The following is a 56521-nucleotide window of genomic DNA, read 5'->3' on the forward strand; positions in this document are numbered from 1 at the left end:
CTACTTCCGGTTGGCGCAAACGCCCAAGATCTGGCGAGAGCTGGACAAGTGGATGCGTCACCGGCTGCGAGCCATCCAGCTCAAGCACTGGCGCCGTGGTCGGGTCATTTACCGAGAGTTGCGTGCCCTGGGTGCTACAGCTGACGCCGCCAGGCAAGTAGCGGCGAGTGGCCGGTGCTGGTGGCGCAACAGCGGGGACTCGCTGAACCGAGTCCTGACCATCGCCTACTTCGATCAGTTGGGCATGCCCCGCCTCACTTAACCTCAACCTCTCGAACCGCCCGGTGCGGACCCGCATGCCGGGTGGTGTGGCAGGGGCGCAGCCAGTGCGGCTGCCCCCTATGCCGATTCGTCAGTGCCATGACTGCTAGGTGTTTACCCGAGTCTGCCGCCAGCGTCCCAGCCATTTTGCGGCCGATGCCACTTTAGTGCATTGCACCAAAATCCAGCATGCATATGCACCATCTCTGACAAACAATATTTTGCTTGATTGTATGGCGGTTTATGTCCTAATGTACTGAGCAAAGGCGAGGCACATGCATGCCCCGTCCGGAGACGACCCAACGCGCAGCCAGAGACCAGTGCGCAGCGGGCAGGCCAGGGACCATTGGAGGACCACCATGCAAGCAGTCAGCATCGACGCCGCGGGAAAAGGCGCGTCGGCACAGAAACAGTCAGTCGCGCGCGTCGCCGGGGCCAGCCTGGCCGGCACCACGCTGGAGTTCTACGACCACTTCATCTACGGATCAGCCGCCGCGCTGGTCTTTCCCAAGCTGTTCTTCCCGCAGAGTGACCCGCTGACCGCGACGCTGCTGTCGTTCGCCAGCTACGGTGTGGCGTTCGTGGCGCGGCCGCTGGGCGCGGCGATCTTCGGCCACTTTGGCGACAAGATGGGCCGCAAGTCGATCCTGATCATCACGCTGCTGATGATGGGCCTGGCCACCTTCGGCATCGGCCTGCTGCCGACCTATGCCGCGGCCGGCGCGCTGGCGCCGCTGCTGCTGGTGCTGCTGCGCGTGGTGCAGGGCCTGGCGCTGGGCGGCGAGTGGGGCGGGGCCGCGATCATGGTCAACGAGCTCGATCCCGAAGGTAAGCGGCGCGGCATGCTCGGCAGCCTGGTCCAGTTGGCGGCGCCGATCGGCCTGCTGCTGGCCAACGGCGTGTTCGCGCTGGTGACATGGCAGGTATCGGAAGAGGCGTTCCTGAGCTGGGGCTGGCGCGTGCCGTTCCTGCTGTCGGCGCTGCTGGTCGGCGTCGGGCTCTATATCCGCTCCAACGTGCGCGAATCCGGCATGTTCGAGAAGCTGGAGGAATCGCATGCCGAAGCGCGCGCGCCCATCATGGAAGTGCTGCGCAACTACAAGAAGCAGCTGCTGATCGCCTTCGGCGCGCGGCTGGGCGGCGACATCGCCTTCTACGTGTTCACGCTGTTCCTGCTGTACTTCGTGCCGACCAAGCTGGGCCTGCCCAAGAGCATCGCGCTCAATGCGGTGCTGCTGGGCGCGGTGGCGCAGATCCTGTTCATCCCGATCGCCGGCCTGCTGGCGGATCGCATCGGGCGCCGCCCGGTGCTGATGATCGGCGGCATCGGCGGCGCGGTGTGGGCCTTTGTCTTCTTCGCCATGGTCAAGACCGGCAGCCCGGCGCTGATCATGCTGGCCTCGTTCGTCGGCATGGTGCTGGTGTCGTTCATGTTCTCGCCGCTGGCTTCGTTCCTGCCCGAGCTGTTTGCCACCCGGGTGCGTGTCACCGGTGCCTCGCTCGGCTTCCAGTTCGCCGGCGTGTTCGGCGGCGCACTGGCCCCGCTGATCGCGGTGGGCCTGCTCGACCGCTTCGGCAGCACCGCGCCGGTGGCGATCTACCTGGCGGTGGTGTGCGCGCTGATCGCTGTTGCGGCGGCAGCCGCTCGTGAAACCGCGCGTATGCACCTGTCCGACGCAGACCGCTGAAGACCTCCTCGGGCGCGCCCGGCGCGCCCTTCATTTCCTTTCGTGACGAACATCGTGAAACAGTTTGACCTGATCATCCGCAACGGCACCGTGGTGACCGCCAGCGACACCGTGCAATGCGACATCGCCGTCAAGGACGGCCGCATCGTGCAGCTCGGCCTTGACCTGGGCGATGCCGCGCAGGTCATCGATGCCAGCGGCAAGCTGGTGCTGCCGGGCGGCGTCGATGCGCATTGCCACCTGGACCAGCCCATGCCGGACGGCCTGAGGATGGCCGACGACTTCCGCACCGGCTCGGTCTCGGCCGCGTGCGGCGGCACCACCACCGTGATCCCGTTTGCCGCGCAGGAGAAGGGCCATTCGCTGCGTGCGGCGGTGGACGACTACCATCGACGCGCCGGCGGCAAGTCGGTGGTCGACTACGCCTTCCACCTGATCGTTGCCGACCCGACCCATGCCGTGCTGCAGGACGAGCTGCCGGGGCTGATCCGCGAGGGCTATTCGTCGTTCAAGATCTACATGACCTACGACGACCTCAAGCTCGACGACCGCGAGATCCTCGAGGTGCTGTCGGTGGCGCGCCAGGAAGGCGCGCTGGTGATGGTGCATGCCGAGAATTCCGACTGCATCGCGTGGCTGACCGACAAGCTCGAGGCTGCCGGCAACACCGCGCCGCGCTTCCATGCGCTGGCCCGGCCGATGGCTATCGAGCGCGAGGCCACGCACCGCGCCATCACTTTCTCCGAGCTGGTCGACGTGCCGATCCTGATCGTGCACGTCTCCGGCAAGGAAGCGGTGGAGCAGATCCGCTGGGCACGCAACCGCGGCATGAAGATCTTTGCCGAGACCTGCCCGCAGTACCTGTTCCTGACCGCTGAAGACCTGGACCAGCCTGGCTACCACGGCGCCAAGTGCGTCTGCAGCCCGCCGCCGCGCGACCGCAGCAACCAGGAGGTGATCTGGGACGGGCTGGCCGACGGCCTGTTCACGATCTTCTCGTCCGACCACGCGCCGTTCCGCTACGACGATCCCGAGGGCAAGAAGCCCGGTGGCAAGGAAGTGCCGTTCCAGTACATCCCCAACGGCATCCCGGGCCTGGAGACGCGCCTGCCGCTGCTGTTCTCGGCCGGCGTCAACGGCGGGCGCATCTCGGTGAACCAGTTCGTGGCGCTGACCTCGACCAACCCAGCCAAGCTGTACGGCCTGCACCCGCGCAAGGGCACCATTGCCATCGGCGCCGACGCCGACCTGGTGCTGTGGGATCCGAAGCGCGAAGTGCAGATCCGCAATACCGACCTGCACCATGCGGTCGACTACACGCCGTATGAAGGACAGCGCGTGACCGGCTGGCCGGTGACCACGCTGGTGCGCGGCAAGGTCGTCGCGCATGAGGGCGAAGTGCGCGCCGAGGCAGGCCATGGCGAGTTCCTGCCGTGCGCGCTGCCGGAGATGGCGCGGCCGCGCTACCGCACCTCGGGTGGCAGCCTGTGAGGGCGCAGGTTTTTTCGATGAATTGACCGACACTGCCGATATGGAACTGACGGAACTGACCAAGAGCCTGGACGCCGCCACCATCGCCGGCCGCGTGGCCGCCGGCCGCCTCGATCCCGCCGAGGTGGTGGCCGCGTTCCAGGCCCGCATCGCGGCGCGCAACGACCAGCTCAACGCCGTCTTCGAACAACGCCAGGAGCTGGTCGACGCCGACCTGGCGCAGCTGCGCGCACGACTGGCGCAGGGCGAGCGCCCGCTGCTGGCGGGCGTGCCGGTGATCGTCAAGGACGTGATCTGGAGCCAGGGCCGCCGCGTCACGCAGGGCTCGCAGCTGTACCGCGACTTCATCGCCCCGGCCGATGCAATTGCCGTCGAGCGCCTGCGCCGCGCCGGCGCGATCGTCCTCGGCATGGGCAATACCTCGGAGTTCGCCTGCAAGGGCCTGACCACCAACAAGGTCTACGGCCTGACGCGCCATCCGCTCGACGCCACGCTGACCGCCGGCGGGTCGTCCGGTGGCTGCGCAGTGGCGGTGGCTGCTGGCATGGCGCCGCTGGCGCTGGGCACCGACGGCGGCGGCTCCAGCCGGCGCCCGCCTGCGCATGCCGGCGTGGTCGGTTTCAAGCCGTCGTACGGCGCGATTCCCGATTCGATCGGCTTTGCCCATGCCTTCAACGGCATCCAGGTGATCGCGCCGATCACGCGCACCGTGAGCGATGCGGCGCTGATGTTCGAGGCGCTGGCTGGCGCCGATGCGCGCGATCCCGATACGCTGGGCTTCAGCCTGGCGGCCGAGCGCCCGCTGCATACGCTCAGGATTGCGCTGAGCCCGCGGCTGGGACTCGACACGCCGGTCGACGACGACGTCGCCGAAGCCTGCGCGCAGGCCGTGGCGCGGCTGCAGGCTGCAGGCCTGAGCATCGAGCTGGCCGACCCGGCCTGGCCTCGGGGCGCCGACGAGGCAGCGCTGATGCCGCTGCAGCATGTGGGGCTGGCCAATCTCTACGGCGAAGCGTGGCGCCGCGACCCCGACGTATTCGATCCGGATATCGCGCGCCAGATCGAGCGCGGGCTGGCGTGGACCGGCGCCGACGTGGCGCGCGCGCGCGAAGCCAGCCACCAGATCGCGCTGGCCATGGCGGAGTTCTTCACCCGCTACGACTTGCTGCTGTGCCCGACCACGCCATGCGTGGCGTGGCGCAATGACCGGCTCGGGCCCGAACGGATCGGCGGCGTTGCCGTCGAGCCGCGCGCCCATGCGGTCTTCACCCCTTTCTTCAACCATGCGCTGGCACCGGCGATCTCGGTGCCCTGCGGCAGCGGCCGCGACGGCCTGCCGGTGGGCCTGCAGATTGCCGGCCCGCGCGGCGCCGACCGCACCGTGCTGGCCGCGGCCCGGCTCGCCGAACGCGTGCTCGCGGCGCGGCCCGCCACCGCCAACGGCTGACTACGGCCAACTACGGATAACAACGATATGCGAATCCTTGTCCTCAATCCCAATACCAGCGAAGGCATCACCGCGCGGCTGATGGCCGCGGCCACGCCGGTGGCATCGCCCGGCACCGAGCTGGTGCCGCTGACCGCCAGCCGTGGCGTGCCCTATATCGCCACGCGCGCCGAGGCGCAGATCGGCGGCGCCATTGCGCTGGAGATGCTGGCGGAACGCCACACGGAATTCGATGCCGCGATCATCGCCGCCTTTGGCGATCCGGGCCTGATGGGCGCGCGCGAGCTGTTCGACCTGCCGGTGGTGGGCATGGCCGAGGCGGCCATGCTGTCGGCCTGCATGCTGGGCCGGCGCTTCTCGATCGTTACCTTCGCGCGCGCGCTCGGGCCGTGGTACGAGGAATGCGTGGACATGCATGGCCTGCGCGGCCGGCTGGCCGGCATCCGCATGCTCGACGGCAGCTTTGCCTCGGTCTCGGACGTGCAGGAAGAAAAGGAAGCGGTGCTGGTGGAGCTGGCCAACCGTGCCGTGGTGGAAGACGAGGCCGACGTGGTGATCCTGGCCGGCGCGCCGCTGGCAGGCCTTGCCGCGCGCGTGCGCGACCGCATCCCGGTGCCGGTGGTCGACCAGATGGCCGCCGCGGTCAAGCAGGCCGAGGCGCTGGTCGCGCTGCAGCCGCGCAAGGCCACCGCGGGCACGTTCCGGCGTCCGGATGCCAAGCCGACCATCGGCCTGGCGCAGGCGCTGGCGGCACGCATCGAGCACCGCTGAGCACTAGCACCACCTCATCACCGCCCCATCACCACCGCGTCATTCCCGCGCCAGCGGGAATGACGCCGCCCCTACACCGCGGCGAACACCGCTTCCAGGTCCACTTTCTCTTCTGCCGGCAATTCCAGCCGCAGCGTGCTCTCGACATGCTCGAGGTGCTCGTCCATCAGCCGCGCCACGCGCTCGCCATCGCCGGCTTCCAGCGCGTCGACGATATCGTCATGCTCGTGATGCGGGCACGACGGCACGCCCGGCGCGTCATACAGCGCGATGATCAGGCAGGTCAGCGAGCACAGCTCGCGCATGTACTTGCCCAGGTACTGGTTGCCGGTCAGCTCGGCCAGCCTGCAGTGGAATTCGCCTGACAGCCGGATGATGGCGCGCCGGTCGTTGCTGTCGCGCGCTTGGGCTTCCTCGCGCGTGGTCGCTCGCAGCGCCTCCAGCCCGGCCGGGCCGATCGCGCCGGCAAGGTCGCGCACCAGCGCCGGTTCGAGCAGGCGGCGCGAATGCAATACCTGCCGCGCTTCGGCCACGCTCGGGCTCGACACGAAGGTGCCGCGGTTCGGGTGCACCGTCAGCACGCCTTCGTGGGCCAGCTTGCCGAAGGCGAGCCGCACCTTGGTGCGGCTGACGCCGAACACGCCGCCCAGTTTTTCCTCGACCAGCTTGGTGCCGGGTGGCAGCCGGTGTTCCCAGATCGCGGTCAGGATGCGGTCGGCGATTTCCTCCACCGACGCACCGCGTGCGCTGTCCGCATCATATTCGTTGGCATTGCCCGGGGCGGGCGCGGCAGGCTGGTCGGCTTTGGTTCGTGGCATGGCGGGTCGGCGCGGATGGGCCAAAAAAAGACATTCGGCACCACCATTGTATGGCGGTTTGCTCTTAAGTGTATAACACCGGCAGTGGGCCGGTTGCCGCACCGCAGATTGACTTCGATTGGCCCAGCCTGGCCAGCGCGTCGCCGGTAACGCGGCAAATGCGCCAGTCGGGCAGCACATCGGCGCCCATGGCCTTGTAGAAATCGATCGACGGCTGGTTCCAGTCCAGCACCGACCACTCGAAACGGCCGCAACCGCGCGCGACCGCCAGCGCGGCCAGGTGCTGCAGCAAGGCCTTGCCCAGGCCATGGCCACGCCAGGCCGGGTCGACGTAAAGGTCTTCCAGGTACAGGCCGGGTTTGGCGAGGAAGGTGGAAAAGTTGTGGAAGAACAGCGCGAAGCCGACCGCCTTGGGCGCGCCGTTGGGTTCGACTTCAGGTTCGACTTCAACCAGCACCGCTTCGGCGTGCGGCTTGGCGCCGAACAGGGCTTCCTGGATCTTTTGCGGCGTGGCTTCGACGATATGCGTCAGCTTCTCGTACTCGGCCAGCGCCAGGATCAGGTTGAACAGGGTTTCGCTGTCGGCAGCGGTGGCGGGGCGCAGGGTGAACGCGGGTTTGGACATGTCCGTCGATAGCAAAGAACAGGATCCCGCGATTATCGCCCGTGCATCACATTGCCGTCAGCGGCCGAAGTCCGCCAGCCTGCGTACCTCGTCGACATAGCCAGGCGCCAGGCAGTCCACCACCAGCCGCTCCGGCGTGCTGCGCAGCCAGGTCAGCTGGCGCTTGCACAGCTGGCGCGTGGCGGCGATGCCGCGCTCGCGCATGGTGTCGAAATCGCACTCGCCGTCGAGGTATTCCCACACCTGCCGGTAGCCGACGCAGCGGATCGACGGCAGCCCAGGATGCAGGTCCTCGCGCGTGCGCAGGCGGCGGACTTCGTCGATAAAGCCGTTGGCCAGCATGGCGTCGTAGCGCTGCGCGATGCGCGCATGCAGTGCCAGCCGGTCCGAAGGCTCGAGCGCGATCACGCGGTAGCGCTGGTCGGCGGCGCCGGCAAAGGTGCGGCCCTCGGCCTGGCGGGCCAGCAGTGCTGACATCGGCTGGCCCGAAAGCCGGTGGATCTCGAGCGCGCGCTGGATGCGCTGGGCATCGTTGGCGGCCAGGCGCGCCGCGGTGACGGGGTCGACTTGCGCCAGCATCGCATGCAGCGCCGGCCAGCCGCGCTCGGCGGCAAGCTGGTCCAGCTCGGCACGCACGGCGGGGTTGGCCTGTGGCAGGTCGTTCAGCCCCTGCGTCAGCGCCTTGTAGTAAAGCATGGTGCCGCCCACGATCAGCGGCACGTTGCCGCGCGCGCGGATCTCGCCGATCAGCCGCTCGGCATCGGTGACGAACTGCGCGGCGGAATAGCTCTCGACCGGGTCGATGATGTCGATCAGGTGGTGCGGGGCCGCGGCCAGTTCTTCGGGCGTGGGTTTGGCCGTACCGATGTCCATCTCGCGGTACACCAGCGCGGAGTCCAGGCTGATGATCTCCACCGGCGCATCGGCCGCCAGCGCCAGCGCTGCGGCGGTCTTGCCCGAGGCGGTGGGCCCGAGCAGGCAGACCACGGGCGGGTGCACGGCGGAATCGTCAGGTACGTCGGACATCGTCAGCAAAGGCGTGAAGGGGCGGGGGTGCTTACTGGCCGCGTAGGAACAGCCGGTCCAGCTCGGTCACGGTCAGTTGCACCCAGGTCGGGCGGCCGTGGTTGCACTGGTCGGCGCGCTCGGTCTGTTCCATCTGGCGCAGCAGTGCGTTCATTTCCTCGACGGTGAGCTTGCGGTTGGCGCGCACCGCGCTGTGGCAGGCCAGCGTGGCCAGCAGTTCGTTGCGGCGCTCGGCCAGCACGCGCGAGCCGCCGTAGGCGTGCAGGTCGCGCAGCACGTCGCGCGCCAGCGCTTCGGCGTCGGCCTGCTGCAGCAGCACTGGCACCGCGCGCACTGCCAGCGTGGTCGGCGATACCGGCGTGATGTCGAAGCCGAGCAGCGTCAGCGTTTCCTGGTGCTCCTCTGCCGCGCCGATCTCCACCGGGCTGGCTGGGAGCGTGACCGGGATCAGCAGCGGCTGCACGGCCAGGTCCCGCGCATCCAGGCCGGCCTTGATCTGTTCGTAGAGGATGCGCTCGTGGGCGGCGTGCATGTCCACCAGCACCAGTCCGCGCGCATTCTGCGCCAGCACATAGATGCCGTGCAGCTGGGCGATGGCGTAGCCGAGCGGATGGTCGTCGGTGGCGTCTGCCGCGTCGGCGGAGGCCGGCGGCAGGCGATCGAGCAGGCCTGGCGGCTCGTCGGCGCGCGCCGCTTGAGCGTCGGAAAGCCAGGCGGGCGGCTGCGCCGAAGTGCCCGGAAAAGCGCCGTACGGACGCGGCGTCGGCGCGGTCGCGTCGCGCACCATGCCGAGGTAGGCCTGGCGCGGCTGTGCTATCCCGAGCTCGGTCTGCCGCGCCGCGGAGTAGTTGACCCACTGGCTGCCACCACCACCGCTGCCGCCGCCGAACGACGGGCGTGCGCCCGAGGGCGCCGCGGGCGGCAGCCGGATCTCGCCGTCGTCATCGGTATGCAGGCTGTCGCCGTTCTCGCCGGCCTGGCGTGCCAGGCTGCGCTGCACGGCGTGATAGATGAACTGGTGCACCGCGCGCGATTCGCGGAAGCGCACCTCAATCTTGGACGGATGCACGTTGACGTCGACCATTTCCGGCGGCAGGTCCAGGCACAGCACGTACGACGGGAAACGGTCGCCGTGCAGCACGTCCTGGTAGGCGCTGCGCACCGCGTGGTTGAGCAGCTTGTCGCGCACGAAGCGGCCGTTGACGAAGAAGTACTGCTGGTCGGGCCGCCCGCGCGACGCGGTGGGCAGGCCGGCAAAACCGTACACGTGCAGCGTGTCGGCCTGTTCGTCCAGAGGCAGCCGCGCCCGCGCGAAGTCCGCGCCCAGCACCTGCGCGGTGCGGCTGGCGACGTCGCCGGCGTTCCAGTGTTCCAGCGGCTTGCCGTTGTGGTGGACCGAGATGGCCACGTCGGGCCGTGCCAGTGCCGCCCGGCGCACCATCTCCAGGCAATGTCCGAGTTCGGTTTGCTCCGATTTCAGGAACTTTCGGCGCGCCGGCGTGTTGAAGTAGAGATGCTGCACGTCGACCGTGGTGCCGACCCCACCAGACGCCGGCTGCACGGTGCCGGTATCGGCACTGACCTGCGTGGCATGGGCATCGGCCGCGGTGCGGCTGGTCAGCGCAAGCTGGGAAACCGAAGCGATCGAGGCCAGCGCCTCGCCGCGGAAGCCCAGCGTCAGTACCGATTCCAGTTCGTCGAGCGACGCAATCTTGCTGGTGGCGTGGCGCATCAGCGCCACCGGCAGCTCGGCGGCGGGGATGCCGCAGCCGTTGTCCGTGATGACGATGCGCCGCACGCCGCCTTCTTCCAGCCGGATGCCCAGCTGCGTGGCCCCGGCGTCCAGCGCGTTTTCCAGCAGCTCCTTGACCACCGAGGCCGGGCGCTCCACCACTTCGCCGGCGGCGATCTGGCTGATGAGCTGGTCGGGCAGCGGACGGATCGGACGCGGCAGCTGGGTGGTGCGAAGGGGGCTTTGGCTGGCGGAATCGGGCATCCGGCGATTATACGTGGCCGTCCACGCAGAGTCGGCGCCACCGGCCCGCGACAAGTGGCGGAAGAGCGCGCCGGCTCTTGTATGATTCAGGCCAAGGCGGCATGCGCCGCGTGGACTCTGTACAGTCAACCAAACCATATCGGGGAACGACTTGGAATTCGCTTTGCAGCTCATCGACATGCTGGTCCATGTCGACAAATACCTCGGCACCGTCATCGACCAGTATGGACACTGGGTCTATGCCATCCTGTTCCTGATCGTGTTCGCCGAAACCGGGCTAGTGGTCCTGCCGTTCCTGCCGGGCGACTCGCTGCTGTTTATCGCCGGCGCCTTCTGCGCCACCGGTGCCATGAACGAATGGGCGCTGGTGGGTCTGCTGCTGGTGGCGGCCATCACCGGCAATACCGTCAACTACTGGGTGGGCAGCTGGATCGGGCCCAAGGTATTCGACCACAAGTGGCGCTTCCTGGATCAGGATGCGCTGCGCCGCACCCATGATTTCTATGAGCGGCACGGCGGCAAGACCCTGGTGATGGCGCGTTTCGTGCCGATCGTGCGCACCTTCGCGCCGTTCGTTGCCGGCGTGTCGCAGATGACCTTCGCGCGCTTCCAGATGTTCAATGTGTTTGGCGCGCTGGCCTGGGTGGTCGGACTGGTCTTTGCCGGCTACTTCTTCGGCAACCTGCCGTTCATCAAGCAGTACCTGAACCTGATCGTGCTGGCGGGGATCGGCGCGGCGGTGGTGCCGCTGGTGCTCGGCGGGCTGTGGAAGCTGGTGCGCGGCAATCGCCGCCGGCCCTCGCGCGTGGAGCGCTGAAGCGCCTGCCTGACCTGACGCAGCCTCGTCAGTTGAGGCTGCGGCTCATCATGCGCAGTGCCGGCATGCGCTCGCGGATCTGGCCGATATCGGCGGCATCGGGGCGTGCCTGCACATAGGCTTCCAGGTCGGCCAGCGCCGGCCGGAAGCACTCCAGGTTGGCATACGCCAGCCCGCGGTCACGCACTTCCTCGATCGAACCCGGCAGCAGGATCACCAGCCGGTTCTGCACCGCCAGCAGCCGCTGCCAGCGTGACTCCTGCAGGTAGATCGCCTTCAGGTTGCGCAGCATGCGCGCGATGATCTCGCGATGGCTGGCCGCGCGCAGGAACAGGCCCAGCGGCACCTGGCCGGAGTCGGTAATGCCTTCGCGCTCCAGGTACGGGTCCAGCATTTCCTGCAGCTGCTCCTTCGACAGGGTTTCGCCCGTCAGCGGGTCCAGGATCACCTCGCCCGCCGGGATGGTCATGCGCAGCAGGAAATGATTGGGAAACGACACCCCCTTGAGGGGCAGGCCGATCTGCTGGCCCAGCTCCATGAACAGCACCGCCAGCGAGATCGGTATGCCGCGCCGCTGCCGTACCACCACGTTCAGGTATGAATTGTCCGGATCGTAGTAGTCGTTGGCGTTCGGGCCAAAGCCCAGGTCGCGGTAGAAGAAATGATTCAGCAGGCGCAGTCGCTGGATTGCCGGCGTGCCTTCGGCGATCCGCCGCTTCAGGCGCAGCGCCAGCACGTCGAGTGCGGCAAGTTCTGACTGCAGGTCCAGGTCCGGATAAGCATCCTGCGCGATGGACAGTGCGGTCTCGGTCAGCGGGATGCCGTTTTCGTCGGCCACGAGGCTGGCGAAGTAATCCAGGACTTTGGTGGATGTCATATCGGATTCCCGGTGCGGCCAGCGGCGCCGCGCGCAGCGTGGGTCACCACGCCTAGGCGGCGCGCCGCTTGAAGGCGGAATAGCGCAGTCCCATGAGCCACAGTGTACCGAAGTAGACCACCGCTGCAAGTACCAGGCACGACGCGAGCAGCGCGATGCGCAGCAGCGGCGTGGCTCCCAGGCCGATCCAGTCGAAATTGCGCGCGAACCAGAGCAGCATGCCCGACAACAGCAACACCGCGGTGCCCAGCTGCGCCAGGAACAGCCACCAGCCCGGCGCCGGCTTGTACAGCCCGCGTCGGCGCAGGCCGAAGCACAGCAGCAGCGCGTTGATGGTGGCGCCGGCACTGATCGACAGCGCCAGGCCCGCATGGCCGAGCCAGGGCACGAACACGACGTTGCATGCCTGCGTGATCACCAGCACCAGCAGCGCGATCTTGACCGGGGTGCGGATGTCCTGGCGCGCGTAGAAACCCGGCGCCAGGATCTTGATGGCGATCAGCCCCAGCAGGCCGGTGCCGTAGGACACCAGCGCCTGGCGCGTCATCTCGACGGCGTGGGCGTCGAACTTGCCATAGTGGAACAGCACCGCGGTCAGCGGCGCGCCGAACACGAACAGCCCCACCGCGCAGGGTACCGCCAGCAGGAAGGTCAGTCGGAGGCCCCAGTCGAGCAGGCCGGAATACTCGGCATGGTCTTCCTTGGCGCTCGCTTTCGACAGGCTCGGCAGCAGGATCGTGCCGAGCGCCACGCCCAGCAGCGCGGTCGGGAATTCCATCAGCCGGTCGGCATAGGTCAGGTACGAGACGCTGCCCGCGGCAAGATGCGAGGCGATGTTCGTATTGATGATCAGGCTGATTTGCGCGACCGACACCGCCAGCAGCGCCGGCCCCATCTGGCGCAGGATGCGGCGCACGCCGGGATCGGACCAGGCCGCGCGCACATTGAAGCCAAGGCGCGGCATCACGCCCAGGCGGCGCAGCGCCGGCACCTGGATCGCCAGCTGCAGCACGCCGCCGACCAGCACGCCCCACGCCTGCGCGTAGATCGGCTGGTCCATGTGCGGGCCGACGAACAGGGCGGCCACGATCAGGCACAGATTCAGCAGCACCGGCGTGAACGCCGGCACGGCAAACTTGCGCCAGGTGTTCAGGATGCCCGAGGCCAGCGCCACCAGCGAGATCAGTCCGATGTACGGGAACATCACCCGCGTCATGAAGACCGCGGCGGTATAAGTCTCGCTCTGCCCGCGGAAGCCCGTCGCCACCGCCGTCATCACCAGCGGCGCGCCGATCACGCCCAGCAGCGACACGCCCATCAGTACCCAGGTCATCACCGTGGCGACGGCGTCGATCAGCGCCTTGGTCTGCTCCTCGCCACGCTTGCTGTGGTATTCGCCGAGGATCGGCACGAACGCCTGCGAGAACGCGCCCTCGCCGAAGATGCGGCGCAGCAGGTTGGGGATGCGGAAGGCGACGTTGAACGCATCGGTCATCTCCGACGCGCCGAAGGCGCGGGCGATCAGGATCTCGCGCACGAGTCCGGTGATGCGCGACAGCATCGTCAGGCTGCTGATGGTGGCGAGCGCTTTGAGCAGGTTCAAGGTGTGGATCGGCGGGACGGTGGATTGGTGCGGATGCGTGCACGCCGGGCGGCGTGCACCGGGCGTGGCGCCCGGAACGCCTTTCAGGCGCGGGCAACGCGGTAAAGTTGCCGGCTCGCCACGCGTACCGGCGCGATGTGGCGCATATTATACGGATCGCCCGCCGCAAGCCCTTCCACGCGCCGGCAAAGTCCCAGCAGCCTTGCGCCGCGGGTCGGCATCTGTGTATAATCGCCGATTCACAAGGACAGTTGCGTTCCGGATTCGTGTGTCAGTGCATCCCGGGTCGCTCGATATGACTTAATTGTTGTGTCCCCCGCGGCACGCATCTGAATTCAGGATATTTTCGAAATGGCAAATTCCGCACAAGCTCGCAAGCGCGCCCGCCAGGCCGTTGCCCAGAACGCCCACAACTCCAGCCTGCGCTCGCGTCTGCGCACCGCCGTCAAGGCCGTCCGCAAGGCCATCGACGCCGGCGACAAGGCTGCCGCCGCTGAAGTGTTCAAGAACTCGCAAGCTGTGATCGACAGCATCGCCGACAAGAAGATCGTGCACAAGAACAAGGCTGCACGTCACAAGTCGCGCCTGTCGGCCGCTATCAAGGCCATGGCTGCCTGATAGTTGCCAGGCCGCTGCGGCGGCCCGGCAGCGGCGGAGCTTCGGTTCCGCCAAAAAAAAGCTCGTCATCCGACGAGCTTTTTGCTTTTCCGGCGCCGTACTTCTGGCGCCTTGTCGCGATGTCATTCGAGCGAGCAGGCCTCGACCAGCTGCAGGTTGTTGTCGCGCGCGAAATTCAGCACGAAATCCAGCGCCTTGGGTTCGATGTCGCGCAGCCGCGCATCCACCACCACGCATTTGACGTTGCCGGCGAAGATGGGGCGCACGTAGGGGGAATAGGTCAGGCGGGGATCGCCGGTGTCGCCTTCGGGGCGGAACTGCGCCATTACGCCGCACAGTCGTTCGGCCCAGTCGCTCGGTCGGAAGGTCTTGCCTTCCTTGGTAATGCCTTGGATAAAGTATTCGCGAACGTTGGGGTTCATGAGGCTGGACACTGCGGGTGAGGCGACGACTCGACGGTTAAACCCGCGGAAACGGGCGCCCGTTTGACGCGGCTGGTGCGCGTTTGGTTCGCGCTTTTTCCGGCCGGGAAGGCGGGGCGTCGGTGTCTGCGGGGGCACTTTTGATGCCGGCGGCGCGCAGCGGCAAGGTATGCCGGGGCCCCGCGTGAATCAGCGAGTATTATATCTTATATAAGACTTGCGCATAAGGGCGGAATCCTGTCAGGAACCTGTCAACGCGGGTTGCGCGGCGCCTGTCACGGGTTGTCCCGGGCTGGGCAAAGCAGAAATAATCCCTTATGATTCCTGCAGTTAAATTGCGTATGCGACGCGAAAGGCGGCTCCGCGGCGCGCTCAGGTCATGAGCACCTCATGACGGCGCGTCCCCACCGAGCCGCCTTCTTTGTTTTATGAGCCCAACCCCGATCAAGCATTACCTCCAGTTCAGCGACTTCACTCCCGACGAGTACGAGTACCTGCTGGACCGCGCGCGGATCCTGAAGGCCAAGTTCAAGAACTACGAGACCTGGCACCCGCTGCATGACCGCACGCTGGCCATGATCTTCGAGAAGAATTCCACGCGTACGCGCCTGTCGTTCGAAGCTGGCATCCACCAGCTCGGCGGCCATGCCGTGTTCCTGAATACGCGCGACTCGCAGCTGGGCCGCGGCGAGCCGATCGAGGATGCGGCGCAGGTGATCTCGCGCATGGTCGACATCATCATGATCCGAACCTTCGGCCAGGACATCCTCGACCGCTTCGCCGCGCACTCGCGCGTGCCGGTGATCAACGGGCTGACCAACGAATACCACCCGTGCCAGGTGCTGGCCGACATCTTCACCTACATCGAGCAGCGCGGCAGCATCCGCGGCAAGACCGTGGCGTGGATCGGCGATGCCAACAACATGGCCTATACCTGGATCCAGGCGGCCGAACGGCTGGGCTTCACCTTCCATTTCTCGGCGCCGCCGGGATACCAGCTCGATCCGGCCATGGTGCCGCCGTCCGCCGCCAGCCTGGTCAAGGTTTTCGAAGATCCCCTCGCAGCCTGCCAGGGCGCGAGCCTGGTTACCACCGACGTCTGGACCAGCATGGGTTTCGAGGCCGAGAACGAAGCCCGCAAGCGCGCCTTCAAGGACTGGATGGTCACCACCGCGATGATGGATCGCGCCGAGCCCGACGCGCTGTTCATGCACTGCCTGCCGGCGCACCGCGGCGAGGAAGTCGAGGCCGCCGTGATCGACGGCCCCAAGAGCGTGGTCTGGGACGAGGCGGAAAACCGCCTGCACGTGCAGAAGGCCCTGATGGAATACCTGCTCTGCGGCCGCTACTGAGCGCGCGCGGAGTGAACAAGGGAGGGGCCGCGATGGCCCCTCTTTTTACGTCTGATTCAAGACAGTGAAGGAGATGGAAGTGAGCCAGTTCGACAACGTATCGGTCGTCAAGAAAGCCAACCTGTATTTCGACGGCAAGTGCGTGAGCCATACCGTGCTGTTCCCGGATGGCACCCGCAAGACGCTGGGCGTGATTTTCCCGGCTTCGCTGACGTTCAACACCGGCGCGCCGGAAATCATGGAAATCAACGGCGGCAGCTGCCGCGTGCGCCTGGCTGGCGCGGAAGACTGGCAGACCTACGGCGCTGGCCAGCAGTTCAGCGTGCCGGGCAACAGCAGCTTCGACATCGAGGTGCTGGAGACGCTGGACTACGTCTGCCACTTCGGCTGATCGGCGGGCCAGCAGGCGCTACCCGCGCTACAGCACCACCGGCTCGGGCTCGATCCGCACGCCGAAGCGGGCTTCGACGGAATCCGCGATGCGGTTGGCCAGCGCCAGCAGCATCGCCCCGGTGCCGCCGCCATGGTGCACCAGCACCAGCGCCTGCTTGCCATAGACACCCACCGGGCCGTCGTTGACGCCCTTGAAGCCGCAGCGGTCGATCAGCCAGCCCGCGGCCAGCTTGTAGCTGCCATCCGGCTGGGGATAGCTGACCAGGTCGGAATTGGCTTGCAGCAGCGTATCGCGTTGCGCGGCGCTGACCAGCGGGTTCTTGAAGAAGCTGCCGGCGTTACCGATCTGCGCGGGATCGGGCAGCTTGCGCGTGCGGATCGCCACCACCGCGTCGCGGACCGTGGCGGCATCCAGGGCAAATTTGCCGGTCAGCTCGCGCGCCAGTTCGCCGTAGGACAGTACCGGCTGCCATGCCTTGGGCAAGCGCAGCGTCACCGCGGTAATGATGTAGCGGCCGGCGCCGGCCTGCTTGAACAGGCTGTCACGGTAGCCGAAGCCGCATGCGCGCTGGTCCAGCCAGACGAACACGCCGGCATGGCGGTCATAGGCGCGCACGCCTTCGAAGCGGTCGCGCAGTTCAACTCCGTAGGCGCCGATATTCTGGATCGGCGCGGCGCCCGCGGTGCCGGGGATCAGCGCCAGGTTCTCCAGCCCCGGCATGCTGTCGGCGATGGTGCGGTTGACCAGCGCATTCCAGTTCTCGCCGGCGCCGGCAGTGACCAGCCAGGCGTCATCGGCATCCTCGACCTGGTAGCCCTGGATCTCCATCAGCAGCACCAGCGCATCGAGGTCGCGCGTCAGCACCACGTTGCTGCCGCCGCCCAGCACCACCAGCGGCAGTCCATTGGCGCGCGGGTCCGCGAGGGCCTCGACGAGGTCGGCTTCGCTGCGCACATGCACGGCGAAGCGTGCGCGCGCATCGAATCCGAATGTATTGTGGCGGCGCAGGGGATAAAATTCGTGGAAATCTGCCATGCAAGGGGATAGGTGACGCGGCCGCCGCTGGTGGTGAGCGTTGCGGCCCCTGGCTGCGAGGTAGGCTTGAATTATACGGAAGGCGATGCCGATGGCCGCCTTCCGGGCATATGGATCACAAGGAGAATGCAATGCCGTCGTTTGACGTAGTGTGCGAAGCGAACATGGTCGAGGTGAAGAACGCCGTCGAGCAATCCAACAAGGAAATCTCGACCCGCTTCGATTTCAAGGGCTCGGACGCCCGGGTCGAGCAGAAGGAAAACGAACTGACCGCCTTTGCCGACGACGATTTCAAGCTGGACCAGGTGAAGGATGTGCTGATCAACAAGATGGCCAAGCGCAATGTCGACGTGCGCTTCCTGGACTACGGCAAGACCGAAAAGATCAGCGGCGACAAGGTCAAGCAGGTCATCACCATCAAGAAGGGCGTGACCGGCGACCTGGCCAAGAAGATCGTGCGCATGATCAAGGACAGCAAGATCAAGGTGCAGGCCAGCATCCAGGGCGACGCGGTGCGCGTCTCGGGTACCAAGCGCGACGACCTGCAGAACGTGATCGCCATGCTGCGCAAGGACGTCTCGGAAGCGCCGCTGGACTTCAACAACTTCCGCGACTGAGCGGAATCCACCCCGGGCCGGCCCCATGCCGGCCCCGCCTGCCGCCGCGGCGCTCAGCGCGCCTGCGGCAGCCCGCTGATCTTCGCGCCGGCGCGGATGCCCTTCTGCGCGAACCAGCCCTGGTTCATTTCCAGCGCATAGCGGATCGCGGTCTTCGGGCAGTGATTGTTCTCGGTGCGCGGCGCCATGTCCTCGATATTGACGATGGTCCCGTCGTCGGCCAGGAAAGCGATCGAAAGCGGCAGCTCGGTATTGCGCATCCAGAAGCAGTGCCCCGCCTTCTGCTCGAACACGAACAGCATGCCACCGTTGGCCGGCATGCTCTTGCGGTACATCAGCCCCTGTTCGCGCGCCGCCGGCGTGGCGGCGACCTCGGCCCGGATCGCGTACATGCCTGCGGTCAGAGGCACCACCGGCAGCGCGGCTTGCGCCTGGGCCTGGCCGGCAACCAGCATGGCCAGCACAGTGGCGGTACGGATGCGGCGTGTCAACGGCGTCTTGGACAGGAGGGACATGGTGTTCGGTCTGGAAGGGCGCGGACGGCAGCCGCAAGCATAGCGCACGCGCCGCGCCGATGGATTGGCGACGGCCAAAACAACAAAGGCAGGCGCCTGGCGGCTGCCTGCCTATTTTCCGCCGGCGCATGGCCGGCAGCGAGCGCCGGCGGCTTACTGCGCGGCCGGGGCCGAAGCCGTGGCGGCCTTCTTGTGGGTGGTCTTCTTGTGGGTGGTCTTCTTCTTTGCGGCCTTCGGGGCTTCCTTGGCGGCCGCGGGCGCTGCGGCGTCGGCAGGTGCCGAAGCCTGGGCGAAGGCGCCGGTGGCGAACAGGCCGACAACCAGAGCAGCGATCAGTTTTTTCATGGCGATTACCTCGAAGGATAAGAACAGTCGGAAGTTGTGACGCGTGATTGGACGTGTCACCGACAAGAACGAGGCGTCTGGATGGCGCGTTGACGCGCCATTTGTTAGCTTTTGTAACGAGAACGCCGCTTGGCGTCGTTCGCCTGTCTGGGCTTTGAGACATGGGTGGCCGGCGCACGTGCCGCCGGCAAGCCCAGTGCACCGGGCTCGACCTCGCGGGATTCGCCAGGTGCGAGACCGAGCGCGCGCAGGTCGAGCGGCCCGAAGCCCACGCGGACCAGCCGCAGCGTGGGGAAGCCGACGGCCGCGGTCATGCGCCGCACCTGCCGGTTCTTGCCCTCGCGAATCTTCAGCTCGAGCCACGAGGTCGGGATCGCGGCTCGATAACGCACCGGCGGATCGCGAGGCCAGAGCCACTCGGGCTCACCGATCGCGCGCGCCCGCGCCGGCTGCGTGACGAAGTCGCCAAGGTCGACACCGGCGCGCAGCCGCATCGGGAATGCCTTCGACCTGGGCGAGGTAAGTCTTTTCCAGCTTGTGGCGCGGATCGGCAATGCGCGCCTGCAGCGCGCCGTCATCTGTCAGCAGCAGCAGGCCTTCGCTGTCCGCATCAAGCCGGCCGGCGGGGTACACGCCCGGCATGTCCACGTACGCGGCGAGAGTGGGCCGCGTTGGGTGTTCCGAGAACTGGCTCATGGTGCCGAACGGCTTGTTCAGGGCAATCAGGGTCATGGGGCGCAAGTATGCCGCAGCCGCGCACCGTGGTTGGCGGATGATGAAAAATTACTGCATAATACGAAATCAGTCTTGTGTCTTATATAAGACCAAGACTTTCTTGAATGTAGGCTTGGGTGGTGCAATGCAGTACGGGGCGGGCGGCGATGCCCGCTACAATGCCAGCGCCATCTCCCGAATCTCGCCGTCGGCCAAGCACCGGCGGCCGTCTAAACCGTTTCGTACTGGAGACGTCATGTATCAACACATCAAGGTTCCGGCCGGCGAAAAGATCACGGTCAACCAGGATTTTTCGCTGAATGTCCCGGACAACCCCATCATTCCCTATATCGAAGGCGACGGTACGGGCGTCGATATCACGCCCGTGATGATCAAGGTGGTTGATGCGGCCGTGGCCAAGGCCTACGCCGGCAAGCGCAAGATCGCCTGGATGGAGATCTACGCCGGCGAGAAGTCGACCAAGGTCTACGGCCCGGACGTGTGGCTGCCGGACGAAACCCTGGATGTGCTCAAGGAATACGTGGTCTCGATCAAGGGCCCGCTGACCACGCCGGTGGGCGGCGGCATCCGCTCGCTCAACGTGGCGCTGCGCCAGCAGCTGGACCTGTACGTCTGCCTGCGCCCGGTGCGTTACTTCAAGGGCGTGCCTTCGCCGGTGCGCGAGCCGGAAAAGACCGACATGGTGATCTTCCGCGAGAACTCGGAAGACATCTATGCCGGCATTGAATGGGCGGCGGAAAGCGAACAGGCGAAGAAACTCATCAAGTTCCTGCAGGACGAGATGGGCGTGAAGAAGATCCGCTTCCCGGCCACCTCGGGCATCGGCATCAAGCCGGTTTCGCGCGAGGGCACCGAGCGCCTGGTGCGCAAGGCGATCCAGTACGCCATCGACAACGACAGGCCGTCGGTGACGCTGGTGCACAAGGGCAACATCATGAAGTTCACCGAGGGTGGCTTCCGTGACTGGGGCTACGAGCTGGCGCAAAAGGAATTCGGCGCCGAGCTGGTCGACGGTGGCCCGTGGTGCAAGTTCAAGAACCCGAAGACCGGCAAGGACATCGTCATCAAGGACGCCATTGCCGACGCCTTCCTGCAGCAGATCCTGCTGCGTCCGGCCGAATACTCGGTGATCGCCACGCTGAACCTGAACGGAGACTACGTTTCGGACGCCCTGGCCGCGCAGGTCGGCGGCATCGGCATTGCCCCGGGCGCCAACATGTCGGACTCGGTCGCCATGTTCGAAGCCACCCACGGCACCGCGCCCAAGTACGCCGGCAAGGACTACGTCAACCCGGGCTCGGAAATCCTGTCGGCGGAAATGATGCTGCGCCACATGGGCTGGACCGAGGCCGCGGACCTGATCATCGCGTCGATGGAAAAGTCGATCCTGTCCAAAAAGGTCACGTACGATTTCGCCCGCCTGCTGGAAGGCGCGACCCAGGTCTCGTGCTCGGGGTTCGGCCAGGTGATGATCGAAAATATGTAAGCAAGGACTCCCGCTGCGGCGGGCACCCTGCCTTGGAAAAACCCCGCAGCCGTGCCCCGGCCGCGGGGTTTTTTCCTTGCGCCGGCCAGCACCGTTGCCTAGAACGTCAGGGATTGCAATGGACGGGCCGGTGGCCCGGGGAGACTGCCATGGACGATCCCTTCCGCCGCACCGCCTTCGGCGCGGCCATCTTCTACAAGGACCCGCTGGCCGCGCTGGACTGGCTGGAACGCGCTTTCGGCTTCCAGCGGGTCATGGTGATACGAGACCAGCAGGACCAGCTGGTGCACTCGGAAATGCGCTTCGGCGACAGCTACCTGATGGTCGGCAGCGAGTGGGCGGACTTTACCGCCAGCCCGGCGTCGATCGGCGGCAAGAATACGCAGACGGTGCATGTGCACCTGCGGGACGGGCTTGACCAGCACTGCGAGCGGGCCCGCGCCGCCGGGGCCGTGATCTTGCGCGAGCCGCAGGACGAGTTCTATGGCGACCGCTCCTACACGGCCCGGGACCCGGAAGGCCATGTCTGGACCTTCGGGCAGACTGTGCGGCAGGTCACAAAGGAAGAGGCCGAGCAGGCCAGCGGGTTGAAGATCGACGGCTGGGCCTGAGCTGACCAGCCCCACGGCGGCCTGAGAAAGCAGAAAGCCCGGCACGAGGCCGGGCTTTCCGTCGGATGCGGTGCGTGCAGCTGATATGCGCCAGCGCCTTCCCGGCCGCCTGAGGCAGCCTGGCAGGCACCGGCGCCGATCCCGTCCCGGGGGAGCTCCCCCCGCACCCTCCAGACCGCTCCACGGCTCTGTCGGCCGGGATACGGTCGCGGCGCAGCTTAGCTGGCGTCCTGGATATTGGTGGCCTGCTTGCCCTTGGGGCCCTGGACCACCTCGAACGAGACGCGCTGGCCTTCCTTCAGCGTCTTGAAGCCCGACATCTGGATAGCCGAAAAGTGCGCAAACAGTTCTTCTTCGCCCTCGTCCGGCTTGATAAAACCGAAACCCTTGGCGTCATTGAACCATTTGACGATACCGCTTGCCATATACTCCCCCAACGAAATAGCAGATTTCAAAGCGGGGAAGCCGGTACCGGCCAGATGATACGGACCGCGGTGCACGCACTACGACGCCATGACCGGCCGCGTCCTGAGGTGCGGCCGGCGATGACGCGCGGCGAGGTGCAATCGCGTGGCGGCCAGTCTCGCTGCTGACTCGCCGCCGCCCGGCCGTGGGCCTCCCTGCTCACGGATCACCCGCTCATTGGCCTTTTGCTTTGGCTCGCTGGCTTCAGGTGGGTGTGCGACCGATTTTTCTGTCAAACAAACATACTGTCAAGCTGGCGGAATCCCCACTGCGGGCAGGGTGTGGTGGGAAACGGACGGCGCGGGATGGTACCTTGGCGGCAAGCATCGGGTATTGTCCGGATCAGTCCCGGCGGTTTCCGTCACGTGCATTGCAATGCCTCTGGCGCGCGGTTCCGCGCTTTTCCATAACCGGAAACAGGTAGCCCGGCCCTTGAATCCGGCGCCTTTTCCCCAAATTGCAGAGTTGCGAGTAAGGGTTAGAATAAAGCCATGGCTACACGGCTTGCGAATGTCCCACAACGCGAAGCGGGCACCATCCTGGAGCGGAAAGAGCAGGCGCTTAAACCGCCTGCCATGTTCAAGGTGGTGCTGCTTAACGACGACTACACTCCGATGGAGTTTGTCGTGATGATCCTGCAGCAGTATTTCAGCAGGGACCGGGAAACGGCGACGCAGATCATGCTGACCGTGCACCGGGAAGGAAAGGGCGTCTGCGGTATCTACACCAGAGATATCGCGGCGACAAAAGTCGAGCTGGTGTCAACGCACGCGCGGCAGGCGGGGCACCCCTTGCAGTGCGTGATGGAGGAAGCATGATTGCGCAAGAATTGGAAGTGAGCCTGCACATGGCTTTCGTCGAAGCCCGGCAGGCACGCCACGAGTTCATTACCGTGGAGCATCTGCTGCTGGCATTGCTCGACAATCCCACGGCAGCTGAAGTCTTGCGCGCCTGCGCGGCCAATATCGAGGACCTGCGCACCAGCCTTAAGAACTTCATTGCGGATAACACGCCGGTGGTGCCGGGGACCGACGAAGTCGATACCCAGCCCACGCTCGGCTTCCAGCGCGTGATCCAGCGCGCGATCATGCACGTCCAGTCCACTTCCAACGGCAAGAAGGAAGTGACCGGTGCCAACGTGCTGGTCGCCATCTTCGGCGAGAAGGATTCGCACGCGGTCTACTACCTGCAGCAGCAGGGCGTGACGCGCCTGGACGTGGTCAATTTCATCAGCCACGGCATCCGCAAGGACCAGTCCGAGCCCGCCAAGCACGGCGACAATGCCGGCGAAGGCGAAGGCGGCGACGGCAAGGAAAGCCCGCTCGAGCAGTACACCCAGAATCTGAACGCGCTGGCCAAGGCCGGCAAGATCGATCCATTGATCGGCCGCGAAAGCGAAGTCGAGCGCGTGGTGCAGGTGCTGTGCCGCCGGCGCAAGAACAACCCGCTGCTGGTGGGCGAGGCCGGCGTCGGCAAGACCGCCATTGCGGAGGGCCTGGCCTGGCGCATTACCAAGAACGAAGTGCCGGACATCCTGGAAAAGGCCACCGTCTACTCGCTCGACATGGGCGCGCTGCTGGCCGGCACCAAGTACCGCGGTGACTTCGAGCAGCGCCTGAAGGGCGTGCTCAAGTCGCTCAAGGACAATCCCAACGCGATCCTGTTCATCGACGAGATCCACACGCTGATCGGCGCGGGCGCCGCGTCGGGCGGGACGCTGGACGCCAGCAACCTGCTCAAGCCGGCGCTGTCGTCGGGCCAGCTCAAGTGCATCGGCGCGACCACCTTCACCGAGTACCGCGGTATCTTCGAGAAAGATGCGGCACTGTCGCGGCGCTTCCAGAAGATCGATGTGGTCGAGCCCTCGGTCGACCAGACCGTGCAGATCCTGCGCGGCCTGAAGTCGCGCTTCGAGGAGCACCATGGCGTCAAGTACGCGGCTTCGGCGCTGACCGCCGCGGCCGAGCTGTCGGCCCGCTTCATCACCGACCGCCACCTGCCGGACAAGGCGATCGACGTGATCGACGAGGCCGGCGCGGCGCAGCGCATCCTGCCGAAGTCCAAGCAGAAGAAGACCATCGGCAAGGGCGAGATCGAGGACATCGTCTCGCGCATCGCGCGCATCCCGCCGCAGAGCGTGAACCAGGACGACCGCAGCAAGCTGCAGACGCTGGAACGCGACCTGAAGTCGGTGGTGTTCGGCCAGGATCCGGCGATCGAGGCGCTGGCCTCTGCGATCAAGATGTCGCGCGCCGGCCTGGGCAAGACCGACAAGCCAATCGGCTCGTTCCTGTTCTCGGGTCCTACCGGCGTGGGCAAGACCGAGGTCGCCAAGCAGCTGGCCTTCATCATGGGCATCGAGCTGCTGCGCTTCGACATGTCCGAATATATGGAACGCCATGCGGTCAGCCGCCTGATCGGCGCGCCGCCGGGATACGTCGGCTTCGACCAGGGCGGCCTGCTGACCGAGGCCGTCACCAAGAAGCCGCACTGCGTGCTGCTGCTGGATGAAATCGAGAAAGCGCATCCGGATATCTTCAATATCCTGCTGCAGGTGATGGATCATGGATCGCTGACCGACAACAACGGCCGGCGCGCCGACTTCCGCAACGTGATCATCATCATGACCACCAACGCGGGAGCGGAAACCATGAACCGCGCCACCATCGGCTTCACCAGCTCGCGCGAGCAGGGCGACGAGATGGCCGACATCAAGCGCATGTTCACGCCGGAGTTCCGCAACCGGCTGGATGCCACCATCAGCTTCCGCTCGCTGGATGAGGAAATCATCCTGCGCGTGGTCGACAAGTTCCTGATGCAGCTGGAAGAGCAGCTGCACGAGAAGAAGGTGGAAGCCAGCTTCAGCGAGAAGCTGCGCAAGTTCCTGGCGCACAAGGGCTTCGACCCGCTGATGGGCGCGCGTCCGATGCAACGCCTGATCCAGGACATGATCCGCAAGGCGCTGGCTGACGAGTTGCTGTTTGGCAGGCTGGTGTCCGGCGGCAAGGTGGTGGTCGACCTGGACGAGCAGGACCAGATCAAGCTCGATTTCTCCGAGATCGAGCCGGAACCGCCAGAGGCGCCGGAAGAGCAGCGCGCCGAGGCCTGAGCGGCAACCGATCCGGCCGAAAATCGCACCGGATCGTGGCGATCCGGGCGCGGCTTGGCCGGGGTTGCCTGCAACGTGGCCGATCATCGGGCAAAATACAGGGGGCGGCAGTGATGCCGCCCCCTCTTTTTTGTCCCGGCCGCCAACGCCCGAATACCCGATGTCCTCTGCCGAACGCACGCGGCGCCGCCGCCTGCTGCTCAAGATCCTGCCGCTGGGCGCCATGCCCGTCCCGATGATGCATGCCGCTGCAGCCGACGCGCCGGCAGGCAACCGTCCACTGGCGCTGGTGCTGCCGTTCCCGCCGGGCGGCAGTGTCGATATCGTCGCGCGGCAGCTGCAGCCGGGGCTGAAGGCGGCACTGGGGCAGACCGTGGTGGTCGACAACAAGCCGGGTGCCGGAGGCCTGATCGCGTCCAGCGCCGTGGCGCGCGCCAAGCCGGACGGCAGCACGCTGCTGATGGCCTTCGATACGCACGCCATCAACCCGTTCGCCTACAAGCAGCTGCCCTACGACACCTTCCAAGATTTCACGCCGATCTCGCAGCTGGTGCGCTTTCCGCTGGTGATCGCGGCCAATCCCTCGTTGCCGGCGGCCAACGTGCGCGAGCTGGTGGCGCTGGCCAAGGCTAGGCCCGATAGCGTGCGCTATGCCTCGTCCGGCATCGGCAGCCTGAACCAGCTTGCAGCCGAGGCGCTGGCGACCGAAGCCGGCATGCACATGCTCCACGTGCCCTACAAGGGAGGTGGCCCGGCCGTGCAGGCGGTGCTGGCCAACGAGGTCGATCTGTTCTTCAGCAGCTATGCCGCGGTACAGGCGCATGTGGCCGCCCGGACCATCAAGGTGCTGGGCGTGACCGGTACCGGCCGCCTGCGTCAGTTGCCGCAGGTGCCGACCGTGGCCGAGCAGGGGCTCAAGGGCTTTGAAGCCTATTCCTGGATCGGCGTGTTCGGGCCCGCCGGCCTGCCCGCGGCAACGATCACGCGGATCCACCAGGCGCTGGTCGAATCGCTGCGCCAGCCGCGCGTGGTCGATGCGCTGGCAGCCCAGGGCTTCGAGGTCGTCGGCGGTAGCCCGGCCGACCTCGGCAAGCTGGTGCGCCAGGAGCACGACAAGTGGCAGGCCGTGGCGCGCAAAGCCAATATCCAGTTCGAATGACGGCGGCCGGCGCAGGCGCGCCCGCCGCACAGACTGAGGTGATGTCGATGGCAAGCCAAGCGGAAATGTTCGACCACGCGGTGGTGGTGTGTCCCGACCTCGATGCGGGGGCGCAGGCCTGGCAACGGCTCGGCTTTACGCTGACGCCGCGCGGCTATCACACGCTGGGTTCACAGAACCATTGCATCATGCTGCGGCACGACTACGTCGAGCTGCTGCACGTCACCGCGCCCACGCCAAGCCGCCAGTACTACTGGGACGCGCAGGCGCGCGGCGGCGGCTGCGCGGCGATGTCATGCAAGAGCGACGACGCATTCGGCACGGCCGCGCGGCTGCGTGCGTCGGGTTGGTACACCTCGGATCCGATCGAGTTCTCGCGCCCGGTACGGCTTGACGACGGCAGCGAACATCCCGCCACGTTCCGCGTGACCGCGCTCGATGATGCGCCGGGTGCACGCTATTTCTTCTGCGAGCATCGCACGCCCGAGCTGCTGTGGCGACCGGAATGGATGTCGCACGCCAACGGCGCCGACAGCATCGCGACGATGTTCCTGGTGGTGGCGCCCGCGCTGGTCGATGCCGCCGCGCGGGCCTACGCGGAACTGACCGGCGGTGAGCTGACGCAGCTGAGCGAGCATGTCAGCAGCCTGGCGCTGGATGACGCCACGCTGGTGGTCAGCACGCCGCAGGCGCTGGCCTCGGCGACCGGGACCGCGCATGTGCGCAGGGATGTGCCGGGCTACGCCGCGATGCGCCTGCGCACCGGCGACCTCGCCGCGGCGCGCACGCTCTGGCGCAACGCCGGCGTGCCGGTCCAGGACCTGGGCCTGCGCGAGACACTGGTGCCGGCCGAGGCGGCCGGCGGCGTGGCGTTGCTGTTCGAGCAGCGCGGCTGAAATGCAAACTGGCGCCGCAGGGGGCGCCAGTCTTGCTTTGACAGCGTGCCTGGGCCTCAGGCGCTGGCCTTGGCGTGATGCACGCCGGTCGAGCCGAAGCCACCGGCGCCGCGCTCGCTGTCTTCGCTGAACTCGTCTACCGTCGTGAACACCGGCCGCAGCACCGGCACGAACATCATCTGCGCGATGCGCTCGCCCGGCTGGATCACGATCGGCTCGGTGCCCGGCGCATTGCGGTTCCACACGCTGACCATGATCTGGCCCTGGTAGTCGGCATCGATCACGCCGATCGAGTTGCCCAGCACCAGGCCCTTCTTGTGGCCCAGGCCCGAGCGCGGCACGATGGTCGCGGCCATGTAGGGGTTGCCCATGTGAACGGCGATGCCGGCCGGGACCAATTGCGCGGGCGTGCCCGGGGCGATCGACACCGGCGTGTCGACGCAGGCATGCAGGTCGATGGCGGCGGCCATTTCGCTTTGATAGGCAGGCAGGCCCCACTCGTTCAGGCGGGCATCGAGCACCTTGATTTCGACGGCGGGGTTCAGAGGCTGGGTCATAAACAATCTCGGGGAAATTCGTTTCAACAATCAGGGACGTGCCCGCCCGGGCAGGCGCTGGCCGATGGCGGCAACGACCTGGCGCGCCAGCGACAGCTTGTCGGCGCGCGGCAGCCGCGTCATGCCGGCGGCATCGAACAGCACGATCTCGTTGTCGTCCAGGCCAAAGGTATGGTGGCCGATATTGCCGACCAGCAGCGGCACGCCCTTGCGCTGGCGCTTCTGTTCGCCGTACTGCTCCAGGTTCTCGCTCTCCGCGGCGAAGCCGACGCAGTAGGGCGCATCCGCGCGCGCCGCCACGGTGGCGAGGATGTCAGGGTTCTGCACGAACTGCAGCGTGGGCGTGTCGGTGTCGTTAGCCTTCTTCAGCTTCTGCTGGGCCACCTCGGCGGGGCGCCAGTCGGCCACCGCGGCCACCGCGACGAACACATCGGCGCCGGGCAACTGCGCCAGCACTGCGTCATGCATCTGCTGCGCACTGCGCACGTCGGTGCGCACCACGCCGCGCGGCGTCGGCAGGCTGGTTGGCCCGGCCACCAGCAGGACTTCGGCGCCGGCCTCGCGCGCCGCACGCGCGATCGAGAAGCCCATCTTGCCGGACGACAGGTTGGTGATGCCGCGCACGGGATCGATTGCCTCGAAGGTCGGCCCGGCGGTGATCAGCACGCGCTTGCCTTGCAGCGGCTTGGGCTGGAAGAAGGCGATGATGTCGTCGAGCAGTTCTTCCGGTTCGAGCATGCGGCCGTCGCCGACCTCGCCGCAGGCCTGGTCGCCGCTGCCGGGCCCAAGGATCGTCACGCCGTCGGCGCGCAGCTGCGCGGCGTTGCGCTGCGTTGCCGGCGCGGCCCACATCTGGCGGTTCATCGCCGGCGCCACCAGCAGCGGGCAGTCGCGCGCGATGCACAGCGTGCTAAGCAGGTCGTCGCACAGGCCGTTGGCCAGGCGCGCCGTGAAATCGGTGGAAGCCGGGGCGATGACGATGGCGTCGGCCTCGCGCGAGAGGTCGATATGCGCCATGTTGTTGTCGATGCGGGCGTCCCACTGCGACAGGAACACCGGGCGGCCGGACAGCGCCTGCATCGTCACCGGGGTAATGAAGTGGGTCGCCGCCTCGGTCATGGCCACCTGCACGGTGGCGCCGGCCTTGGTCAGCAGGCGAACCAGCTCGGCCGACTTGTAGCAGGCGATGCCGCCGGTGAGGCCGAGAACGATGTGCTTGCCGCGCAAATCCATGGTGGGGAATCTGGCTGGGGAGAAAGGGAAATGATACCGGGGATGCCGGCTGGGGGTTTGCTCCCCTGAGGGTTGCTCCCTCTCCCGCCCGGCGGGAGAGGGGAACACCATCGGTTTGCTTAGCCTAGTCGCTATGCTCAGTGCTTCCGTACCCGCCGCAACTCATCCACGATCAGCAGCACCGCGCCGACCGTGATCGCGCAGTCCGCGACATTGAAAGCCGGCCAGTGATACCGGCCCACGTAGAAATCCAGGAAGTCGACCACGTGCCCGTAGACCACGCGGTCGATCACGTTGCCGACCGCGCCTCCCAGGATCAGCGACACTGCAAAGCAGAACAGCCGCTGCCCGGTATGGCGATACAGCAGCCACACGATGAACGCCCCGACCACTATGCCCAGTCCGGTGAAGAACCAGCGCTGCCAGCCGCCGGCGTCGGCCAGGAAGCTGAACGCCGCGCCCTTGTTGTAGACCAGCACCAGGTTGAAGAAGCCCGTGACCGGGCGCGATTCACCGTAGGTGAAGCTGCGTACGATGACGATCTTGAAGAACTGGTCAAGCAGCACCACCAGCAGCGCGAACGCCAGCCACAGCAGCGGCGTGGTGTTGCCGGCGGCCTTGCTGCCGCGGCGCGCCGGCCGCGCGGACCGGGACGTGGACGATGCCATCAGGCGTGGCTCCTGTGTTCACCGGCGCCGAACAGGTTGCTGTCGCAGCGGCCGCAGAGGGTGGGATGGTCCGGGTTGTGGCCGACATCGGCGCGGTAGTGCCAGCAGCGCTCGCACTTGGCATGCGCCGACGGCGTTACCGTTACCAGCAGGTCGCCGGCTTCGGGCGCGGCGGCGACCTTGGCCGACGAAGTCAGCAGCACAAAGCGCAGGTCGTCGCCCAGGCTCTGCAGTGCCTGCAGTACCGGTCCGCCGGCCTGGATGGTCAGCTCTGCCTGCAGCGACGAGCCGATCTCGCCTTCCACGCGCACGGCTTCCAGCTGCTTGGTGACTTCGGCGCGCACTTCGCGCAGCGTATGCCATTTCTGCAGCAGGTCGTCGGCGTCGTCCACCTCCGGCACCGCGTAGTAGGTGCTGGTGAAGATGGTGTCGGCATGTTCGGTGCCGTGGGCGAAGATCTGCCACGCTTCCTCGGCGGTGAACGACAGGAACGGCGCCATCCAGTGCAGCATCGCCTGGGTGATGTGGTACAGCGCGTTCTGCGCCCCGCGTCGAGCCTTGGAGTCCGCCGCCGTGGTGTAGAGGCGGTCCTTCAGCACGTCCAGGTAGAAGCCGCCCAGGTCTTCCGAGCAGAAGGTCTGCAGCTTGGCCACCACCGGGTGGAATTCGTAGGCTTCGTAGTGCGACAGCACTTCCTTCTGCAGCCGGTCGGTCAGCGCCACGGCGTAGCGGTCGATCTCCAGCCATTCCGATGCCGGCAGCGCGTGCTTGCCATGGTCGTAGTCGGACAGGTTCGACAGCAGGAAGCGCAGCGTGTTGCGGATGCGGCGGTAGCTTTCCACCACGCGCTTGAGGATCTCGTCCGAGATCGACAGCTCGCCCGAGTAGTCGGTCGAGGCCACCCACAGGCGGATGATCTCGGCGCCCATCTTGTTGGAGATGTCCTGCGGCGACACGGTGTTGCCGACCGACTTCGACATCTTGCGGCCCTCGCCGTCGACGGTGAAGCCGTGCGTCAGCAGCGCCTTGTAGGGCGGCTTGCCATACAGCATCGACGCGGTCAGCAGCGACGAGTGGAACCAGCCGCGGTGCTGGTCGGAGCCTTCCAGGTACAGGTCGGCCAGGCGGCCCTCGGTCTCATCGGCGGCCTGGTCGTACAGGTCGTCGCGGTGCGAGCCGCGGATCACGGTCCAGTGCGTGGTGCCGGAGTCGAACCACACATCGAGCGTGTCGCGGTTCTTCTCGTACTGGCTGGCTTCGTCGCCCAGCAGTTCGGCCGGGTCCAGCGTCTGCCACGCCTCGATGCCTTGCTGCTCGACGCGCCTGGCGATCTCCTCCAGCAGTTCGGGCGTGCGCGGATGCAGCGCGCCGGTTTCCTTGTGCACGAAGAACGCCATCGGCACGCCCCACTGGCGCTGGCGCGACAGCGTCCAGTCCGGCCGGTGGGCGATCATGTTGTGCAGCCGCTGCTTGCCCCACGACGGGTAGAACTCGGTCGCCTCGATACCGGCAAGCGCGGTCTCGCGCAACGTCGGCACAGGCTTGCCGTTCTCCTCGGCCGGATCCACGTCCATGCCCGCGAACCACTGCGAGGTAGCGCGGTAGATGATCGGCGTCTTGTGACGCCAGCAGTGCATGTAGCTGTGGGTGTACTTGTGCGAATTGAACAGGTTGCCCGATTCCTGCAGCGCGTCGACGATCTTGGGGTTGGCATCCCAGATCGACAGCCCGCCGAACAGCGGCAGCGTGCCGGCATAGACGCCGTTGCCCATCACCGGGCTGATGATGTCGCTGTCGGGCATGCCGTGCGCCTTGCACGACTGGAAGTCTTCCACGCCGTACGCCGGCGCGGAGTGCACGATGCCTGAGCCGGTGTCGGTGGTGACGTAGTCGCCCAGATAGACCGGCGACAGGCGGTCATAGCCGGCATCCATCTTGGCCAGGGGGTGGTGGAAGCGGACTTCCGACAGCGCGGCACCGGTGGCAGTGGCGACCACCTTGCCTTCCAGGGCGTAGACCTTCAGCTGCTCCTCGACGCGCTCGGTGGCCAGGATCAGGTAGCCGCGCGGCGTGTCGACCAGCGCGTATTCCACCTCGGGGTGGACGTTCAGCGCCTGGTTGCTCGGGATGGTCCACGGCGTGGTGGTCCAGATCACGATCCAGCCCGGCTTCGCGCTGATCTGCTCGAACGGCACCTTGAAGGCGTGCGCCAGCTTGTCGGTCTCGGCGAACGGGAAGCCGACGTCGATCGACAGGTCAACCTTGTCCTTGTACTCGACTTCCGCCTCGGCCAGCGCCGAGCCGCAGTCGAAGCACCAGTTCACCGGCTTCAGGCCGCGGAACACATAGCCCTTTTCCATGATCTTGCCGAGCGCGCGCAGTTCGTCCGCCTCGTTGCTGTAGTTCATGGTCAGATAGGGATGGTCCCAGTCGCCCAGCACGCCGAGGCGCTCGAAGTCCACCATCTGGCGCTTGATCTGCTCGGTGGCGTACGCGCGTGCCTTGGCCTGGACTTCCTGCACCGGCAGGCCCTTGCCGAACTTCTTCTCGATCTGGATCTCGATCGGCATGCCGTGGCAGTCCCAGCCCGGCACGTAGACGGCGTCGAGCCCGCTCAGGCCACGTGCCTTGATGATCATGTCCTTGAGCACCTTGTTGACGGCGTGGCCGATGTGGATGTCGCCGTTGGCATACGGCGGGCCGTCATGCAGCACGAACTTCTTCGCGCCCTTGCGCGCCGCGCGGATCTTCTTGTAGAGCTGCTTCTCCTGCCACTGCTTGACCCACTGCGGCTCGCGCTTGGGCAGGTCGCCACGCATCGGGAAGGGCGTGTCGAGCAGGTTGACGGGATACTTGTTTTTCTCGGGCTTGGCGCGTTTGTCGTCGGACATTTCGATTCTCGGAGCAATTCGTTTGGCGCGCGGCCGGCAGCAGGCCGGGGCGCGCGGGAAGACTGGGCGGGGCATGCGAACCGGGCCCGCGCACGCTGGCGGGCACCGGCCGCTAGCTAATTCGGTCGGTGGCGGAGGTGGCGAAGTCGCGGCCACCGGTGCCCTCGGCAGCGCCAGGCGCGGTCAGGCCGAAGAACCCGCGCGCGTCGGCGCTGTCCTTGGCGATCGCGGCGGTCAGGTCTTCCAGGTTGTCGAAGCGCGCCTCGTCGCGCAGCTTCTTCATGAACTCAACCCGTATCAGCTTGCCGTACAGGTTTTCGTTGAAGTCAAAGAGGTGGACTTCCAGCAGCACGCGGCCCGCGTCCTCGATGGTCGGGCGCACGCCGATGCTGGCCACGCCGGGCAGCGGGTGGTCGGCAATGCCGTGCACCTGCACGACAAAGATGCCGTTGACCGCCGGGCGCTTGTGCGAGATGCGCAGGTTCAGCGTCGGGAAGCCCAGGTCGCGGCCCAGCTTGCGGCCGTGGATCACGTGGCCGCTGATGGCATAGCCGTGGCCCAGCAGGCGCCGCGCGTGCTCGAGGTCGCCATCAGCCAGGGCCTGGCGCACCGCCGAGCTGGAGATGCGGATGCCGCCTTCGGAGACCGAGCCCATCTGCTCGACGTCGAAGCCATAGCGGTGCCCGGCATCCTGCAGGTAGGCAAAGTCGCCCGCGCGCCTGGCGCCGAAACGGAAGTCGTCGCCGACCAGCAGCCAGCGCGTGTGCAGGCCGTGCCACAGCACGTTCTCAACGAATTCCTGCGGAGACTGGCCGGCAAAGTGGGCGTTGAAGTGCTCGACCACGACGCGGTCCACGCCGTTGCGGCGCAGGCTTTCCAGCTTGTCTCGCAGCAGCGCGATGCGGGTGGGCGCCTTGTCCGGGGTGAAGAACTCGCGCGGGTGCGGCTCGAAGGTCATCACGCACAGCGGCAGGCCGCGCGCGTCGGCCGCCGCACGCGCACGCGCGAGCAGCGACTGGTGGCCGCGATGCACACCGTCGAAATTGCCGATGGTGAGCGCGCAGGGCGCCCGGCTCTCGGCGTTGGGCAGGCCGCGGAAGACTTTCACGGGGACGGCGGGAAATGTTTCGGGTAAAGCGAGCATTATAAGGCGAATGGGTCGGCTTGCCGCTGCTGGCGCCGCCATGTGCCTTAAGCTGCTGTTTTTGTGCCGCAACGGGCCAGCCCGGCATGGCGCGTTGCGGTAAAAGGCGGCATGATATGCACCACTTCGCTGTCACGTCGGCGTCACATGAAGCTGAAACGCCCGGGATGCGACATTTCTTGCCGCTTTTTGTCTCCGCCATCTCAAGCCAGCCACATTTGAACGCGCTGCCCAACCGGTTCCTGTCCCGGCTTCTGCCCCGCTTCCTGCCGCAATCCAGCGGTGAGCTTGACGTCGAGACCCGCGCCAAGCTGATGGCCATCGTGCACAAGAATGCGCCGACCGCCATCGTCGCCTCCGTGCTGCTGCCGGCACTGACCGCGCTGGGATTCCGGGACGATGTCAGCCACGCAGCGCTGCTGGGCTGGTGCGCGATCATGCTGCTGCTGACCATGGGCGGGCTGTGGTTCCATGTCGGCTACCAGCGCGACGGCGCCTCGATGAGCCGTTCCGCGCATACGCGCAAATGGTGGAACAACATGCGCGTGCTGGCGCTGCTGACCGGGGTGACCTGGGGCAGTTCGGCGCTGCTGCATTTGTATACGGATTCGGTGGTCTTCTCCAGCGTGCTGTACCTGCTGACGCTGGGCGTGCTGGCAGGGGGGGCGGTCTCGCAGGCGCCGGTGCCGTCCAACCTGGTGTACGCGGGCGTGCCGATCCTGGTGCCCAGCATCCTGATGGCGGAGTTCGCCTTCCCCGGCCATGGCGCTTATGTACAGGGCCTGCTGGTGATCTATGCGCTGATGCTGTCGCGCCATGCCTTCAACCTGCAGGTCACGCTGGTGCGCGCGATCCAGCTCGAGGGTGACAGCCGCCGCCTGGCCAAGCAGTTCCAGGAAGAAAAGGAGCGCGCGCTGCATGCCAGCGAAGAGAAATCGCGTTTTCTGGCCGCCGCCAGCCATGACCTACGCCAGCCGGTGCATGCGCTGGTGATGCTGGTGGAGGCACTGCGCGCGCGCAACCAGTCGTCGTCGCTGCATCCGCTGGTAGAGCAGGTGGCGGCCGGCACGCAGACCATCGACCTGCTGTTCCGCTCTCTGCTGGACCTGTCCAAGCTGGAAGGCCGCAAGGTCCTGCCGACGCTGGAGCCGTGCGAACTGGGCGCGCTGATCCGCGACGTGATGAGCCAGTTCGCCGCCGACGCACGCGAAAGCGGCCTGATGCTGACGCCGCGCGTGCCCGACGAGCTGTATGCGATGGCCGAACCGGTGCTGCTGCGCCGCGCGCTGTTCAACCTGGTGCAGAACGCGCTGCGCTATACCCAGCGCGGCGGCGTGCTGGTGACCGCGCGCCAGCGCCGCAAGCACGTGCGGCTGGAGGTGTGGGACACCGGCGCCGGTGTCACGCCCGAGCACTTGCCCGAAATCTTCTCGCCGTACTACCAGGTCAACAACCCGCAGCGCGACCCGTCTCAGGGCCTCGGCCTTGGCCTGGCGATCTTCAAGGAATGCGTGCGGCTGATGCGCGGCACCTATGGCGTGCGCTCGGTGCCGGGCAAGGGTTCGGTGTTCTGGTTTGCCCTGGCTCCGGTGCCGGCCGAGACGGTCGCCAGCGTGCGTGAGATGCGCGCCATGGCGCAGGCCCAGGAAGCCAAGCCCGACCGGCTGCAGGGCACGGTGCTGGTGGTCGACGATGACAGCCAGATCCGCAAGGCATGGATCGCGCTGATGGAAGCGTGGGGCATCCACGTGGCCTGCGCCGCGCACGGCGCCGAGGCCGACAAGCTGTTTGCCAAGGGCCTGCGCCCGGACATCATCTTCTGCGACCTGCGGCTGCCGGGCAGCGAGAACGGGCTGGACCTGCTGGAGCGCTGGCAGAACACGCAGCCGCAGGCGCGCAGCGCGCTGCTGACCGGCGACCTGAAATCGGCCGCGCTGGCGGCGGCGGAAGAGGCGGGGTATTTCGTGTTGCCCAAGCCGGTCGACCCGGCGTCGCTGCGGATGCTGCTGCGGCGCTGGCTGCGTCCGGCTTAGGCCCGGCTCAGGCCTGGAGTCGCGCGGCGCGCCTTACTGGCGCAGCCGGAACCGTTCCATCCGCGACATCACCTGCATGCGGGTTCGCACGCCCAGGCGTTGCAGGATCGCCGAGACATGCTCCTTGACCGTGTTCTCGGTCAGCCCCAACCGGCGCGCGATCACCTTGTTCGGCAGGCCTTCGAGCACCAGGGCCAGCACGGACCCCTGGCGCGGCGTCAGGCCCAGCTCGGCCGGCGTGACCGGTATGCCGTGCGCGGGGCCGAACGACTGGGCCCGCCCGTTCAGGGCCTCATCGGTAGGGAACGCGGTATCGCCCGCCAACACCTTGCGCACCGCGGCGGTGAAGGCATTGGCATCGAGATGCTTGCCGACGAAGCCGCATGCCGACAGCGCGCGGGCGCGGCCCACGATTTCGGGCGTGGCTTCCGCCGACATGAAGATAAAGCGTGCCCCCGGAATGACGGTCTTGAACGACTGCATGGCATCGAAGCCGGTGCCGTCGTTCAGCCAGATATCGAGCAGCACGATATCCGGGCGCAGCCCCTGCTGCAGGCTTGTCAGCGCTTCGCGGGCACTGCCGGCGGCGTGTACCGCGACATCCGGCATGACTTCAGCAAGGAAAGCCGTAGTGCCTGACAAGGCCATAGGATGATCATCGACCACCAACAACGTCGGTGCAGCGTTCGACATGCGAATTCCCGTCTAATTTCCCGTTTCGTCCTTGTTGTCACCCCGCTCGTTCAGAGCACTGTGTCGTTAAAACATGCACAGGATTGGCGCGTGGACGTAGCGCCCACTCTAGCAGAGGGGGCGAAGCGTCACAATCCATCAATCGGGGGTATCCGACCCCACCGTCACATGTTAGAGACCTTGTGGCCTGTCTGGATCTGGTGAATTAAGCACCTAATGAGTTCGCTTTACCTGAGTTTAGCGCCTCGGCTTGGTAGAATTGCGCGATGAAAAAAATTGTCATCTTGATTTCCGGGCGAGGCTCGAACATGGAAGCCATTGTCCGGGCCTGCGCGGGCGACGGCTGGCCGGCCCGCGTGGCAGCAGTACTGTCGAACCGGCCCGATGCCGCCGGGCTGCAGTTCGCGCAGCAGCAAGGCATTGCCACCGGTGTGGTCGACCATCGCCAGTTCCCGGATCGCGCCTCGTTTGACGCCGCGATGGCCGAGGCCATCGATGCCCACGCCCCCGACCTGGTGGTGCTGGCCGGCTTCATGCGCATCCTGACGCCGGCTTTTGTCGACCGCTATGCGGGCCGGCTGCTGAATATCCACCCGTCGCTGCTGCCGTGCTTTCCCGGGCTGAATACCCACAAGCAGGCGCTGGACGCCGGCGTCAAGCTGCACGGCGCCACCGTGCACTTTGTGACCCCCGAACTCGACCATGGTCCGATCGTGATCCAGGCGGCCCTAGACGTGCTGCCGACCGACACGCCCGAAAGCCTGGCCGAGCGCCTGCTCGGGTGCGAGCACCAGATCTATCCCCGCGCCGTTCGCTGGTTCGTCGAAGACCGCCTGCAACTGCAGGACGGCGTGGTCAACGTTATCAACCCGGCCGAGCCGCAATTGCTGATGGCCATCTCCGCCCATACCCCGGCGGCAGGAGTCAAGGCATGAGCCGCAACCAGGCAGGAACCCGTCCCAACCGCAGTGAAGGCCATGCGCCGCCGCGCGGCAAGAGCAAGGGAAAGGGCAGCCCCATCCGCAAGCCCGCCAATGGCAATGCCGGCCGCGAAGGCGCGCCGCGCGTGCACGGTGGGCTGCATGCCTCGCATATCCAGCATATCGACCGCCTGCTCGGCAAGGTCATGCTGTTTGCGCGCCCGGCCGACGCCGTGGTGAGCTATTACTTCCGCGAGAACAGCAAGCTGGGCCATCGCGAGCGCGGCATCATTGCCGAGGCCATCTACGCGGTGCTGCGCCGGCGCGTGGAGTTCGCGCAGTTTGCCGAAAGCGGCACCGGCGCCAGCTCGCGCCGCCTGGCGCTGCTGGGCCTGGCGGCCACGCTGGGACGCGACGTGCTGACGCCGTTCCTGCACCCCGAAGAGGCCGAATGGCTCGACCGCCTGACTACGATCGAACGTTCCAGCCTGGCCCCGCGGGTACGCACCAATCTGCCCGAATGGCTGTACGACGAACTGGTGCGTCGCCATGGCGAAGCATTTACCGCGGCGCTGGGCGATGCCTGGCTGCGCCCGGCGCCGCTTGACCTGCGCGTCAATCTTGGCAAGACCAGCCGCGATGCGGCGCTGGCCGAGCTGCAGACCGCAGGCCTGGGCGCCGAGCCGACGCCGATGGCGCCCGCCGGCATCCGCATGGCCGGCAAGCCCGCACTGAACCAGCTGCCGATCTTCGTCAACGGACTGGTCGAGGTGCAGGATGAAGGCAGTCAGCTGCTGTGTAACCTGGTTGCACCGAAGCGTGGCGAGATGGTGGTCGACTTTTGTGCCGGCGCGGGCGGCAAGACGCTGGCGCTGGGTGCCGCAATGCGTTCCACCGGCCGGTTGTACGCCTTCGACGTGTCGGAAAAGCGCCTGGCCAACCTGAAGCCTCGCCTGGCGCGCAGCGGCCTGTCCAACGTCCATCCGGTCCTGATCGACTCCGAGCGCGACGCCAAGATCAAGCGCCTGGCCGGCAAGGTCGACCGGGTGCTGGTGGATGCGCCGTGCAGCGGGCTGGGAACGCTGCGGCGCAATCCCGACCTGAAGTGGCGCCAGACGCCGGAAGCTGTGCTGGAGCTGACCGCCAAGCAGAGCGCGATCCTTGAATCGGCGGCGCGCCTGGTCAAGGGCGGCGGCCGCGTAGTCTACGCCACCTGTTCCGTGCTCGAGGCCGAGAACGAAGCTATCGTGCGCGATTTCCTCGCCGCGCATCCCAACTTCCGCCTGGTCCCGGCCAGCGAGGTGCTGGCAGACCAGAAGATCGAAGTGCCCGCGCTGCCGGCGGATAGCGGCATGTTCGCGCTGTATCCGCATCTGCACCAGACCGACGGCTTCTTCGCCGCGGTGCTGGAACGCACCAGCTGACGCCTGTGGCCGCCGCCCCTTTGCAGCGGGCGGCGGCCCTCAACCTGAGTCTCCCCGATGAACGGTGAAACCCTGTCCGGCCTCGGCGGCGAGCTGAAGGCCTCCCATTCGATGTTCGGCAGGATGCTGGGCGACCTGATCCGCGATGCCGGTGGCCCGGGATTTTTCTGGCAGCTGCTGGTGCTCGCCGGCTGCCTCGCGGTGGCGTGGCCGCTGGGGCGCTACATTGTGCACCGGCTCGAGGCGCGCTACGCTAGTTCCAGCTTCTCGCTGCGCTTTGCGGCGGCCAGCCTGGAGCGGGCCATGTTCCCGCTGGCAGGGTGGGTGCTGGTGATGATCGCGCGCTTCGCGCTGGAGCCGCTGATCCCGATCAGCGTGCTGCGGCTGGCGCTGGTGCCGCTGTTCGGCATCACCGCGCTGAACGTCGTCTTCTATATCCTGCGGCGGGTGATGTCAGGCAGCGGACAACTGCACGGCATGCTGCTGCTGGTGGAGAAAGTGCTGACCACACTGGTGTGGGTCGGCATGGCCCTCTATGTACTGGGGGTGCTGTCGGACGTGGTCGGGTGGATGCAGGACATGCGCTTCTCGATCGGCGGCAAGCAGCAGATCAGTCTCGCCGACACGCTGTTGGCAGTGGTCTGGATCCTGCTGACGGTGCTGGTGGCGTTGTGGTTCGGGTCCTGGCTGGAGGAGCGGCTGATGCGCTCGGCCAACCTCGACGTCAGCCTCAAGGTGGTTCTGACCCGCATCTCCAAGGCCGTGCTGCTGCTGGTGTCGCTGCTGCTGAGCCTGTCGCTGGTCGGCATCGACCTGACCGTGCTGTCGGTGTTCGGCGGTGCGCTGGGTGTGGGCCTGGGCCTGGGTTTGCAGAAGATCGCCAGCAACTACATCTCGGGCTTCATCATCCTGCTGGACCGCTCGGTCAAGCTGGGCGACCAGATCACGGTGGACAAGTACACCGGCATCGTGTCGCAGATCCGCACCCGCTACACCGTGGTGCGCAACGGCGACGGCGAGACGCTGGTGCCGAACGAGCAGCTGGTGGCGCAGTCGGTGCAGAACCATTCGTTTTCGAATACAAATGTGCGCGTGGCGACGCGCGTGCAGGCCGACTACAGCGCCGATCCCGAGACCGTGATCGCACTGCTGACAGAATGCGTGCGCGAACTGCCGCGCGTGCTGAAGGACCCGGAGCCGGCTGCCTTCCTGGCGCTGTTCGCCGACAGCGGCATCGAGTATGAAGTCGCGGTCTACATCGCCGATCCGCAAAACGGCAAGCTTGGGGTGCAATCCGCGATGAACCGCGCCATCTGGCGCGCGCTGCGCGAGCATGGCATTTCGATCCCGTACCCGCAGCGCGAGCTTCGTGTGATGCACGAGACGCCCATGCCGGGGCCTGGCGCGCCCAAGCCGAACACCTTGCCCGAGGCTGCCAACGCCACCTGACGGCCTCACGGAAGGGCGGCGGCTGCGCCGGGCGGCGAATTCGGCACCCATGGAACGAAAACCGTTGCTCGCCGTCGAAATCCGGGAAATAGCGTATGCCGGCGCCCTCGGCAATCCGGTAGAATGCCGGGTTGTCGCGGGTTGAGACATCCCGCTCCCACATCAGACAGCCGCCAGATTGCAGCGGCTCGTACCTTGTCCCGCCAGCCCGAGGCCGGCGCCAGACTAGCGTTCCAGGGAGCCCGGAGCGACTTCGGGTTCCATGGCGAGCGCCAGACAGCTATCGCAATCAATGGATTCGCAGCTATTTTTTCTGCGCGTTGTGTGTACCGGCCCAGCCGGCTTGCACGGGAAAGTCCCTGTTTAACCGACGGAGAACAGTTTGTTCGACACTATTCTTGACTGGGCCGCGAACGGCCTTGCCAATTGGGCCTGGTGGGAGATCGTCATCTACACCCTGGTGATGACGCACATCACCATCGCAGGCGTCACCATCTTCCTGCACCGCTGCATGGCGCACCGGTCGCTGGACCTGCACCCGATCGCCCAGCATTTCTTCCGCTTCTGGCTGTGGCTGACCACCGGCATGGTCACGCGCGAGTGGACTGCCATCCACCGCAAGCACCACGCCAAGTGCGAGACGGAAGACGATCCGCACAGCCCGCAGACCCGCGGCATCCGCAAGGTGCTGCTGGAAGGCGCCGAGCTGTACCGTGCCGAGGCCAAGAACAAGGAAACCATTGCCAAGTTCAGCCATGGCTGCCCGAATGACTGGATCGAGCGCAATCTCTACTCGCGCTTCACCTGGCAGGGCGTCGGCCTGATGCTGATCATCGACCTGGCGCTGTTCGGCGTGATCGGCATGTCGGTGTGGGCTGTGCAAATGCTGTGGATTCCGATCCATGCCGCCGGCATCATCAATGGCCTGGGCCACTGGTGGGGCTATCGCAACTACGATTGCGAAGACGCGTCGACCAACGTATCGCCGTGGGGCCTGATCATCGGCGGCGAAGAGCTGCACAACAACCACCACACCTACCCGACCTCGGCCAAGTTCTCGATCAAGTGGTATGAGTTCGACGTGGGCTGGGGCTATATCCGCGCGATGCAGGCGGTCGGCCTGGCCAAGGTCAAGAAGACCCCGCCCAAGGCGCGCCTGGTGGAAGCCCGCCCGGTCGACCACAATACGCTGGAAGCCATCATCGCCAACCGCTATGACGTGATGGCGCGCTACGCCAAGGCCGTCAAGGGTGCGTTCCGCCAGGAACTGGAAAAGCTCAAGGAAGGCCGTGTTGCCGAGTACCGCAGCTTCAAGCCCGCCAGCAAGTGGTTCCACCGCGAGGAGACCAAGCTGGCCGCGCAGCAACGCGAACAATTGGCGAGCATCGTCGAGCAGAACAAGGCGCTGCAGACCTTCGTCGAAATGCGACGTGAACTGGCCGCCATCTGGGGCCGTTCCAACCTGACGCGCGAGCAGCTGCTGCAGCAGCTGCAGGCCTGGTGCCACCGTGCCGAGGTCAGCGGTATCCAGGCGCTGCATGATTTCTCGCTGCGCCTGCGCCGCTACGCCTGATACAATTCGGCCGCGCCGTATGGTTTGACAAAGCCCCGCCCATGGCGGGGCTTTTGTTTTAGATAAACTCCCCCATGTTCTGGCCGGCCGCACCCTGTTGGCGGAGGTCTAGAGGAGTACCCGGAGATGACCCCACAATCGATCAAGACCGTCGAGTTCGAGAAGCCGAACCTCGCGGATGCCGAAAACGCCACTGGCGGCAGCTGCGTGGCCCATGCCTGGGCCAAGGTGCCGCCGGTGCTGTCGCCCGATGAGCGGCAGTCGCTGAAGGCGCGTATCCGCCGCTTGCTGAAGGAACGCAACGCGGTGCTGGTGGCGCACTACTACGTCGACGCCGACCTGCAGGACCTTGCCGAAGAAACCGGGGGCTGCGTCTCCGACTCCCTCGAAATGGCCCGCTTCGGCCGCGACCACGAAGCCAAGACCCTGGTGGTGGCCGGTGTGCGCTTCATGGGCGAGACCGCCAAGATCCTCAGCCCCGAGAAGACCGTGCTGATGCCGGACCTGGATGCGACCTGTTCGCTCGACCTGGGTTGCCCGGCCGACGAATTCGCCGCCTTCTGCGACGCGCATCCGGATCGCACCGTGGTGGTCTACGCCAACACCAGTGCCGCCGTGAAGGCGCGCGCGGACTGGATGGTGACCTCGAGCATCGGGCTGAAGATCGTCGAGCACCTGCATGCGCAGGGCAAGAAGATCCTGTGGGCACCCGACAAGCACCTGGGCAGCTATATCCAGAAGCAGACCGGCGCCGACATGCTGCTGTGGCAGGGCTCGTGCCTGGTGCACGATGAGTTCAAGGGCATCGAGCTGGACCTGCTGCGCCGTGAATTCCCCAACGCCAAGATCCTGGTGCACCCGGAATCGCCTGAGAATGTGGTAGCGCAGGCCGATGTGGTCGGCTCCACCTCGCAGCTGATCGAGGCGGCGCAGAAGCTGGACGCGACCGAGTTTATCGTCGCCACCGACAACGGCATCCTGCACAAGATGCGCATGGCCGCGCCCGGCAAGCATTTCATCGAAGCGCCGACTGCCGGCAACAGCGCGACCTGCAAGAGTTGCGCGCACTGCCCGTGGATGGCGATGAATGCGCTGACTAACCTGGCCGACGTGCTGGAGACCGGGCGCAATGAGATCCATGTCGACCCGGCCATCGGCGTCAAGGCGGTGACCTGCATCAACCGCATGCTCGATTTTGCCGCGGCGCAGAAGCGCAATGTGCGTCCGTCGTCCGACCTGGCGCAGGAACAGGCGCTGTTCCAGGGGATCGGTCCGGCATGAGCGTGAATCCGATTTTCGACAGCTACGGCGCAGCGCTGCAGGCGGCGCTGCAAGCCAATGTACAGGCCGCCATCGCCGAGGATGTCGGCAGCGGAGACCTGACCGGCCTGCTGGTGCCGGCAGGCAAGCCCGCGCATGCGCGCGTGATCGTGCGCGAAGCGGCGGTGCTGTGCGGACGGCCGTGGTTCGACGCCTGCATGCGCGCGGTCGATCCGGCGCTGGAAGTGCGCTGGCTGCAGGAAGAGGGCGCCCGCATGGCGCCGGATTCCGTGGTGTGCGAGATCACCGGCCCGGCGCGCTCGCTGCTGACCGCGGAACGTCCGTCGCTGAACTTCCTGCAACTGCTGTCCGGCGTGGCCACGGTGACGCGCCGCTATGCCGACCTGATCGCCGGCACCCGCGCGCGCGTGCTGGATACGCGCAAGACGCTGCCAGGCTTGCGCCTGGCGCAGAAGTACGCGGTGCGCGTCGGTGGCGGCGAGAACCAGCGGCTGGCGCTGTACGATGGCATCCTGATCAAGGAAAACCATATCGCCGCGGCCGGCAGCATCACCGCCGCGATGCAGGCGGCGCAGGCGCTCGATACCGATGCGCCGGTGCAGGTCGAAGTGGAGTCGCTGGCGGAACTGGAAGAGGCGCTGGCCGCGGGCGCGAAGTCGGTGCTGATCGACAACTTCACCGTGCCGATGATGCAGGACGCGGTGAAGATCAACCAGGGCAGGGCGCTGCTGGAAGTGTCGGGCGGCGTCAATGCCGAGACCATCCGCACGTTTGCCGAGACCGGCGTGGACCGCATCTCGGTGGGCGCATTGACCAAGGACGTGCGCGCGACGGATTACTCGCTGCGTATCATCGGCTGACGCATCGCCAGCGCGAAGTCAAAAAAAACGGGGTGGAGCCCTCTGGCTCGCACCCCGTTTTTTTATTGCTGGACGGCGCTCAGCGCTTGCGGCCGGCCGAGGGCTGCATCACCGTAGGCAGTGCCTTCGGCAGCGAGTCCGGATAGTCGCGGCTGAAATGCAGCCCGCGGCTTTCATGCCGCGAGTACGCGCTGTCCACGATCAGCGAGGCCACCTCCACCAGGTTGCGCAGTTCCAGCAGGTCGCGCGTGACCCGGAAGTTGGCGTAGTACTCGGCGATTTCCTCGCGCAGCAGGCCGATGCGGTGCTGCGCGCGTTCCAGCCGCTTGCTGGTGCGCACGATGCCGACGTAGTTCCACATCATGCGGCGCAGTTCATCCCAGTTGTGGGACACCACGACTTCCTCGTCGGCATCGGACACGCGGCTCTCGTCCCACGCCGGCAGCGTGATGTTGGGCGCGCCGGCCTTGTCCTTCGAGGCGATGTCTTCCGCCGCGGCGCGGCCGATCACCATGCATTCGAGCAGCGAATTGGAGGCCAGCCGGTTGGCGCCATGCAGGCCGGTGCAGGCAGACTCGCCCACTGCGTACAGGTTGCCGATATCGGTGCGGCCCGCGGTATCGGTGACCACGCCGCCGCAGGTGTAGTGCGCAGCCGGGACGACCGGGATCGGCTCGCGCGTGATGTCGATGCCCAGTTCCAGGCAGCGCGCGTAGATCGTCGGGAAGTGTTCTTTCAGGAAGGCTTCGGGCTGGTGGCTGATGTCCAGGTAGACGCAGTCCAGGCCGCGCTTCTTCATCTCGAAGTCGATCGCGCGCGCGACCACGTCGCGCGGTGCCAGTTCGGCGCGCTCATCGTGTTCGGGCATGAAGCGGGTGCCGTCGGGCAGCTTGAGCAGCCCGCCTTCGCCGCGCACCGCCTCGGAAATCAGGAACGATTTGGCATAGGGGTGGTACAGGCAGGTGGGGTGGAACTGGATGAACTCCATGTTCGACACCCGGCAGCCCGCGCGCCACGCCATCGCGATGCCGTCCCCGGTGGCGGTGTCAGGGTTGGTGGTGTACAGGTAGACCTTGCCAGCGCCGCCCGCGGCCAGCACCGTGTGCGTGGCGGTGAGGGTGTGCACCGCGCCGGTGCTGTCGTCGAGAACGTAAAGGCCATAGCACCGGTTGCCAGGCAGTCCCATCTTGCGCGAGGTGATCAGGTCGATCGCGAAATGGTCTTCCAGGATGGTGATGTTCGGATGCTGCGTGGCCTGCTGCAGCAGCGTGCTGACCACCGCGTGTCCGGTGGCATCGGCCGCGTGGATGATGCGCCGGCGGCTGTGGCCGCCTTCGCGGGTCAGGTGGAAGCCCAGTTCGGCCTGCTCGTCGCGCGTGAACGGCACGCCGCGGTCGATCAGCCACTGGATCGCTTCGCGCCCGTGCTCCACGATAAAGCGGGTTGCCTCTTCGTCGCAGAGTCCTGCGCCGGCAACGAGTGTGTCCTGCGTGTGCTCGTCATGGCTGTCGCCGGAATCAAGCACGGCGGCGATGCCGCCCTGCGCCCAGTCGCTGGCGCCCTGCGTCATGGCGCGCTTGCTGAGGATGACAACCCGGTGGGTGTCGGCCAGTTGCAGCGCGACCGTAAGGCCGGCCAGCCCGCTGCCGACGATGGCGACGTCGAAATTCATGGTGCGGAGAGAGCGCCGGAAGGCGCCGGGCGGATGGGGGAAACGGGAAAGTCTACACCGTGCGCGGCATGCCGTGCAGCGGTGAACCGGCCCGACTGGGCGGTGATCGCGCCGGAAAGTTGCCGTGTGCTTGCTGGTGTGCCGAACGGCGCGCTTCTTGCGGCCTGCGGGGACCAACGTCGCGCCTGCGCCGTCGCGCGGGAAACGAGCGGGCAACAAAAAGCCCCGCAACATGGCGGGGCTTTCTGGCGGGATACCGGATCAATTACTTGATCTTGGTTTCCTTGTAAGCGACGTGCTTGCGAGCGACGGGATCGAACTTCATGATCTCCATCTTTTCCGGCATCGTGCGCTTGTTCTTGGTGGTGGTGTAGAAGTGACCGGTACCTGCGGTCGATTCCAGCTTGATCTTGTCGCGGCCGCCCTTGCTTGCCATGATGTGCTCCTAATTAGACTTCGCCACGTGCGCGCAGATCGGCGAGCACGGAGTCGATGCCTTTCTTGTCGATCAGGCGCAGGCCGGCGTTCGAGACGCGCAGGCTCACCCAGCGGTTTTCGGATTCAACGAAGAAACGACGATTCTGCAGGTTGGGCAGAAAACGGCGCTTGGTCTTGTTGTTTGCGTGGGAAACGTTGTTGCCGACCATCGGCGCTTTCCCGGTCACTTGACAGACGCGTGCCATGAAGCACTCCTAAATCTTATTCGTGGACAATGTTCGCAACAGATCAACAAAAGGCGCGCGGGCCCGGACTGCAGCGGATGGGACTTCAATGAAACGTAAATTATAGACCGGAATCCGCCGGTGAATCAATGCCTTCCCTGCGTTGACGGAATCGGGTGTTGTGTCTCGTCCGGCACTGTGCTGCAGACGTCACAGCCCAGGCAGGCATTCGCAACCGTCGGCCAGCGAACGGATTTCCTGGCCCGCCACGATGAAATGGTCGAGCAGATGCACGTCGATGAGTTCGAGCGTTCGTGCCAGCTCGCGGGTCAGGTGGACGTCGCTTTGGCTCGGCGCGGTCGTGCCGGAGGGATGGTTGTGCGCCACGATCACGCCGGCCGCATTATGCACCAGTGCCTGGCGCGCGACCTCGCGCGGATAGACGGCAGTGCGCGTCAGGGTGCCCCGGAACAGTTCCTCGCTGGCAATCATGCGGTTGCGCGGATCGAGGAACAGGCACAGGAATACTTCATGCGGCAGCGATGCCAGCGTCAGGCGCAGGTAGCTGTGCACCGCCGCGCGCGAGTCGAAACCGGTCGGCAGCCGCAGCGATTCAGCCAGCGCGCGCCGCGCCAGTTCGGGAATCGCCTGCAATTGTGCGTACTTGGCCGCGCCCATGCCCTTGATGCCCGTCAGCGCACCGGGTTCGGACGCGAACAAGGCGGTCAGCGAGCCAAAGCGGTGCATCAGCTCGCGGGCGAGGTCGACGGCACTTTTGCCGGCCGCGCCGACGCGCAGGAAGACAGCCAGCAGTTCGGCGTCGGACAGGGCGGCGGCGCCGCATTCCAGCAGTTTCTCGCGCGGCCGCTCGCAGGCGGGCCAGTTGGCAATGGTCATGGGCGGTCGGGGTTGGACCGCCGCCCCGAGAGCTAGAAGGGGTATACGGCTCCGGCGCGGCGGGCGATGGGCCAGTCGAATACAATACGGGTTGTTCGTGCGACACGCACACTCGTGTCCGTCCGCGTCACGTTAGACGCATCGACCCTGGGAGAGTACTCCCACATGCTAGTGAAACGAAGCCCACCATAGCTTACGACGCTAGCGCCTGCTCACTTTTCAGAGTTTTCTGAGAAGCGTTGCTTGCAGTACTGGCTTACCAGCCAGTGCCCGCCCAAAGGCGCGAACCACGCCCTCGGGCGTGGCGTTGTCCACTCTCTAAGAGGGGGCAATGGCTTTACATGCCGAAGTCAGGCATCAAGTTTGAACGTGGCCACGTTGGCCACCAAACGCCAAGTGGGCGAATGTCTTTTGCCCACAAGGCGGAGCATTTGCATTTCCGGTCCAGTTGGACCGGCAGGTAGGGTTCAGGCGGAGCGAAAGCTCTGCACGCTATGGTTCGGTCAGACACGTCCGCGAGGGCGCTTTGATAGAGAACCTGCTATGCGACTAGCAGTAGCCTAGGGAGACATGCGTCACTGGTAACGGTGGGGTGTGAAGCTCTCCTGACAATGTAGCCCCCGTAAGGGTGCCAGAGGACCGTGAGGTCTTCCGGTAGAGACTCCAAGCAGCCATGGGGTCGAGGAGCTAGGCTGACTGGTATGGGTAACGGAAGTGAACTGCTGATAAACGTCGTGAGTATTGCGGTGCCAAAGCTGCTGACAGGCACTAACCAAAACGGTATTTGGTCGGTTGCTCCGCTGGACATTCGGAGCACGTCGTCACTAGACCATCGGCGAAGAGGCAGACCCTAACCCGGTCTTGTAGCGTGCAGGGAACGTGGTAAGCCCGTATGGCTGCCAGGGTGCAGTGTGGCCCAGGCAGGCGGACCGTAAGGAACGCTGTTGGCTGTGCGGGTATGGGAGGTTGGAGAAAGCGAACGCCGGGTTGTAATGATCCGGATAGGGGTTGAAACATCACCTCACGCGAAAGCGGGCAGACTTCCAACTGGTCTTTCGTCGCAGGACGACTGGCTAACCCGCTTGAAACCGAAATTTCTTCCCCTGAGGGGCAATATGCCCCTCAGGGGCATGTTGTCTCCGCGTTTTGGGGGAAGACCTCAAGATAGGAGAGCAGCATGGAAGCATTTATCCGTGAGGATGAATCTGCGCTCTCCGGCGCACCGCAACGCTGGGATGCCATCAATTGGCGCCAAGTGGAACGGAACGTCCGGGCAATGCAGATTCGAATTGCGAAGGCAACACAGGAAGGGGACTGGCGCAGGGTGAAAGCCTTGCAACGGTCGCTGACCCGCTCGTTTTCCGCCAAGGCATCGGCGGTAAAGCGAGTGACGGAGAACCAAGGTAAGCGAACGGCAGGCGTCGATCGCGAACTGTGGGACTCGCCTGAAGTCCGGTGGGAAGCCATCGGACGGTTGAAGCGCCGAGGGTACAGGCCATTGCCATTGCGGCGGGTCTTTATTCCTAAGGCCAACGGGAAGGAGCGCCCACTAGGCATTCCGACCATGTTGGATCGAGCCATGCAGGCCTTGCACCTGCTGGCGCTGGAGCCGGTGTCCGAAGGGACGAGCGATCCGAATTCTTATGGGTTCCGGATCAATCGTTCCACGGCGGATGCCATGTCACAGCTGTTCGTCAACCTGTCCAGAGGGCACTCAGCCCAATGGATTCTGGAGGCGGATATCAAAGGTTGCTTTGACCATATCAGTCACGACTGGCTGGAGCGCAATGTCCCGATGGACCGAGCCATCCTCCGCAAGTGGCTGAAGGCTGGCGTGATATTTCAGGGCCAGTTTCAGGCGACCGAAGCCGGAACACCGCAGGGAGGCATCATCTCCCCGACTCTGGCAAACGTGGCGCTGAACGGGTTGGAACGACAACTGGTTGCTTCCTTCGAGAAGAAACTGGGGGTCGCCAAAACGCGGAAGCTGAAGGTGAATGTTGTGCGCTATGCGGACGACTTCGTGATCACGGGCACTACGCCTGAGATCCTGCAAAACGAGGTCAAGCCGTGGGTGGAGCAGTTCCTGGCGGTACGAGGGCTGACGCTATCAACGGAGAAAACGCGGATCGTCAACGTAGCCGACGGCTTTGACTTTCTAGGGTGGAACTTCCGGAAGTACTCCGGAACGCTGCTCATCAAGCCGAGCAGGAAGAACGTGCAGACGTTCTACCGCAAGGTGAAGGGGGTCATCAGTGCCAACAAGACGGTGAAGCAGTCAGAGCTGATTCGACTGCTGAACCCGATGCTACGGGGTTGGGCGCAGTACCACCGCGCCGTAGTGGCGAAGGCGGCTTTCAACCGTTTGGGGCACGACATATTTCGTGTCCTATGGCGGTGGGCCAAGCGGCGACATCCAGGCAAGAAGGCGGATTGGGTGCGGAAGAAGTACTTCGGCTCAGTCGGTCAGCGCAGTTGGGTGTTTGGCACCACAGTAGTGAAAGATGTCGATAGTGAGGTATGGGTTGAGTTGTACTCGCTCGCGAGCACGCCCATCCAAAGGCACAAGAAGGTCAGAGGGGATTACAACCCTTTTGATCCGGCGCAGGAGGTGTATGGTGAAACATTGCGACAGGAGCGGCTGCTTGACAGCATGGCGCACCGAAAGCAGTGGATCAAGCTGTACATGTCCCAGCGGGGCTTGTGTGCTCTGTGTCAGTGCAAGATGACCAAGGACACTGGGTGGCATGACCACCACATCGAGTACCGCGTACGCGGTGGCTCTGATGGTCTGAGGAACCGCGTGCTGCTGCATCCGAACTGTCATGTCCAAGTGCATAACCACGGGCTTTCTGTTGTAAAGCCGGTGCCATCGATTTGATGGTATTTTGTGAAGGCTTGAGCCGTATGCGGGGAAACCCGCACGTACGGTTCTTAGGGGGGAGTGGGCCAGCAATGGCCTGCTCCTACCCTCCCTCGGTTGATCACCCATGAATTTGCAAACTTTCGCGTCGGAAGCCGACGGCGGCACGGCTGGCCGCAAGACTGTCCTGGCCGACTCTTTCCTGACCCTGCACTACAGCATCTCGCTGGAGAATGGCACCGAGGTCGTCAGCACCTTCGACGACAAGCCCGCCACGCTGCTGCTCGGCCAGGGCCAGCTCGCGCCCACTCTGGAGCAGGCGCTGCTGGGCATGCCGGAAGGCGAGCGCATGACTTACCGGCTCGCGCCGGAGCACGCGTTCGGGCCACGCAATCCCGAATTACTGCAATGGGTGTCGCTGGCAACGCTGCGTGAGAACAGCTCGTTCGAGGAAGACTACAACCCGGGCGACCTGGTCGAGTTCAACGCCCCCGGCGGCGGCAAGTACGCGGGCGTGCTGAAGGAAATCGGCGAGACCGCGGCGCTGTTCGACTTCAATCATCCGCTGGCCGGACAGACGATCCTGTTCGACGTGCAGCTGATCGGCATCCTCTGATTGCGCCAACGTGCCGACTCCTGTCCAGATACGCAGCATGCCTGACATGACCACCGCACCCGACGCCGAAATCCTGATGGCCCAGCCGCGCGGCTTCTGCGCCGGCGTGGATCGCGCCATCGAGATCGTCGAGCGCGCGCTCGCGCGCTTCGGCGCGCCGATCTACGTGCGCCATGAAATCGTACACAACGCCTACGTGGTGGCCGACCTGCGCAGCAAGGGCGCGGTGTTCGTGCGTGAGCTGGACGAGGTGCCTGCCGGCGCCACCGTCATCTTCAGTGCGCATGGCGTGTCGCGCGAAGTGCGCGAGGACGCCGCCGCGCGCGGCCTGCACGTATTCGACGCAACCTGCCCGCTGGTGACCAAGGTGCATGTCGAAGTCGGCAAGATGCGCGCGGAGGGTTGCGAGATCGTGATGATCGGCCATCGCGGCCACCCCGAGGTCGAAGGCACCATGGGCCAGGCCAACGGCGGCATGGTGCTGGTCGAGACGGTCGACGACGTCGCCACGCTGCAGATCGCGGACCCGGAGCGGCTTGCCTACGTGACCCAGACCACGCTGTCGGTGGATGAGACCCGCGAAATCGTCGCCGCGCTGAAGGCGCGCTATCCGCAGATCCGCGAACCGAAGAAGCAGGATATCTGCTATGCCACGCAGAACCGCCAGGACGCTGTCAAGTTCATGGCGCCGCAGGTCGAGGTGGTGATCGTGGTCGGCAGCCCCAACAGTTCCAATTCCAACCGCCTGCGCGAACTGGCGCAGCGCCTGGGCGTGCCGGCCTACATGGTCGATGCGCCGGAGCAGGTGCGCCCGGAATGGATCGCCGGCAAGCGCCGTATCGGGCTGACCGCCGGGGCCTCGGCGCCAGAGGCGCTGGCGCAGTCGATCGTAGACCGCCTGCGCGCGCTCGGTGCACGCCAGGTGCGGGGGCTGGAGGGCATCGAGGAAAACATGGCGTTTCCCCTGCCGCGGGGGTTGATGCCAACCAGCGTCGCCGCCTGAGCGACCGCGGGCCGGGCCCGCACCGCACTGGTTCATGACAAGAGCGCCGCGCAATGCGGCGCTTTTTTTTTCGCGCATGCCCGCGCGGTGACGATTTGCCGGCTTATGACGCGCAATGCACATTATCAGTGCAATGCCATGGATGCATGAATGACTGCGTGCCTGGCGAATCCGACAAAATAGGGGTAATCCCCGTAACTGGGGTTTTCCCTATTATGGTGCGGCGCTACATTCTGCACATTAGAGATCGGTGCCTCGCATTTGAAATGAAATGCCTAATTAATTAAGACCTATTATAGGTGGCGCACCGCGCGCCTGGTCCTGCCGCCGGGGCGGCGCAGGCACGATTCTTGTAAGTATGTGCCGCAGTCCCGCCATGTGAGCGGGAATTGCCCCAATCTGTGCATTGGGGAAATTCCCTAGCTCATTTGAAGGGTAAATCGGTCGAGTTGTTGCGTCGCGTATTGCATCTGCAAAGAAAGGGGATACAATGCGCGCGTTTCAAATTGAAACTAAACAAAGGCGGTCCAGGGAAACGTCCGGGAGGCGTTGCAAATCCCTGTTTTTGTGAATCCTAGGAGATCACTCATGCAAATCACGTTTGCCAAGATTCTGCCGATCGCGGCCGCAGTGGCGCTGGTAGCAGCTTGCGGCAAGAAGGAAGAGAAGCCGGCGGATGCGGCCTCTTCGGCGCCGGCCGCAGCAGCCCCTGCAGCGGGCGGTGGCGAGACCGTCGTCAAGATCGGCCACGCGGCCCCGCTGACCGGCGGTATCGCGCACCTTGGCAAGGACAACGAAAACGGCGCCCGCCTGGCCGTGGAAGAAGTCAACAAGGCCGGCCTTGAAGTCGGTGGCAAGAAGATCAAGCTGGAACTGGTCGGCGAAGACGATGCCGCCGATCCGAAGACCGGCACCTCCGTGGCACAGAAGCTGGTCGACGCCAAGGTCGTCGCCGTGGTCGGCCACCTGAACTCGGGCACGTCGATCCCGGCCTCGAAGATCTACAGCGATGCCGGCATCGTCCAGATCTCGCCCTCGTCCACCAACCCGGACTACACCAAGCAAGGCTTCAAGACCACCTACCGCGTGGTGGCCACCGACGCCCAGCAGGGCCCGGCACTGGCCAATTACGCCGCCAAGACCCTGCACGCCAAGAGCGTGGCGATCGTCGACGACGCCACCGCCTATGGCAAGGGCCTGGCCGACGAGTTCGAGAAGACCGCCAAGGCGGCTGGCGTGAACGTGGTGGCGCGCGAAGCCACCAACGACAAGGCCACCGACTTCAAGGCCATTCTGACCAAGATCAAGGGCAAGAAGCCGGACGTGATCATGTACGGCGGCATGGATGCCACCGGCGGCCCGTTCGCCAAGCAGGCCAAGGAGCTGGGCATCGGCGCCAAGATCGTTGGCGGCGACGGTGTCTGTACCGACAAGGTGGCCGAGCTGGCCGGCGATGCCGTGACCAACATCATCTGCTCCGAGGCCGGCCTGGCCCTGTCGAAGATGGAGCAGGGCGCGGACTTCTCCAAGCGCTACCAGGCACGCTTCAACGCGCCGGTGCAGATCTACGCGCCGTTCACCTATGACGCGGTGATGGTCATCGTCGACGCCATGAAGCGCGCCAACTCGACCGAACCGGCTGCCATCCTGGCCGAAATGCCCAAGACCAACTACAAGGGCGTGATCGGCAACATCGCCTTCGACGAGAAGGGCGACATGAAGGAAGGCACCATCACGCTGTACGAGTACAAGGACAAGAAGAAGTCCGTTCTCGACGTCGTGAAGATGTAATCTGGGCTTACCGGCCCATCCGAACGGCACCGTGAGTATTTTGCGGTGCCGTTCTTTTTAGCCTCGCCTAATGTAGAAGCATCCTTACCCTGGATGGAGCATGGCGGGCGGCTTACCAGCAATCAAACTGCAGCAACGTTACCCATCACCACATCATCGTCCCCCCCCGGCATCCACACCATGCCGTCAGGTAAGGGACTGAAGCAGGAGTTTTCATGGATATCTTTATCCAGCAGATCGTGAACGGTCTGGTGCTCGGCAGCATCTATGCGCTGATTGCACTGGGCTACACCATGGTCTACGGCATTCTGGGGATCATCAACTTCGCCCACGGCGATGTCCTGATGATCGGCGCGCTGACCGCCCTGTCAGCGATTCTTGGTCTGCAGAAGTTTGCCCCCGGCTTGCCCGAATGGCTGACGCTGGTGATCGCGACGCTGATTGCGATGCCGGTCTGCGCAGTGCTGTCTTACTCGATCGAGCGTATCGCTTACCGGCCCTTGCGCAATGCGCCACGGCTGGCCCCGCTGATTACCGCGATCGGCGTGTCCATCATCCTGCAGACGATGGGCATGCTGATCTGGTCGCGCAACCCGCTGACCTTCCCGCAACTGCTGCCGTCGGAACCGATCGACATCGGCACGACCGGCGCTACCATCACCGGCAAGGAAATGGTCATCATCGGCCTGGCCGTGATGGTCATGTCGGGCCTGCTCGCGCTGGTCAACCGCACCAAGCTCGGCCGCGCCATGCGCGCCACCGCCGAGAACCAGAAGGTGGCCGGCCTGATGGGCGTGAACCCCAACTTCGTCATCTCCGCCACCTTCATGATCGGCGCCACGCTGGCGGCGCTGGCCGGCGTGATGATGGCCACCAACTACGGCAACGCCCACTTCTACATGGGCTTTATCCCGGGCCTGAAGGCATTCACCGCCGCGGTGCTGGGTGGCATCGGCAACCTTGCCGGCGCGATGGTCGGCGGCATGCTGCTGGGCCTGATCGAGGCGCTGGGTGCCGGCTATATCGGTGACCTGACCAATGGCGTGTTCGGCTCGAACTACCAGGACGTCTTCGCCTTTATCGTACTGATCACTGTGCTCGTCTTCCGTCCGTCCGGCATCATGGGCGAACGCGTGGCGGACCGCGCCTGAGGAGAGCGAATCCATGAATACCCCGATTCCATCCACGGCCGCCGTCGCGGCGCCGACCAAGGTGCCGACCAAGACCCTGGCCGCACTCATTGGCTTTTTGGTGGTCGCGCTGTGCGCGCCGTTTATCGTCCAGACCCTGGGCGGCAACTACTGGGTCCGCGTGCTGGACTTTGCGCTGCTGTACATCATGCTGGCGCTGGGCCTGAACATCGTGGTGGGCTTTGCCGGCCTGCTTGACCTGGGCTATATCGCGTTCTACGCAGTAGGCGCCTACCTGATGGCGCTGCTCGGCTCGCCGCACCTGGCGAACCAGTTCGAGTGGATCCAGCAACTGTTCCCCACCGGCGTCCACCTGTCGATGTGGTTCGTGCTGCCGCTCGCGATCCTGGTGGCCGCGACCTTTGGCGTGCTGCTGGGAGCGCCAACGCTCAAGCTGCGCGGCGACTACCTTGCCATCGTGACGCTGGGCTTCGGCGAGATCATCCGCATCTTCATGAACAACCTGGACCGTCCGGTCAACATCACCAATGGCCCCAAGGGCATCACGGCGGTGGATCCGGTCCATATCTTCGGCTTCGACTTCTCGAAATCGCACGAGATTTTCGGGATGAAGTTCACGCCGGTGTTCATGTACTACTACCTGCTGGTGTTCCTGGTCATCGTGATCGTGTTCGTGTGCCTGCGGCTGCAGACTTCGCGTATCGGCCGGGCCTTCGTGGCCATCCGTGAGGACGAGATCGCCGCCAAGGCCATGGGCATCAACACCCGCAACATCAAGCTGCTGGCATTTGCCATGGGCGCATCGTTCGGCGGCGCCTCGGGCGCGGTGTTCGGCGCATTCCAGGGCTTCGTGTCGCCGGAATCGTTCACGCTGTGGGAATCGATCTACGTGCTGGCCATCGTGGTGCTCGGCGGCATGGGCCATATCCCGGGCGTGATCCTGGGCGGCATCCTGCTGGTGGGCTTCCAGGAACTGCTGCGCGTGGTGGCCGAGCCGATGCAGACCGGTTTGTTCGGCCATGTGATCGTTGATGCCGAAGTGCTGCGCCAGCTGTTGTTCGGCCTGGCCCTGGTTGGTGTCATGCTGTACCGCCCGGCGGGCATCTGGCCGTCGCCACGCAAGGAAGACCGCCCGGTGGTGCGCCGTGCGGGCAGTGTGGGCCGTTTCTGACCAGGAGGACAACATGAGCAACAACGATTTCCTCCTGTCGGTACAGGGGGTCAACAAGCGTTTCGGCGGCCTGCAGGCGCTGTCGGATGTGGGCCTGCAGATCAAGCCGGGCGAGATCTATGGCCTGATCGGCCCCAACGGCGCCGGCAAGACCACATTCTTCAATGTGATCACCGGGCTGTACACGCCGGATGCGGGCGAGTTCATGCTGGGCGGCAAGCCCTACCAGCCGACCGCCGTGCATGAAGTGGCCAAGGCCGGCATCGCGCGCACGTTCCAGAACATCCGCCTGTTCGGCGAGATGACCGCGCTCGAGAACGTGATGGTCGGGCGCCATGTGCGCTCCAAGGCCGGCCTGTTCGGCGCGATCTTCCGGCCGCCTGCGGTGCGCCGCGAAGAAGAGGGCATCGAGGACATGGCGCATGACCTGCTCGACTACGTCGGCATCGGCAAGTACGCCAACTTCACCGCGCGTAACCTGTCGTACGGCCACCAGCGCCGGCTGGAAATCGCCCGCGCGCTGGCGACCGAGCCCAAGTTGCTGGCGCTGGACGAGCCGGCTGCGGGCATGAACGCGACCGAGAAGGTCGAGCTGCGTGGCCTGCTCGACAAGATCAAGAACGACGGCAAGACCATCCTGCTGATCGAGCACGACGTAAAGCTGGTGATGGGGCTGTGTAACCGCCTGACCGTGCTGGACTACGGCAAGGTGATTGCCCAGGGCCTGCCGCACGAGGTGCAGAACAACCCCGCGGTGATCGAGGCCTACCTCGGCACCTCGGCGCACTGA

At 65.5% G+C, this 56521-nt stretch carries 51 protein-coding genes and 1 pseudogene; 30 read left to right on the plus strand and 22 right to left on the minus strand.

What is annotated here, in order from left to right; genetic code table 11:
- From K309_RS36165 to K309_RS0108140, 5 genes are all read left to right on the plus strand, one after another.
- Positions 1–262: group II intron maturase-specific domain-containing protein (locus K309_RS36165; RefSeq protein ID WP_035877064.1), on the plus strand; the 262-nt coding region annotated here is incomplete at its 5' end.
- A 358-nt stretch (positions 263–620) separates the two neighbouring features.
- The gene (locus K309_RS0108125) at positions 621–1949 is read left to right on the plus strand and encodes an MFS transporter (protein ID WP_029045958.1); all 1329 of its coding nucleotides are present in this window, start codon (positions 621–623) and stop codon (positions 1947–1949) included.
- Positions 1950–2003: 54 nt separating this feature from the next.
- On the plus strand, positions 2004–3440 hold the full coding sequence (hydA, locus tag K309_RS0108130) for a dihydropyrimidinase (RefSeq protein WP_029045959.1): 1437 nt from the start codon (positions 2004–2006) through the stop codon (positions 3438–3440).
- Between the two features lie 40 nt (positions 3441–3480).
- A complete protein-coding gene (locus K309_RS0108135) occupies positions 3481–4887 on the plus strand; it encodes an amidase (protein ID WP_084402384.1) in 1407 nt (468 codons plus the stop codon).
- 27 nt (positions 4888–4914) lie between these two features.
- On the plus strand, positions 4915–5658 hold the full coding sequence (locus K309_RS0108140) for an aspartate/glutamate racemase family protein (protein WP_029045961.1): 744 nt from the start codon (positions 4915–4917) through the stop codon (positions 5656–5658).
- 71 nt (positions 5659–5729) lie between these two features.
- On the opposite strand, the gene K309_RS0108145 is transcribed toward K309_RS0108140, so the two are convergent.
- The 4 genes from K309_RS0108145 to mutL form a co-directional block, all read right to left on the minus strand.
- Positions 5730–6476, minus strand: a complete 747-nt coding sequence (locus K309_RS0108145; RefSeq protein ID WP_029045962.1) for a GntR family transcriptional regulator — start codon at positions 6474–6476, stop codon at positions 5730–5732.
- Between the two features lie 64 nt (positions 6477–6540).
- On the minus strand, positions 6541–7101 hold the full coding sequence (locus tag K309_RS36170; protein ID WP_051320387.1) for a GNAT family N-acetyltransferase: 561 nt from the start codon (positions 7099–7101) through the stop codon (positions 6541–6543).
- Between the two features lie 57 nt (positions 7102–7158).
- A complete protein-coding gene (miaA, locus tag K309_RS0108155) occupies positions 7159–8127 on the minus strand; it encodes a tRNA (adenosine(37)-N6)-dimethylallyltransferase MiaA (RefSeq protein WP_029045963.1) in 969 nt (322 codons plus the stop codon).
- A gap of 31 nt (positions 8128–8158) precedes the next feature.
- Entirely contained in the window at positions 8159–10123 is a 1965-nt protein-coding gene (gene mutL / locus K309_RS0108160; RefSeq protein ID WP_029045964.1) for a DNA mismatch repair endonuclease MutL, read from the minus strand.
- A 163-nt stretch (positions 10124–10286) separates the two neighbouring features.
- Between mutL and K309_RS0108165 the strand changes: the two genes are divergently transcribed.
- Positions 10287–10940: a VTT domain-containing protein gene (locus tag K309_RS0108165; RefSeq protein ID WP_029045965.1), complete on the plus strand. Its 654-nt coding sequence runs from the start codon at positions 10287–10289 to the stop codon at positions 10938–10940.
- A 28-nt stretch (positions 10941–10968) separates the two neighbouring features.
- Here the strand turns inward: K309_RS0108165 and K309_RS0108170 are convergent, their stop codons facing one another.
- Together K309_RS0108170 and murJ are read right to left on the minus strand one after the other, a co-directional pair.
- Positions 10969–11817, minus strand: a complete 849-nt coding sequence (locus K309_RS0108170; protein WP_029045966.1) for a SirB1 family protein — start codon at positions 11815–11817, stop codon at positions 10969–10971.
- A 52-nt stretch (positions 11818–11869) separates the two neighbouring features.
- Positions 11870–13420, minus strand: coding sequence for a murein biosynthesis integral membrane protein MurJ (gene murJ, locus K309_RS0108175; protein WP_029045967.1), 1551 nt, complete (start codon positions 13418–13420; stop codon positions 11870–11872).
- Positions 13421–13771: 351 nt separating this feature from the next.
- Between murJ and rpsT the strand changes: the two genes are divergently transcribed.
- Positions 13772–14038: a 30S ribosomal protein S20 gene (gene rpsT / locus K309_RS0108180; RefSeq protein ID WP_029045968.1), complete on the plus strand. Its 267-nt coding sequence runs from the start codon at positions 13772–13774 to the stop codon at positions 14036–14038.
- A gap of 122 nt (positions 14039–14160) precedes the next feature.
- Here the strand turns inward: rpsT and K309_RS0108185 are convergent, their stop codons facing one another.
- Positions 14161–14460: a DUF3579 domain-containing protein gene (locus tag K309_RS0108185; protein ID WP_029045969.1), complete on the minus strand. Its 300-nt coding sequence runs from the start codon at positions 14458–14460 to the stop codon at positions 14161–14163.
- 428 nt (positions 14461–14888) lie between these two features.
- On the opposite strand from K309_RS0108185, the gene argF reads away from it, so the two are divergent.
- Both argF and ppnP read left to right on the plus strand, forming a co-directional pair.
- The gene (gene argF, locus K309_RS0108190) at positions 14889–15812 is read left to right on the plus strand and encodes an ornithine carbamoyltransferase (RefSeq protein ID WP_029045970.1); all 924 of its coding nucleotides are present in this window, start codon (positions 14889–14891) and stop codon (positions 15810–15812) included.
- A gap of 79 nt (positions 15813–15891) precedes the next feature.
- Entirely contained in the window at positions 15892–16203 is a 312-nt protein-coding gene (gene ppnP, locus K309_RS0108195; RefSeq protein WP_029045971.1) for a pyrimidine/purine nucleoside phosphorylase, read from the plus strand.
- Between the two features lie 27 nt (positions 16204–16230).
- On the opposite strand, the gene murB is transcribed toward ppnP, so the two are convergent.
- Positions 16231–17241 (minus strand): UDP-N-acetylmuramate dehydrogenase, encoded by a 1011-nt coding sequence (murB, locus tag K309_RS0108200; protein WP_029045972.1) that lies wholly within the window; start codon positions 17239–17241, stop codon positions 16231–16233.
- Positions 17242–17372: 131 nt separating this feature from the next.
- Here murB and K309_RS0108205 point away from each other — a divergent pair, with 131 nt between their 5' ends.
- Positions 17373–17858, plus strand: coding sequence for a YajQ family cyclic di-GMP-binding protein (locus K309_RS0108205; RefSeq protein WP_029045973.1), 486 nt, complete (start codon positions 17373–17375; stop codon positions 17856–17858).
- Positions 17859–17911: 53 nt separating this feature from the next.
- On the opposite strand, the gene K309_RS0108210 is transcribed toward K309_RS0108205, so the two are convergent.
- The 3 genes and pseudogenes from K309_RS0108210 to K309_RS36175 all read right to left on the minus strand — a co-directional run bounded on the left by K309_RS0108210 (position 17912) and on the right by K309_RS36175 (position 19450).
- Entirely contained in the window at positions 17912–18373 is a 462-nt protein-coding gene (locus K309_RS0108210; RefSeq protein ID WP_029045974.1) for a DUF192 domain-containing protein, read from the minus strand.
- 153 nt (positions 18374–18526) lie between these two features.
- Positions 18527–18718 carry a hypothetical protein gene (locus tag K309_RS0108215; protein ID WP_029045975.1) on the minus strand — a complete coding sequence of 64 codons (192 nt, stop codon included), beginning with the start codon at positions 18716–18718 and terminating at the stop codon, positions 18527–18529.
- Between the two features lie 104 nt (positions 18719–18822).
- Positions 18823–19450: pseudogene (locus K309_RS36175) on the minus strand (pseudouridine synthase).
- Positions 19451–19688: 238 nt separating this feature from the next.
- Here K309_RS36175 and icd point away from each other — a divergent pair.
- On the plus strand, positions 19689–20939 hold the full coding sequence (icd, locus tag K309_RS0108225; protein ID WP_029045976.1) for an NADP-dependent isocitrate dehydrogenase: 1251 nt from the start codon (positions 19689–19691) through the stop codon (positions 20937–20939).
- Between the two features lie 149 nt (positions 20940–21088).
- Positions 21089–21550, plus strand: a complete 462-nt coding sequence (locus K309_RS0108230) for a VOC family protein (RefSeq protein WP_029045977.1) — start codon at positions 21089–21091, stop codon at positions 21548–21550.
- Positions 21551–21768: 218 nt separating this feature from the next.
- Here K309_RS0108230 and K309_RS0108235 read toward each other — a convergent pair whose 3' ends face one another.
- Positions 21769–21975: a cold-shock protein gene (locus K309_RS0108235; RefSeq protein WP_010814999.1), complete on the minus strand. Its 207-nt coding sequence runs from the start codon at positions 21973–21975 to the stop codon at positions 21769–21771.
- 531 nt (positions 21976–22506) lie between these two features.
- Between K309_RS0108235 and clpS the strand changes: the two genes are divergently transcribed.
- From clpS to K309_RS0108255, 4 genes are all read left to right on the plus strand, one after another.
- Positions 22507–22833, plus strand: a complete 327-nt coding sequence (clpS, locus tag K309_RS0108240; protein WP_010814998.1) for an ATP-dependent Clp protease adapter ClpS — start codon at positions 22507–22509, stop codon at positions 22831–22833.
- Entirely contained in the window at positions 22830–25124 is a 2295-nt protein-coding gene (gene clpA / locus K309_RS0108245; RefSeq protein WP_029045978.1) for an ATP-dependent Clp protease ATP-binding subunit ClpA, read from the plus strand. Before clpS ends, clpA begins: the two co-directional genes overlap by 4 nt.
- 160 nt (positions 25125–25284) lie before the next feature.
- Positions 25285–26283 carry a tripartite tricarboxylate transporter substrate binding protein gene (locus K309_RS0108250; RefSeq protein WP_029045979.1) on the plus strand — a complete coding sequence of 333 codons (999 nt, stop codon included), beginning with the start codon at positions 25285–25287 and terminating at the stop codon, positions 26281–26283.
- A gap of 47 nt (positions 26284–26330) precedes the next feature.
- Positions 26331–27179, plus strand: coding sequence for a VOC family protein (locus tag K309_RS0108255; protein ID WP_029045980.1), 849 nt, complete (start codon positions 26331–26333; stop codon positions 27177–27179).
- A 56-nt stretch (positions 27180–27235) separates the two neighbouring features.
- On the opposite strand, the gene dut is transcribed toward K309_RS0108255, so the two are convergent.
- The 5 genes from dut to K309_RS0108280 all read right to left on the minus strand — a co-directional run bounded on the left by dut (position 27236) and on the right by K309_RS0108280 (position 33636).
- Complete coding sequence (dut, locus tag K309_RS0108260) at positions 27236–27736, minus strand: dUTP diphosphatase (protein WP_029045981.1); 501 nt, start codon at positions 27734–27736, stop codon at positions 27236–27238.
- A gap of 30 nt (positions 27737–27766) precedes the next feature.
- A complete protein-coding gene (coaBC, locus tag K309_RS0108265; protein ID WP_029045982.1) occupies positions 27767–28969 on the minus strand; it encodes a bifunctional phosphopantothenoylcysteine decarboxylase/phosphopantothenate--cysteine ligase CoaBC in 1203 nt (400 codons plus the stop codon).
- A 137-nt stretch (positions 28970–29106) separates the two neighbouring features.
- Positions 29107–29637, minus strand: a complete 531-nt coding sequence (gene lspA, locus K309_RS0108270) for a signal peptidase II (protein ID WP_029045983.1) — start codon at positions 29635–29637, stop codon at positions 29107–29109.
- Positions 29637–32528, minus strand: a complete 2892-nt coding sequence (gene ileS, locus K309_RS0108275; RefSeq protein WP_029045984.1) for an isoleucine--tRNA ligase — start codon at positions 32526–32528, stop codon at positions 29637–29639. Before ileS ends, lspA begins: the two co-directional genes overlap by 1 nt.
- A 112-nt stretch (positions 32529–32640) precedes the next feature.
- Positions 32641–33636 (minus strand): bifunctional riboflavin kinase/FAD synthetase, encoded by a 996-nt coding sequence (locus tag K309_RS0108280; RefSeq protein ID WP_029045985.1) that lies wholly within the window; start codon positions 33634–33636, stop codon positions 32641–32643.
- A 254-nt stretch (positions 33637–33890) separates the two neighbouring features.
- Between K309_RS0108280 and K309_RS0108285 the strand changes: the two genes are divergently transcribed.
- Positions 33891–35705, plus strand: a complete 1815-nt coding sequence (locus K309_RS0108285; protein ID WP_029045986.1) for an ATP-binding response regulator — start codon at positions 33891–33893, stop codon at positions 35703–35705.
- 33 nt (positions 35706–35738) lie between these two features.
- Here K309_RS0108285 and K309_RS0108290 read toward each other — a convergent pair whose 3' ends face one another.
- The gene (locus K309_RS0108290; RefSeq protein ID WP_029045987.1) at positions 35739–36398 is read right to left on the minus strand and encodes a response regulator; all 660 of its coding nucleotides are present in this window, start codon (positions 36396–36398) and stop codon (positions 35739–35741) included.
- A gap of 266 nt (positions 36399–36664) precedes the next feature.
- Between K309_RS0108290 and purN the strand changes: the two genes are divergently transcribed.
- The 6 genes from purN (at position 36665) to nadC (ending at position 43905) form a co-directional block, all read left to right on the plus strand.
- A complete protein-coding gene (gene purN, locus K309_RS0108295; RefSeq protein WP_029045988.1) occupies positions 36665–37333 on the plus strand; it encodes a phosphoribosylglycinamide formyltransferase in 669 nt (222 codons plus the stop codon).
- Positions 37330–38742, plus strand: a complete 1413-nt coding sequence (locus K309_RS0108300; RefSeq protein ID WP_029045989.1) for an RsmB/NOP family class I SAM-dependent RNA methyltransferase — start codon at positions 37330–37332, stop codon at positions 38740–38742. The genes purN and K309_RS0108300 overlap by 4 nt, the downstream gene beginning before the upstream one ends.
- 57 nt (positions 38743–38799) lie before the next feature.
- Positions 38800–40191, plus strand: a complete 1392-nt coding sequence (locus tag K309_RS36180; RefSeq protein ID WP_035877070.1) for a mechanosensitive ion channel family protein — start codon at positions 38800–38802, stop codon at positions 40189–40191.
- 382 nt (positions 40192–40573) lie between these two features.
- The gene (locus K309_RS0108310) at positions 40574–41764 is read left to right on the plus strand and encodes a DesA family fatty acid desaturase (protein WP_029045990.1); all 1191 of its coding nucleotides are present in this window, start codon (positions 40574–40576) and stop codon (positions 41762–41764) included.
- A 126-nt stretch (positions 41765–41890) separates the two neighbouring features.
- Complete coding sequence (gene nadA / locus K309_RS0108315) at positions 41891–43045, plus strand: quinolinate synthase NadA (protein ID WP_029045991.1); 1155 nt, start codon at positions 41891–41893, stop codon at positions 43043–43045.
- On the plus strand, positions 43042–43905 hold the full coding sequence (gene nadC / locus K309_RS0108320; RefSeq protein ID WP_029045992.1) for a carboxylating nicotinate-nucleotide diphosphorylase: 864 nt from the start codon (positions 43042–43044) through the stop codon (positions 43903–43905). Before nadA ends, nadC begins: the two co-directional genes overlap by 4 nt.
- A 79-nt stretch (positions 43906–43984) precedes the next feature.
- Here nadC and nadB read toward each other — a convergent pair whose 3' ends face one another.
- From nadB to radC, 4 genes are all read right to left on the minus strand, one after another.
- Positions 43985–45577, minus strand: a complete 1593-nt coding sequence (gene nadB, locus K309_RS0108325) for an L-aspartate oxidase (protein ID WP_029045993.1) — start codon at positions 45575–45577, stop codon at positions 43985–43987.
- Between the two features lie 265 nt (positions 45578–45842).
- Positions 45843–46013 carry a 50S ribosomal protein L33 gene (gene rpmG / locus K309_RS0108330; RefSeq protein WP_010814980.1) on the minus strand — a complete coding sequence of 57 codons (171 nt, stop codon included), beginning with the start codon at positions 46011–46013 and terminating at the stop codon, positions 45843–45845.
- Between the two features lie 13 nt (positions 46014–46026).
- Positions 46027–46260, minus strand: coding sequence for a 50S ribosomal protein L28 (rpmB, locus tag K309_RS0108335; RefSeq protein WP_006575661.1), 234 nt, complete (start codon positions 46258–46260; stop codon positions 46027–46029).
- A gap of 189 nt (positions 46261–46449) precedes the next feature.
- Positions 46450–47136, minus strand: a complete 687-nt coding sequence (radC, locus tag K309_RS0108340; RefSeq protein WP_029045994.1) for a RadC family protein — start codon at positions 47134–47136, stop codon at positions 46450–46452.
- 1177 nt (positions 47137–48313) lie between these two features.
- Here radC and ltrA point away from each other — a divergent pair.
- The 7 genes from ltrA (at position 48314) to K309_RS0108375 (ending at position 56521) form a co-directional block, all read left to right on the plus strand.
- Positions 48314–50017 carry a group II intron reverse transcriptase/maturase gene (gene ltrA / locus K309_RS0108345; RefSeq protein ID WP_029045995.1) on the plus strand — a complete coding sequence of 568 codons (1704 nt, stop codon included), beginning with the start codon at positions 48314–48316 and terminating at the stop codon, positions 50015–50017.
- A gap of 109 nt (positions 50018–50126) precedes the next feature.
- Positions 50127–50615 (plus strand): FKBP-type peptidyl-prolyl cis-trans isomerase, encoded by a 489-nt coding sequence (locus tag K309_RS0108350; protein ID WP_029045996.1) that lies wholly within the window; start codon positions 50127–50129, stop codon positions 50613–50615.
- A 37-nt stretch (positions 50616–50652) separates the two neighbouring features.
- Positions 50653–51618 (plus strand): 4-hydroxy-3-methylbut-2-enyl diphosphate reductase, encoded by a 966-nt coding sequence (gene ispH, locus K309_RS0108355; protein WP_029045997.1) that lies wholly within the window; start codon positions 50653–50655, stop codon positions 51616–51618.
- Between the two features lie 588 nt (positions 51619–52206).
- A complete protein-coding gene (locus K309_RS0108360) occupies positions 52207–53409 on the plus strand; it encodes a branched-chain amino acid ABC transporter substrate-binding protein (protein ID WP_029045998.1) in 1203 nt (400 codons plus the stop codon).
- Between the two features lie 215 nt (positions 53410–53624).
- Positions 53625–54560 carry a branched-chain amino acid ABC transporter permease gene (locus tag K309_RS0108365; RefSeq protein ID WP_029045999.1) on the plus strand — a complete coding sequence of 312 codons (936 nt, stop codon included), beginning with the start codon at positions 53625–53627 and terminating at the stop codon, positions 54558–54560.
- Between the two features lie 13 nt (positions 54561–54573).
- Entirely contained in the window at positions 54574–55731 is a 1158-nt protein-coding gene (locus K309_RS0108370) for an ABC transporter permease subunit (RefSeq protein WP_035877072.1), read from the plus strand.
- Between the two features lie 13 nt (positions 55732–55744).
- On the plus strand, positions 55745–56521 hold the full coding sequence (locus K309_RS0108375) for an ABC transporter ATP-binding protein (protein WP_029046001.1): 777 nt from the start codon (positions 55745–55747) through the stop codon (positions 56519–56521).

The sequence above is a fragment of the Cupriavidus phytohabitans genome (assembly GCF_000426345.1).
In the GTDB taxonomy this organism is placed as follows: Bacteria; Pseudomonadota; Gammaproteobacteria; order Burkholderiales; family Burkholderiaceae; genus Cupriavidus.

What these genes read in the sequence shown, in the direction of transcription:
- K309_RS0108170 (WP_029045966.1), bottom strand. Translation starts at nt 11,817, where the DNA reads ATGACATCCACCAAAGTCCTGGATTACTTCGCCAGCCTCGTGGCCGAC.
- K309_RS0108135 (WP_084402384.1), top strand. Translation starts at nt 3,481, where the DNA reads ATGGAACTGACGGAACTGACCAAGAGCCTGGACGCCGCCACCATCGCC.
- K309_RS0108255 (WP_029045980.1), top strand. Translation starts at nt 26,331, where the DNA reads ATGGCAAGCCAAGCGGAAATGTTCGACCACGCGGTGGTGGTGTGTCCC.
- nadB (WP_029045993.1), bottom strand. Translation starts at nt 45,577, where the DNA reads ATGAATTTCGACGTCGCCATCGTCGGCAGCGGGCTGGCCGGCCTTACG.
- K309_RS36170 (WP_051320387.1), bottom strand. Translation starts at nt 7,101, where the DNA reads ATGTCCAAACCCGCGTTCACCCTGCGCCCCGCCACCGCTGCCGACAGC.
- ileS (WP_029045984.1), bottom strand. Translation starts at nt 32,528, where the DNA reads ATGTCCGACGACAAACGCGCCAAGCCCGAGAAAAACAAGTATCCCGTC.
- mutL (WP_029045964.1), bottom strand. Translation starts at nt 10,123, where the DNA reads ATGCCCGATTCCGCCAGCCAAAGCCCCCTTCGCACCACCCAGCTGCCG.
- K309_RS0108360 (WP_029045998.1), top strand. Translation starts at nt 52,207, where the DNA reads ATGCAAATCACGTTTGCCAAGATTCTGCCGATCGCGGCCGCAGTGGCG.
- rpmG (WP_010814980.1), bottom strand. Translation starts at nt 46,013, where the DNA reads ATGGCAAGCAAGGGCGGCCGCGACAAGATCAAGCTGGAATCGACCGCA.
- ispH (WP_029045997.1), top strand. Translation starts at nt 50,653, where the DNA reads ATGCCTGACATGACCACCGCACCCGACGCCGAAATCCTGATGGCCCAG.
- K309_RS0108350 (WP_029045996.1), top strand. Translation starts at nt 50,127, where the DNA reads ATGAATTTGCAAACTTTCGCGTCGGAAGCCGACGGCGGCACGGCTGGC.
- icd (WP_029045976.1), top strand. Translation starts at nt 19,689, where the DNA reads ATGTATCAACACATCAAGGTTCCGGCCGGCGAAAAGATCACGGTCAAC.
- K309_RS0108250 (WP_029045979.1), top strand. Translation starts at nt 25,285, where the DNA reads ATGTCCTCTGCCGAACGCACGCGGCGCCGCCGCCTGCTGCTCAAGATC.
- dut (WP_029045981.1), bottom strand. Translation starts at nt 27,736, where the DNA reads ATGACCCAGCCTCTGAACCCCGCCGTCGAAATCAAGGTGCTCGATGCC.
- K309_RS0108210 (WP_029045974.1), bottom strand. Translation starts at nt 18,373, where the DNA reads ATGTCCCTCCTGTCCAAGACGCCGTTGACACGCCGCATCCGTACCGCC.
- radC (WP_029045994.1), bottom strand. Translation starts at nt 47,136, where the DNA reads ATGACCATTGCCAACTGGCCCGCCTGCGAGCGGCCGCGCGAGAAACTG.
- K309_RS0108290 (WP_029045987.1), bottom strand. Translation starts at nt 36,398, where the DNA reads ATGTCGAACGCTGCACCGACGTTGTTGGTGGTCGATGATCATCCTATG.
- K309_RS0108215 (WP_029045975.1), bottom strand. Translation starts at nt 18,718, where the DNA reads ATGAAAAAACTGATCGCTGCTCTGGTTGTCGGCCTGTTCGCCACCGGC.
- K309_RS0108140 (WP_029045961.1), top strand. Translation starts at nt 4,915, where the DNA reads ATGCGAATCCTTGTCCTCAATCCCAATACCAGCGAAGGCATCACCGCG.
- K309_RS0108185 (WP_029045969.1), bottom strand. Translation starts at nt 14,460, where the DNA reads ATGAACCCCAACGTTCGCGAATACTTTATCCAAGGCATTACCAAGGAA.
- K309_RS0108145 (WP_029045962.1), bottom strand. Translation starts at nt 6,476, where the DNA reads ATGCCACGAACCAAAGCCGACCAGCCTGCCGCGCCCGCCCCGGGCAAT.
- K309_RS0108125 (WP_029045958.1), top strand. Translation starts at nt 621, where the DNA reads ATGCAAGCAGTCAGCATCGACGCCGCGGGAAAAGGCGCGTCGGCACAG.
- K309_RS0108300 (WP_029045989.1), top strand. Translation starts at nt 37,330, where the DNA reads ATGAGCCGCAACCAGGCAGGAACCCGTCCCAACCGCAGTGAAGGCCAT.
- miaA (WP_029045963.1), bottom strand. Translation starts at nt 8,127, where the DNA reads ATGTCCGACGTACCTGACGATTCCGCCGTGCACCCGCCCGTGGTCTGC.
- argF (WP_029045970.1), top strand. Translation starts at nt 14,889, where the DNA reads ATGAGCCCAACCCCGATCAAGCATTACCTCCAGTTCAGCGACTTCACT.
- clpA (WP_029045978.1), top strand. Translation starts at nt 22,830, where the DNA reads ATGATTGCGCAAGAATTGGAAGTGAGCCTGCACATGGCTTTCGTCGAA.
- K309_RS0108365 (WP_029045999.1), top strand. Translation starts at nt 53,625, where the DNA reads ATGGATATCTTTATCCAGCAGATCGTGAACGGTCTGGTGCTCGGCAGC.
- ltrA (WP_029045995.1), top strand. Translation starts at nt 48,314, where the DNA reads ATGGAAGCATTTATCCGTGAGGATGAATCTGCGCTCTCCGGCGCACCG.
- K309_RS0108205 (WP_029045973.1), top strand. Translation starts at nt 17,373, where the DNA reads ATGCCGTCGTTTGACGTAGTGTGCGAAGCGAACATGGTCGAGGTGAAG.
- K309_RS0108230 (WP_029045977.1), top strand. Translation starts at nt 21,089, where the DNA reads ATGGACGATCCCTTCCGCCGCACCGCCTTCGGCGCGGCCATCTTCTAC.
- coaBC (WP_029045982.1), bottom strand. Translation starts at nt 28,969, where the DNA reads ATGGATTTGCGCGGCAAGCACATCGTTCTCGGCCTCACCGGCGGCATC.
- K309_RS0108370 (WP_035877072.1), top strand. Translation starts at nt 54,574, where the DNA reads ATGAATACCCCGATTCCATCCACGGCCGCCGTCGCGGCGCCGACCAAG.
- K309_RS36180 (WP_035877070.1), top strand. Translation starts at nt 38,800, where the DNA reads ATGAACGGTGAAACCCTGTCCGGCCTCGGCGGCGAGCTGAAGGCCTCC.
- lspA (WP_029045983.1), bottom strand. Translation starts at nt 29,637, where the DNA reads ATGGCATCGTCCACGTCCCGGTCCGCGCGGCCGGCGCGCCGCGGCAGC.
- nadA (WP_029045991.1), top strand. Translation starts at nt 41,891, where the DNA reads ATGACCCCACAATCGATCAAGACCGTCGAGTTCGAGAAGCCGAACCTC.
- murB (WP_029045972.1), bottom strand. Translation starts at nt 17,241, where the DNA reads ATGGCAGATTTCCACGAATTTTATCCCCTGCGCCGCCACAATACATTC.
- nadC (WP_029045992.1), top strand. Translation starts at nt 43,042, where the DNA reads ATGAGCGTGAATCCGATTTTCGACAGCTACGGCGCAGCGCTGCAGGCG.
- purN (WP_029045988.1), top strand. Translation starts at nt 36,665, where the DNA reads ATGAAAAAAATTGTCATCTTGATTTCCGGGCGAGGCTCGAACATGGAA.
- K309_RS0108235 (WP_010814999.1), bottom strand. Translation starts at nt 21,975, where the DNA reads ATGGCAAGCGGTATCGTCAAATGGTTCAATGACGCCAAGGGTTTCGGT.
- K309_RS0108375 (WP_029046001.1), top strand. Translation starts at nt 55,745, where the DNA reads ATGAGCAACAACGATTTCCTCCTGTCGGTACAGGGGGTCAACAAGCGT.
- clpS (WP_010814998.1), top strand. Translation starts at nt 22,507, where the DNA reads ATGGCTACACGGCTTGCGAATGTCCCACAACGCGAAGCGGGCACCATC.
- rpsT (WP_029045968.1), top strand. Translation starts at nt 13,772, where the DNA reads ATGGCAAATTCCGCACAAGCTCGCAAGCGCGCCCGCCAGGCCGTTGCC.
- rpmB (WP_006575661.1), bottom strand. Translation starts at nt 46,260, where the DNA reads ATGGCACGCGTCTGTCAAGTGACCGGGAAAGCGCCGATGGTCGGCAAC.